General features: G+C 43.8%; 52 protein-coding genes (2 of these 52 cut by a window edge). 34 read left to right on the top strand and 18 right to left on the bottom strand.

Annotated features, from left to right (window positions below):
- Both QY309_09740 and QY309_09735 read left to right on the top strand, forming a co-directional pair.
- A protein-coding gene (locus QY309_09740) for a hypothetical protein (protein ID WKZ58149.1) crosses the window boundary here: on the top strand, window positions 1–455 show its 3' portion. It extends 349 nt beyond the left edge of the window; the window shows 455 of its 804 coding nt (coding positions 350–804); its start codon lies off the left edge, out of view; the stop codon is at window positions 453–455.
- A gap of 6 nt (window positions 456–461) precedes the next feature.
- Window positions 462–2,177, top strand: a complete 1,716-nt coding sequence (locus QY309_09735) for a TRAFs-binding domain-containing protein (protein WKZ58148.1) — start codon at window positions 462–464, stop codon at window positions 2,175–2,177.
- An 11-nt stretch (window positions 2,178–2,188) separates the two neighbouring features.
- Here the strand turns inward: QY309_09735 and QY309_09730 are convergent, their stop codons facing one another.
- From QY309_09730 to QY309_09705, 6 genes are all read right to left on the bottom strand, one after another.
- Window positions 2,189–3,136 carry an alpha/beta hydrolase gene (locus QY309_09730; GenBank protein ID WKZ58147.1) on the bottom strand — a complete coding sequence of 316 codons (948 nt, stop codon included), beginning with the start codon at window positions 3,134–3,136 and terminating at the stop codon, window positions 2,189–2,191.
- Between the two features lie 7 nt (window positions 3,137–3,143).
- Window positions 3,144–3,992: a transketolase gene (locus QY309_09725; GenBank protein WKZ58146.1), complete on the bottom strand. Its 849-nt coding sequence runs from the start codon at window positions 3,990–3,992 to the stop codon at window positions 3,144–3,146.
- 118 nt (window positions 3,993–4,110) lie between these two features.
- On the bottom strand, window positions 4,111–6,093 hold the full coding sequence (locus QY309_09720) for an OmpA family protein (GenBank protein ID WKZ58145.1): 1,983 nt from the start codon (window positions 6,091–6,093) through the stop codon (window positions 4,111–4,113).
- 9 nt (window positions 6,094–6,102) lie between these two features.
- Window positions 6,103–6,672: a thioredoxin-dependent thiol peroxidase gene (bcp, locus tag QY309_09715; protein ID WKZ58144.1), complete on the bottom strand. Its 570-nt coding sequence runs from the start codon at window positions 6,670–6,672 to the stop codon at window positions 6,103–6,105.
- A gap of 2 nt (window positions 6,673–6,674) precedes the next feature.
- The gene (locus QY309_09710; GenBank protein WKZ58143.1) at window positions 6,675–8,603 is read right to left on the bottom strand and encodes a M23 family metallopeptidase; all 1,929 of its coding nucleotides are present in this window, start codon (window positions 8,601–8,603) and stop codon (window positions 6,675–6,677) included.
- Window positions 8,572–9,186: a fumarylacetoacetate hydrolase family protein gene (locus QY309_09705; GenBank protein WKZ58142.1), complete on the bottom strand. Its 615-nt coding sequence runs from the start codon at window positions 9,184–9,186 to the stop codon at window positions 8,572–8,574. Before QY309_09705 ends, QY309_09710 begins: the two co-directional genes overlap by 32 nt.
- A 77-nt stretch (window positions 9,187–9,263) precedes the next feature.
- Here QY309_09705 and QY309_09700 point away from each other — a divergent pair, with 77 nt between their 5' ends.
- Both QY309_09700 and QY309_09695 read left to right on the top strand, forming a co-directional pair.
- The gene (locus QY309_09700) at window positions 9,264–10,058 is read left to right on the top strand and encodes a M48 family metallopeptidase (GenBank protein ID WKZ58141.1); all 795 of its coding nucleotides are present in this window, start codon (window positions 9,264–9,266) and stop codon (window positions 10,056–10,058) included.
- Window positions 10,059–10,247: 189 nt separating this feature from the next.
- Complete coding sequence (locus tag QY309_09695) at window positions 10,248–10,973, top strand: hypothetical protein (protein ID WKZ58140.1); 726 nt, start codon at window positions 10,248–10,250, stop codon at window positions 10,971–10,973.
- Between the two features lie 29 nt (window positions 10,974–11,002).
- Here the strand turns inward: QY309_09695 and QY309_09690 are convergent, their stop codons facing one another.
- Together QY309_09690 and QY309_09685 are read right to left on the bottom strand one after the other, a co-directional pair.
- Complete coding sequence (locus QY309_09690; protein WKZ58139.1) at window positions 11,003–11,809, bottom strand: 3'-5' exonuclease; 807 nt, start codon at window positions 11,807–11,809, stop codon at window positions 11,003–11,005.
- Between the two features lie 34 nt (window positions 11,810–11,843).
- Window positions 11,844–12,464: a Mur ligase family protein gene (locus tag QY309_09685; GenBank protein ID WKZ58138.1), complete on the bottom strand. Its 621-nt coding sequence runs from the start codon at window positions 12,462–12,464 to the stop codon at window positions 11,844–11,846.
- A 300-nt stretch (window positions 12,465–12,764) separates the two neighbouring features.
- On the opposite strand from QY309_09685, the gene dnaB reads away from it, so the two are divergent.
- Window positions 12,765–14,258, top strand: a complete 1,494-nt coding sequence (gene dnaB, locus QY309_09680; GenBank protein ID WKZ61694.1) for a replicative DNA helicase — start codon at window positions 12,765–12,767, stop codon at window positions 14,256–14,258.
- A 95-nt stretch (window positions 14,259–14,353) separates the two neighbouring features.
- Here dnaB and QY309_09675 read toward each other — a convergent pair whose 3' ends face one another.
- Entirely contained in the window at window positions 14,354–15,151 is a 798-nt protein-coding gene (locus QY309_09675; GenBank protein ID WKZ58137.1) for a glycosyltransferase family 92 protein, read from the bottom strand.
- 199 nt (window positions 15,152–15,350) lie between these two features.
- Here QY309_09675 and QY309_09670 point away from each other — a divergent pair, with 199 nt between their 5' ends.
- The 5 genes from QY309_09670 to QY309_09650 all read left to right on the top strand — a co-directional run bounded on the left by QY309_09670 (window position 15,351) and on the right by QY309_09650 (window position 20,335).
- Window positions 15,351–15,704, top strand: a complete 354-nt coding sequence (locus QY309_09670) for a hypothetical protein (GenBank protein ID WKZ58136.1) — start codon at window positions 15,351–15,353, stop codon at window positions 15,702–15,704.
- Between the two features lie 148 nt (window positions 15,705–15,852).
- Window positions 15,853–16,494: a hypothetical protein gene (locus QY309_09665; GenBank protein ID WKZ58135.1), complete on the top strand. Its 642-nt coding sequence runs from the start codon at window positions 15,853–15,855 to the stop codon at window positions 16,492–16,494.
- A gap of 71 nt (window positions 16,495–16,565) precedes the next feature.
- Complete coding sequence (locus tag QY309_09660; GenBank protein WKZ58134.1) at window positions 16,566–16,733, top strand: hypothetical protein; 168 nt, start codon at window positions 16,566–16,568, stop codon at window positions 16,731–16,733.
- A gap of 231 nt (window positions 16,734–16,964) precedes the next feature.
- Complete coding sequence (locus tag QY309_09655) at window positions 16,965–18,605, top strand: M14 family metallopeptidase (protein ID WKZ58133.1); 1,641 nt, start codon at window positions 16,965–16,967, stop codon at window positions 18,603–18,605.
- Between the two features lie 2 nt (window positions 18,606–18,607).
- Window positions 18,608–20,335: a M14 family metallopeptidase gene (locus QY309_09650; GenBank protein ID WKZ58132.1), complete on the top strand. Its 1,728-nt coding sequence runs from the start codon at window positions 18,608–18,610 to the stop codon at window positions 20,333–20,335.
- 2 nt (window positions 20,336–20,337) lie between these two features.
- Here the strand turns inward: QY309_09650 and QY309_09645 are convergent, their stop codons facing one another.
- A complete protein-coding gene (locus tag QY309_09645; protein WKZ58131.1) occupies window positions 20,338–20,661 on the bottom strand; it encodes a tetratricopeptide repeat protein in 324 nt (107 codons plus the stop codon).
- Between the two features lie 100 nt (window positions 20,662–20,761).
- On the opposite strand from QY309_09645, the gene QY309_09640 reads away from it, so the two are divergent.
- The 18 genes from QY309_09640 (at window position 20,762) to QY309_09555 (ending at window position 38,054) form a co-directional block, all read left to right on the top strand.
- Window positions 20,762–21,499 carry an electron transfer flavoprotein subunit beta/FixA family protein gene (locus tag QY309_09640; GenBank protein WKZ58130.1) on the top strand — a complete coding sequence of 246 codons (738 nt, stop codon included), beginning with the start codon at window positions 20,762–20,764 and terminating at the stop codon, window positions 21,497–21,499.
- A gap of 40 nt (window positions 21,500–21,539) precedes the next feature.
- On the top strand, window positions 21,540–22,493 hold the full coding sequence (locus QY309_09635) for an electron transfer flavoprotein subunit alpha/FixB family protein (GenBank protein ID WKZ58129.1): 954 nt from the start codon (window positions 21,540–21,542) through the stop codon (window positions 22,491–22,493).
- A 2-nt stretch (window positions 22,494–22,495) separates the two neighbouring features.
- Window positions 22,496–23,095: a bifunctional nuclease family protein gene (locus QY309_09630; GenBank protein ID WKZ58128.1), complete on the top strand. Its 600-nt coding sequence runs from the start codon at window positions 22,496–22,498 to the stop codon at window positions 23,093–23,095.
- A gap of 18 nt (window positions 23,096–23,113) precedes the next feature.
- Window positions 23,114–24,427: a nucleoside transporter C-terminal domain-containing protein gene (locus QY309_09625; GenBank protein ID WKZ58127.1), complete on the top strand. Its 1,314-nt coding sequence runs from the start codon at window positions 23,114–23,116 to the stop codon at window positions 24,425–24,427.
- 2 nt (window positions 24,428–24,429) lie between these two features.
- Complete coding sequence (locus QY309_09620; GenBank protein WKZ58126.1) at window positions 24,430–25,119, top strand: RNA methyltransferase; 690 nt, start codon at window positions 24,430–24,432, stop codon at window positions 25,117–25,119.
- 31 nt (window positions 25,120–25,150) lie between these two features.
- Window positions 25,151–25,792, top strand: coding sequence for an ElyC/SanA/YdcF family protein (locus tag QY309_09615; GenBank protein WKZ58125.1), 642 nt, complete (start codon window positions 25,151–25,153; stop codon window positions 25,790–25,792).
- 61 nt (window positions 25,793–25,853) lie between these two features.
- On the top strand, window positions 25,854–28,361 hold the full coding sequence (locus tag QY309_09610) for a DUF5686 family protein (protein ID WKZ58124.1): 2,508 nt from the start codon (window positions 25,854–25,856) through the stop codon (window positions 28,359–28,361).
- Between the two features lie 44 nt (window positions 28,362–28,405).
- Entirely contained in the window at window positions 28,406–30,343 is a 1,938-nt protein-coding gene (gene thrS / locus QY309_09605; protein ID WKZ58123.1) for a threonine--tRNA ligase, read from the top strand.
- A 110-nt stretch (window positions 30,344–30,453) separates the two neighbouring features.
- The gene (gene infC, locus QY309_09600) at window positions 30,454–31,011 is read left to right on the top strand and encodes a translation initiation factor IF-3 (protein WKZ61693.1); all 558 of its coding nucleotides are present in this window, start codon (window positions 30,454–30,456) and stop codon (window positions 31,009–31,011) included.
- 24 nt (window positions 31,012–31,035) lie between these two features.
- Window positions 31,036–31,236 carry a 50S ribosomal protein L35 gene (gene rpmI / locus QY309_09595; protein WKZ58122.1) on the top strand — a complete coding sequence of 67 codons (201 nt, stop codon included), beginning with the start codon at window positions 31,036–31,038 and terminating at the stop codon, window positions 31,234–31,236.
- 119 nt (window positions 31,237–31,355) lie between these two features.
- The gene (rplT, locus tag QY309_09590) at window positions 31,356–31,700 is read left to right on the top strand and encodes a 50S ribosomal protein L20 (protein WKZ58121.1); all 345 of its coding nucleotides are present in this window, start codon (window positions 31,356–31,358) and stop codon (window positions 31,698–31,700) included.
- A 55-nt stretch (window positions 31,701–31,755) separates the two neighbouring features.
- Window positions 31,756–31,950, top strand: a complete 195-nt coding sequence (locus tag QY309_09585) for a hypothetical protein (protein ID WKZ58120.1) — start codon at window positions 31,756–31,758, stop codon at window positions 31,948–31,950.
- A gap of 418 nt (window positions 31,951–32,368) precedes the next feature.
- Window positions 32,369–32,914: an RNA polymerase sigma factor gene (locus tag QY309_09580; GenBank protein WKZ58119.1), complete on the top strand. Its 546-nt coding sequence runs from the start codon at window positions 32,369–32,371 to the stop codon at window positions 32,912–32,914.
- Window positions 32,898–34,256 carry an outer membrane beta-barrel protein gene (locus QY309_09575; GenBank protein ID WKZ58118.1) on the top strand — a complete coding sequence of 453 codons (1,359 nt, stop codon included), beginning with the start codon at window positions 32,898–32,900 and terminating at the stop codon, window positions 34,254–34,256. Before QY309_09580 ends, QY309_09575 begins: the two co-directional genes overlap by 17 nt.
- Window positions 34,257–34,264: 8 nt before the next feature.
- Window positions 34,265–35,083 (top strand): SprB repeat-containing protein, encoded by an 819-nt coding sequence (locus tag QY309_09570; protein WKZ58117.1) that lies wholly within the window; start codon window positions 34,265–34,267, stop codon window positions 35,081–35,083.
- Between the two features lie 3 nt (window positions 35,084–35,086).
- A complete protein-coding gene (locus QY309_09565; GenBank protein ID WKZ58116.1) occupies window positions 35,087–35,626 on the top strand; it encodes a YceI family protein in 540 nt (179 codons plus the stop codon).
- Window positions 35,627–35,631: 5 nt separating this feature from the next.
- Window positions 35,632–36,642, top strand: a complete 1,011-nt coding sequence (locus QY309_09560) for a DUF5777 family beta-barrel protein (GenBank protein ID WKZ58115.1) — start codon at window positions 35,632–35,634, stop codon at window positions 36,640–36,642.
- 29 nt (window positions 36,643–36,671) lie between these two features.
- A complete protein-coding gene (locus QY309_09555) occupies window positions 36,672–38,054 on the top strand; it encodes a sodium:solute symporter family protein (GenBank protein WKZ58114.1) in 1,383 nt (460 codons plus the stop codon).
- On the opposite strand, the gene QY309_09550 is transcribed toward QY309_09555, so the two are convergent.
- The gene (locus QY309_09550; protein WKZ58113.1) at window positions 38,051–39,190 is read right to left on the bottom strand and encodes a ThiF family adenylyltransferase; all 1,140 of its coding nucleotides are present in this window, start codon (window positions 39,188–39,190) and stop codon (window positions 38,051–38,053) included. The two genes, QY309_09555 and QY309_09550, sit on opposite strands and share 4 nt — an antisense overlap.
- A 20-nt stretch (window positions 39,191–39,210) precedes the next feature.
- On the opposite strand from QY309_09550, the gene QY309_09545 reads away from it, so the two are divergent.
- Complete coding sequence (locus QY309_09545) at window positions 39,211–39,597, top strand: RidA family protein (protein WKZ58112.1); 387 nt, start codon at window positions 39,211–39,213, stop codon at window positions 39,595–39,597.
- A gap of 66 nt (window positions 39,598–39,663) precedes the next feature.
- On the top strand, window positions 39,664–40,449 hold the full coding sequence (locus QY309_09540) for a hypothetical protein (GenBank protein ID WKZ58111.1): 786 nt from the start codon (window positions 39,664–39,666) through the stop codon (window positions 40,447–40,449).
- A 72-nt stretch (window positions 40,450–40,521) separates the two neighbouring features.
- Here the strand turns inward: QY309_09540 and lhgO are convergent, their stop codons facing one another.
- Together lhgO and QY309_09530 are read right to left on the bottom strand one after the other, a co-directional pair.
- Window positions 40,522–41,721 (bottom strand): L-2-hydroxyglutarate oxidase, encoded by a 1,200-nt coding sequence (lhgO, locus tag QY309_09535; GenBank protein WKZ58110.1) that lies wholly within the window; start codon window positions 41,719–41,721, stop codon window positions 40,522–40,524.
- 52 nt (window positions 41,722–41,773) lie between these two features.
- Window positions 41,774–42,628 (bottom strand): class II glutamine amidotransferase, encoded by an 855-nt coding sequence (locus QY309_09530; GenBank protein WKZ58109.1) that lies wholly within the window; start codon window positions 42,626–42,628, stop codon window positions 41,774–41,776.
- 230 nt (window positions 42,629–42,858) lie between these two features.
- Here QY309_09530 and QY309_09525 point away from each other — a divergent pair, with 230 nt between their 5' ends.
- Window positions 42,859–44,793, top strand: coding sequence for a GAF domain-containing protein (locus QY309_09525; GenBank protein WKZ58108.1), 1,935 nt, complete (start codon window positions 42,859–42,861; stop codon window positions 44,791–44,793).
- Window positions 44,794–44,990: 197 nt separating this feature from the next.
- Here QY309_09525 and msrA read toward each other — a convergent pair whose 3' ends face one another.
- The 5 genes from msrA to QY309_09500 all read right to left on the bottom strand — a co-directional run bounded on the left by msrA (window position 44,991) and on the right by QY309_09500 (window position 52,019).
- Window positions 44,991–45,614 (bottom strand): peptide-methionine (S)-S-oxide reductase MsrA, encoded by a 624-nt coding sequence (gene msrA / locus QY309_09520; protein WKZ58107.1) that lies wholly within the window; start codon window positions 45,612–45,614, stop codon window positions 44,991–44,993.
- Window positions 45,615–45,687: 73 nt separating this feature from the next.
- Window positions 45,688–46,827, bottom strand: a complete 1,140-nt coding sequence (locus QY309_09515) for a hypothetical protein (protein ID WKZ58106.1) — start codon at window positions 46,825–46,827, stop codon at window positions 45,688–45,690.
- A gap of 42 nt (window positions 46,828–46,869) precedes the next feature.
- Complete coding sequence (locus tag QY309_09510; protein WKZ58105.1) at window positions 46,870–48,063, bottom strand: alpha/beta hydrolase-fold protein; 1,194 nt, start codon at window positions 48,061–48,063, stop codon at window positions 46,870–46,872.
- Window positions 48,060–49,592 carry an MFS transporter gene (locus QY309_09505; GenBank protein WKZ58104.1) on the bottom strand — a complete coding sequence of 511 codons (1,533 nt, stop codon included), beginning with the start codon at window positions 49,590–49,592 and terminating at the stop codon, window positions 48,060–48,062. Before QY309_09505 ends, QY309_09510 begins: the two co-directional genes overlap by 4 nt.
- A gap of 24 nt (window positions 49,593–49,616) precedes the next feature.
- Entirely contained in the window at window positions 49,617–52,019 is a 2,403-nt protein-coding gene (locus QY309_09500) for a glycoside hydrolase family 31 protein (GenBank protein ID WKZ58103.1), read from the bottom strand.
- A 298-nt stretch (window positions 52,020–52,317) separates the two neighbouring features.
- Here QY309_09500 and QY309_09495 point away from each other — a divergent pair, with 298 nt between their 5' ends.
- The 3 genes in view from QY309_09495 to QY309_09485 are tightly spaced (at most 24 nt apart) and all read left to right on the top strand, a layout consistent with a single transcriptional unit that may run on beyond the window.
- Window positions 52,318–55,332: a TonB-dependent receptor gene (locus QY309_09495; GenBank protein WKZ58102.1), complete on the top strand. Its 3,015-nt coding sequence runs from the start codon at window positions 52,318–52,320 to the stop codon at window positions 55,330–55,332.
- A 19-nt stretch (window positions 55,333–55,351) separates the two neighbouring features.
- Window positions 55,352–56,938, top strand: coding sequence for a RagB/SusD family nutrient uptake outer membrane protein (locus tag QY309_09490; protein ID WKZ58101.1), 1,587 nt, complete (start codon window positions 55,352–55,354; stop codon window positions 56,936–56,938).
- A gap of 24 nt (window positions 56,939–56,962) precedes the next feature.
- On the top strand, window positions 56,963–57,671 hold the 5' end (the start) of the coding sequence (locus QY309_09485; GenBank protein WKZ58100.1) for a SusE domain-containing protein. Its footprint extends 722 nt past the window's final position; 709 of the gene's 1,431 nt are visible here — the first part of the coding sequence; its start codon is at window positions 56,963–56,965; its stop codon lies off the right edge, out of view.

The raw sequence follows: 57,671 nt of genomic DNA, 5'->3' as shown, positions 1-57,671 counted from the left end.
ATAAAACCATGGGCATACTTATGATTCTATTTATGGGGAGCATAATTGCCTATGTTATTTCTATGACAGTTGTTCCGTTTGCTTCAACACTAGCCGAGCCAACAGGGGCCTTAGGTTTTGTTTTGTTGCTATTGTTCCTGGTAATAGCTTTTTTTAAGCAAGATATGATTGTAGATGGCGAGCGATTGTCAGCATTCATATTTGTAGCAAGGCTGAAAGATCGATCAATTGTATTAGCAACCCTATTTCTGTTATTCACTGCGTATATGGGACTTACGCGGGTTGGTGCTATACCCAAAATGTATCTTGACCAATATCCACAGGCTTATTACAACCTGGTTAATCGTGCAGAGTCAGGTGCAGAACAGCTTGAAGCAGGTAAGTTCCGCCATGAGGAATTTAAAGAGAAGTATGATCGCTTTATCCAGCGACATATTCGTAATGAAAGTAAATAAAGCAGCGTGTCGGACGGTATTCATCAACTTCAATTATTGGTCAATGCGGGGCGTTACCTTGAAGCAAGGCAGTTAGCGGATAGGTTAAGCAAAGGTTCGGATGGAATTAATACCAGAATTAATCAACTGCTTGCTTTAAGTCTGTCAAAGTCTGGCTCTCCTGAGAATGCCCAGGAACTCCTTGAGCCCATTTATCAGGCTATGCCAGAGGATGTAGAGACTGCGGGTATTCTTGGTGGTATTTATAAGGAACTATTTAAAAAGCATCAAGACTCCAAATACGCCATTCTTTCGCGCGATACTTATTTAAAAAATTTTCAGGCTACAAAGCATTATTATCCTGGAATCAATGCGGCAACTATGTCGGCTATTGCAGGACGGGCCGCTCAAGGAAAGGAGATTGCAACAGAAGTTATTTCACTGATTAATCTACAAACAACAGATTTTTGGGAAGTGGCTACTTTGGCAGAGGCGTACCTGCTCACCAAAAACAGAACGCAGTCTGTAGAGTGTTTTATTCGGGCGCGCCAGTTGGCGGGCACGGACTGGGGAAAAGTTACGAGCGTATACAACCAACTTTGGCTGCTGAATCATTATGTTCCGGTGCCGAAGGAAATTCAAAAGGTGTTCAGCCCACCCAATGTGGTGGCTTTTGTCGGACACATGCTGGATCAGCCAAGCCGGACAACCCCACGTTTTCCCGCCTCCATAGAAACAAAAATTAAAGATGCTGTTAAGGGGGCAATCCAAACATTGAATGCCAGTATTGGCTATTGCTCTGTTGCCTGTGGCGGTGATATTCTATTTGCTGAAGCTATGGAAGAAGCAGGAGGGGAACTTCAGCTTTTCCTGCCGTTTGCGAAAGATGATTTTGTTGAAATCAGTGTTCGGTTTGCAGGTGATAATTGGATTGAGCGTTTCAATCAGCTTGTTGAAAAACATCCGGTGACTTATGTTACGCAAGAACCATATGCCGGGTATGATGATTTGTTTAGCCTGCAGAGTCGGGTAATTTTTGGTTCCGCTGTTTTACGCTCAGCCGGGTTTCATCAGGAGCCAGCGTTGTTAACAGTATTGTCTGAAACGGATTTGAAACGAAAAGAAGGAGGGACACGTGACACCATTCGCTTATGGCCATTTTCTGATAAGCATGTCAACATTAATCCGGATTTATATGTGGGTTCAACTACTACAGTAACTCCTACGCCCAGTGTTCCACCGGTTTCTGAAAGGGGTATGGATCGTCCTGTGCTTTACCTGGTGCTGGCTGATTTAACCCAACTTTCTCCTTTGGATAAGGAAAAGATAAATAAAGCAATTCAGGTCAGGCTCTCAGATGGATTGCTAACGTTTAAAGCTTCTGAGTTGCTGCATGACTCCATGCTTGTCGCATTCGAGACAGAAACGGCTGCTATAGATTTTGCTCAATTGGTTATGGCGCAATTGCCCAAAGGAGAAAGGTCACTTAAAATCAGTCTACATGCCGGACCAACGTATCTTGATGAGGACGGTCAAAAATTCAGCAGTAACGGCAATATCAATGTTTCTATTTTGCGGTCCATTAATCAGTTTTCTCCGCATGGGGGTATTGTGGCCAGCGATTTGTTTGCTGCATTGTTGGCATTAAATCGAAAGAAATTTAAGCTGGAGTACGTTGGCGCCATACAGCCGGAAGACAATAAGACTATCGAACTATATACTGTTTTGATCAACCAGATGTAGGTGTTTAATCTTTAATTGTTCCGCTCGAGAAATGTTAATACATGCTCAACTGACTCAGAAGGAATTTCCTCCATCGGCACATGACCAGCTTCATCAAGGACAACCAGCGTTGAACCGGTAATGGCCTTATGAAATAAGTAGGCATTCTCTACCGGGATCCATCGATCTTTTTTGCCCCACAGAATCAAAGTAGGTGTGGTGATCTGTTGGATGGTGTTGCTTTGATCAGGCTCGTCCTGGTTAATTCTTTTTAGTGTGGCTTTGCGATTGCCTTCACGAAGCATGAGTTCGTAATACCGGTCCGTTACTTCTTGTCTTACTAAATTTTCATCACCATAAACCTGTTTCATATTCAGGTTGAATACAAACTTGGGTGTGATGTGTGTGAAACCTGCTCCGAACAGAGGATTCTGCAGTGCCTTGAATATCCACGGTTTTTTAGAATTTTTGTTTGCATTCCAGAAACCAGCCGCATCAATCAGCACCAGTTTCTTTACGCGTTCAGGCGCGCGAAGGGCAAGTTTCCACGCTACGGTTCCACCCATTGAATTTCCGGCAACGTAAAAGGTGTCAAGCTTCAAGCTATCGGCAAGTGCCAATACCAGCTTCGTGTAATAGTCGGTTGTGTAGGTTTCGGTTTCGTTGGGGCCGGTTAATCCGTGTCCGGGAAAATCAAGAGATAGGGTAGTAAATGATTTGCTTAGCTCATCTTCCCAATCTTGCCAGGTATGCAGTGACGCAAAACTTCCATGCAGGAGAAAAATGGGTGTACCTGATCCGCGCTTTCGGACGTGCACGTTTGCATCAAGCACCTGAATGTATGTTGATTCAGGCGTAAAATATTTTTCTTCAAGTGATTGAACGGGAATATCAACTTTAAACCCGATGATCAGGATGCTGATCAGGAGTGTGCCCAATGCCGCAGCAAGGACTAAGAGAATCCGCTTGATGCGCTTCATACGAGGCTTAATAATCGCCTAAGGTTTCTTCAAGTTGTGCCAGTGCTTTTTCAAGTTGCTCATCGTTGGGGGCTACACCATGCCATTTATGCGAATTCATCATGAAGTCAACACCAAAACCCATTTCGGTGTGCATTAAATTCATTACCGGTTTTCCTTTTCCGGTAAGGGTTTTTGCTTTCTCCAGGCCGGCAATTAACTCTTCGATGTTGTTGCCGTTAAACTCCTGGACTTCCCATCCAAAAGCTTCCCACTTGGCTTTCAGGTTTTTCAAATCCATTACTTCTTTCAATGGACCGTCAATCTGTTGGCCGTTGTAATCAATAGTAGCGATGAGGTTATCCACACCATGATGCGCAGCATACATAGCTGCTTCCCAAACCTGACCTTCCTGCTGTTCGCCATCACCCATTAATACATACACCAGATGATTGTCATTATTCAGTTTTTTGGTTTGTGCTGCGCCAATAGCGACAGACAATCCCTGACCTAGTGATCCGGAAGCAACACGAATGCCTGGCAAGCCTTCATGTGTAGCTGGGTGCCCTTGTAACCTTGAATTCAAAAAGCGAAACGTTGCAAGTTCCTTTGTATCAAAATAACCTGCCCGCGCCAAGGTTGAATACCAAACCGGTGAGATGTGGCCATTCGATAAGAAGAAAATATCCTCGCCAATTCCATCCATAGAGAATCCGGGCTTGCGTCTGAGTATGTTGAAATAAAGCGCGACAAAAAATTCAGTACAGCCCAATGAACCGCCCGGGTGGCCCGATTGGCAGGCATGAACCATGCGAACGATGTCTCTGCGAATTTGCGTACAGGTCTTGTTAAGTTGCTGGAAGTCAGTGTTTTTCATTCTTAAGGTTAGGATTTGATCGCCAATTGAAATAAGTGATTGTGGTATGCTGCGAATATGTGGGAATTAAAGTAACTCTCCAAAATCCGGGGTGTGTGATAAGGCTTGAATACCTGAATTAATTGCTCTGAATAATTTCAATTTCCGTTCTGCGATTGATCTCGCGCCCTCCCATTTCATCATCGTTAGAAACAATTGGACGCTCAGCGCCATATCCTTTGGCGGTCAGTCGCGATGCATCCACGCCCAACGAAACCAGGTGATCCACTACCGCAGTAGCCCGTCTCAAAGAAAGCTGTTTGTTGGCGGTGGCACTCCCGGTGTTGTCGGTGTGTCCGTTGATTTGAACTTTCAGGTTCGGACTACCGGTAAGCAGATCCTTAATCTTATCAAGCTCACTTAATGATTCGGTCTTCAGGTCAAACTTACCCACATCAAAGAAAATGTTTTTCAACACCACTTTCGATCCCACATCAGCCCGCACCATAATGATGTGTAAATCAATTTCCTGGTACTCGGCAAATTTTGGCACGTTAAAGTTGAGTGAGTTAAACAGGTATCCCACTTTTTCTGTGGCCACACCATAGTTACCACCGTGTGGAATAACCAGTTCAAATGCACCAGTCTCTGGGTTGGAATAAATCTTCGACATGAGTTTTTTGTTCTCGTTATTCACGAGTGAAATTACAGCCGCCAATGGCTCGGCAGTAGTTTCATCAATCACCTGACCCTTCAGTACCGTTACGACTTTTTGATTGCGTAGTTCTGTAATGGAGGCATCAATAAAGTCCTGATCTTTTGGCTTTGCAGGCTCTTTTGGTTTTTTAGCAACGACAACCGGCTTTGGTTTTGGCTTGTACTTAGGTTCAAGGAAGCGAATAGAGTAGATATCCGCTCCACCAAATCCACCTTCTTTAACGGTAGCATAGTAACCGGTTTTTTTATCGGGTGATGTGCTGAAAAAGCCATCATACTCCCATGAATTAACCGGGTAGCCTATGTTTACCGGTTTGGTCCACTGACCTTTAATAAGTTCGGTGATAAAAATATCACTGTTGCCAAGTTTTGGATGACCATCGGAAGAGAAATAGAGTGTAACTCCGTCATAATGAATAAAAGGAGAGTCGTCATTGCCCGGGGTATTTACAATCGGGCCGAGGTTGCTGGCCTTTCCCCACTGACCTTTGCTATCGAGTTCACTTACATACAAATCAAGTTCGCCATAACCACCCGGGCGATTGCTGGCAAAGTAAAGACGTTTTCCATCGGGTGAAACGCTGGCGCTGGTTTCCCAATATTGTGACGTGTTTATGTTTTTGTTGAGCTCCTCCGGTTTTGACCAATCCGTTCCATTAAAAGTAGAGGTGTAGATATCGCCACCACCGGTCTCGTAATAGAGAAATAATGTTTTACCATCCGGTGAAAGTGAAGCGGCTGCATCATTATAGATTGTGTTGATGTTATCGCTGATTTTTTTTGGTTCGGTCCATGCTCCATTTCGTTTGTACGAAACATAGATATCCTCCAGGTTTTGTGCGCCTTTTGGTCCTTCTCCGCGGTTGGATGTAAAAATCAACATGTTACCATCGGCAGAGATAATAGGAGAGTACTCGTTTAGGTTTGAGTTTACTACGGATCCCAAATTTTCGATAACTACATTCAATTCGAATTGGGTTAGTGAATCGGCCACGAGGCACTCTTGTATTCGTTCTTCTGCCAGGTTTTCAAATTGTGGATTCTTTTTCTTGAAAGCCTCAAACTGTTCACGTGCTTTTATGAATTCGTTCGTGTTTTGAAAGGCCATACCCAGGTGATAGTTGATACGGTTATCAATGCCCGGGTTCAAGCGGTAAGCTTTGTCGATGTAGGAGGCAGCCTTTGATTTTGTATCTGAATACAAATACGCCATTCCTAATTTAAAATTTACCTGCGCATCATCGGGGTTTATCTGAAGGGCTTGCTTATAGGCATCTATGGCTCCGCTGTAATTTTTCTTTCCATAGTGCCGGTCGCCTGTTTCAATCAGGGTTTTAACCTGTTGCGCCTGCAGGCTGATGGCCATGAAAAATGTAAGAAATACAACTGAAAATTTTTTGTACATGATTTTAACCTACTTCTTTTTCTTCGCCACTTTCTTTTTAGCTGCTGATTTCTTGTTGGCAACTTTCTTAACCATACGTTTTGCAGGAGTGGTTTTCTTTTTTACCGGTGTGTTCTTTACAGCGGGTTGTTTCTTCAAAATCTGATCTGCATGATTTTTAGTATCCACTTTTTCAATCACTTCATCAATTACACCCTGTTCATTGATCACGTAGGTGACACGCGCGGTACCCATGTATTTTCTGCCATACATGGATTTCTCTACCCAGGTGCCATACTTCTGATGGATTACTTTATCCACATCGGCTAATAAACGGAAAGGAAGTTTTTCTTTGGCGATGAACTTCTGATGCGATTTTTCTGAATCGGTACTTACGCCCAACACTTCATAACCTTGCTTTTGCAGTGCCTTATAATTATCGCGCAGGTTGCAGGCTTCGGCTGTGCATCCGGGCGTTTGATCTTTCGGATAAAAGTACAGTACTACTTTTTTGCCTTTCAGGCTTGATAGCGTTACGGGTTTTCCGTCTTGATCGTTAACGGAAAAATCGGGAGCTTTTGATCCGGCTTTGAGTGCCATAGTTATTGAATTTTTTGTGCGTACGTTTTTTTGTTCCCAGCCTGGTCGGTAACGGTTAATTCGAAATCACCTGCCAACGAGGATTTAGGATCCAGTTTTTCAGAAACCAATATACCGGTTTTTGCATCGTAATTCATCAGTAACCATTTGCCGTTCAGGGTTGCTTCGAAAGATGCAATTCCGGAAAGGTTGTCACCAATCCTAAATCGTGCCACATTGGTGTTGGCGTAAATGCGTGTAATTACCGGGGGAACGGTATCCGATAAAATAGTGAAATCACCCAATTCACGTGGGTAGAACGTAATTTTTCCGTTAGTCCATTCACCGCCTTCATAACTGTAATACCGACCGCTTACGCGATACACTCCTGTTGTTTTATCTGTGGCGTATGGTTGCGTAGGCTTCAGGGTAACGGCTATGCTCCGGCTAAAAGGCTCTTGTGGCCCTAAAGAAAAAATTTCAAGGCTATCTGTTCTTAGTGTATAAGCAGCTGTAAAATATAACGTATCGTATAGGGCACGATTTGGAAAGCGAATGTCCATTAAATCGCTGTAGTACTTGTATTCGGTTCCTGAAGGAACCAAGGCTTTCAGGTTTGTGACAATGGATTGTCCACAAACCACTACTGAATCCGGGATCATTTTGCGTAGATCAATCAGAAACACATTTTTAGTCGCGTTGAAATAGGATGGTTCCAATTCAAAAGGCTCTCCTTTAACATAAGCCTGGGCGCCATACTCTTCACTATCGCACATGCGGGAAGAAATTATCAGGGTATTGTCTTGTATGTCTGATGTCAGGTCGGCTTTTGGTGTTTCCAGCGTAATGACCTCGCGAGGAGGCTCACTTGGCTTGAGCCGGAACCGAACGGTGCTCGTGTTGCCGTGAAAATCCTGCATGACAATGCGCACATTGGATTGATTGCTTCCTTTCACCTTGAGTTTTCCGTTTCCGGGCGATTGCGAATAGAAATTCAATGTGTTGCCATCATCCTGGTAAAGTTTGTAGAAACGGTTGCCATCCGCCAGCATTTTTCTGAAATCAAGAACGGTATAAATACTTCTGCCTTGCGTGAGATTCAACCGTTCGATGTTTTGTTTGAACACCAGAACGCTGTCCATATACACTTCAATGTAATTGACACCACATTTAAAGCGCGCATTGTCCACTACATCGTGTGCCAGCAATTCAATGCCAATGGTTCCATGAGCAAGAATAGGTTGAGAAAGCAGGTAATCATTTCCGGAACGTTGTAAGTAAAATTCAAATCGCCCGAAGCGATCATTAATGCGTGAATCTTTATCGAGTGTTTTAAACGCTACTTTTTGTGCGATTGGTGGAACGTGATCGCGGACTTCCGAAAATCCATACTTGAGTGGGTTAAGCGCCAGGTTATTGGGGTCGCGAATATCGAAATGAAGATGCGGCCCACCTGAAGAACCGGTGTTGCCGGAGAAGGCAATCGTATCACCTTTGCTTACCGGAAACTGGCCTTCGCGGAAGTATAAATCAATGCTGGAAGTTTTTCTCCGATAGCGTTCGCGCAACACATAGTTGTGCACGGCATCATTAAACTTATTCAGGTGCGCATAAACCGTTGTGTTGCCATCCGGATGTTTTACGTAAAGTACATAACCGTAACCGGAGGGACTTACACCTGCGCGCGAAATGTACCCTTTCTGTGCAGCCACTACCGGCCAGTTGAGTTCATTGTTGGTGCGTATGTCGAGCCCGGTGTGAAAGTGTGTGCTGCGCAGCTCGCCCATGGTTCCGGAAAGTGAAGCCGGATTACCCGGACGCATCGGGAATATGTATGCGTTGTCTTTAACTACATTAACATCGGGTTCGCTAAACTGCGCTGCAGCTAGGTGAGCGAGGAGAAAAAATACAACTCCTGCTTTACTTGATTTCAAATTCCAGTAGTTTCTCATCTTCAATATAGGCCGTTAACACATTGCCAACCGAAACGGGGCCAACTCCTTTTGGGGTTCCGCTAAAAATTAAATCTCCGGTTCGCAGGGTAAAAAATTTAGATAGATAGGCGATGATGTAATCAAACGGGAACAGCATCAAACTGGTGTTACCCTGTTGTTTATACTCGCCATTTACTTTTAAACTGAAGTTGATATTTTTTAAATCCTTGAATTCGCTAACAGGAATAAATTTATCCGAGATCGGAGCAGAGCCATTGAAACCTTTGGCGATATCCCACGGCAATCCTTTCTCTTTGGCTTTCTGTTGCAGGTCGCGTGCCGTAAAATCAATACCAATCCCGATGGCGTCATAATATTTATGCGCAAATTTTTCCTGGATGTTCTTGCCTTCTTTGCAGATGCGCAGCACCAACTCTACTTCGTGGTGAATGTCTTTTGAAAAATCAGGATAATAAAACGGAGCATTGTTGCGCAGGATAGCCGTATCCGGTTTGGTGAAAATAACCGGCTCGTCTGGCCGTTCATTATTCAGTTCTTTAATGTGCTCTGCATAGTTCCTGCCAATCGCAAAAATCCTCATGGTTCACTCTTTTTTACAATTACAAAGCTATTAACAATCTGCTTCCGAATTTGTATTTTTGATCAAATTTATAACGTATGGTAAGAAAAGTCATTACCCTTTTGATGGGCGGTTTGTTCATGTATGCATGTGCAACCGTGCCGGTTACCGGTCGCAATCAGCTTAGTCTCATTTCAAATGCTGAGCTTATGCCTATGGCCTATCAGCAGTATCGTGAGGTTATTGCAAAAGGACCTATTTCAACAAATGCACAGCAGACCGCGATGATCAAACGCGTTGGTGTAAATATTCAAAAGGCGGTAGAACAGTACATGGCCGATAAAAATCTGTCATCGCAGCTTGACGGCTTTGCCTGGGAGTTTAATCTCATTGATGATCCAACCGTTAATGCATGGTGCATGCCGGGTGGTAAGGTTGCTTTTTATACAGGCATACTACCTATTTGTAAAGATGAAGTAGGCGTTGCTGTGGTGATGGGGCACGAAGTAGCGCATGCTATTGCGAACCATGGCCGCGAACGCATGAGTCAGCAAATGTTTGCACAGTTTGGGTTGAGCACACTTGGCGCGTTGATGGGACAGAATCCGACAGCCGGAAATGAATTGTTGATGCAAGCCATTGGTGCAGGTACCAACATTGGTATGCTGAAGTTCAGCCGCCAGCACGAATCGGAAGCCGACAAGATGGGGTTGATTTTTATGGCCATGGCCGGTTACGATCCGAACGAAGCACCAAAATTCTGGGAGCGCATGAGTGCACTCAGTGGCGGACAAGCACCACCGGAATTTTTGTCTACACACCCTTCGCATGAAACGCGTGTACGCGACTTGAACAGTTGGATACCGGAGGCGATGCAGTATTATAAGAAGTAATTACGCCCTTCGGGAGCCTCAGGGCTCGGAACGGTTACGAGTCTTGTTGTTATTGATATGAGTCAGGTTATTATATGTAGTTACACAAATCGTTAGAAATCTTTGCGATTTCCTTTGCGACTTTGCGCCTTCGCGTGCAAAATTTCAGAAAGGAGTAACGTCAATTGTTAATTACTAAATGCATTAATTATGAAAACTATACTTTCACTTATTGCGGTGTTTCTTACGCTCACCTTATCAGGACAAAATTTGAATGGTGCATGGAAGTTGGTAAATCAAAATGGCAAACCATTTACGGATGAATGCATCAAGATTTACAGCGACAGCTATTTCATGTTTGCGATACACAAAGCCGATGGCTCGTTTGTAAAGGCAGGAGGAGGACGCTATACTTCAAAAGGCAAGGAGTACACCGAAGTGCTTGATTTTTATACAACCGACAGTGCGCAGGTGCGCAAGCCGGTTGCGTATTCGTTTTCAGTGAAGAAGGATGAATTGACCATTGAAGCAAAAATGCATGGAGGTACGCTTAAAGAAACCTGGAAGAAAGTAGATGAAGCTTCTTCTTCGTTAAGCGGTGCCTGGCGTTTTGGTGCACGCGTTGATGATGCCGGTGTGGCCGGACAACGCAGAGGAGGTGATTCGCCACGACAGACGCTAAAGATATTATCCGGAAATTATTTTCAGTGGGCAGCCTTCAACTATGAAACCAAACAGTTTATGGGTACCGGTGGTGGAACGTATAAACTGGAAGATGGAAAGTATACTGAAACCATCCGCTTCTTCTCCCGCGACAATTCCCGCTCAGGCATGTCGTTAACATTTGAGTGCCGACTGGATGGATCAGATTGGTATCATAAAGGAAAGGGAACTACAGGTAATCCGGTAAGTGAGGTGTGGGAGCGGATTAAATGATTTTTGATTGACGATTTCTGATTAATGGGTTATTTCTTATTAAACCCCCTCAACTTAATCTCCGTCAGCTTTCGTTTTGTATCCAACGGAAAATCTCCGTTCATCATCCAGTCGTAGTAGGAGGGTTCCTGCTTTAAAACATCCAATACTTTTTTGTTTTTGTGCTTGCCGAAGTTAAAGACTTCTTCGCCTTTGTTGTTTTTGATCATGCGGCCCGCCAGGTCCACTAAGTCGGATGACGATAGATTAGACAACACCTCCATGTCGTTTTTGATTTCACCAATGGTATTACCCAGTCCATCAATAACGGGTTGTCCATCGTATCGAGCAACCTGTGCCAGCAGTACATCCAGGGTTGCCTGGGTGTCGGCTTCAGCGGTGTGCGAGTTGTGTAGTTCTTTGCCTACGTAGAAGCGATAAGCTGCGGAAAGAGTTCGCTTTTCCATCAGGTGGAAAATCCGTTGTGCATCAATTACTTTTTTACGGGTATGATCAAACTCAACGCCAGCGCGAAGAAATTCCTCAACCAATATGGGGATATCGAATTTCAAAATATTGAAGCCGGCCAAATCAGCGCCTTCGAAAAAACGGGCATAATCTTTTGCTACGTCTTTAAACGTAGGTTTATCCTTCACATCTTCGTCTTTCAAGCCATGAAAACGTGACGACTCTGCAGGAATGGGAATAGTTGGGTTGATCAGATCCGTTTTGCGTTGTGTTTCTCCATTTGGCATTACTTTGATTACCGCAATTTCAATAATGCGATCCTGAGTAATGTTGGTGCCAGTAGTTTCCAGGTCGAAAAAGCAAAGCGGACTGCGAAGGTTGAGTTTCATGAATGAAGTTTATTCGGGTGTAACCCGTTAAAAATTAAAGTGGAAAGCTTGATAGAGCCTTATAGAATTGATCGGCTGTTATGCCGATGCGTTTTAAAAGCTCCTTTGCTCCATTGATATTTTGAAAGTTCTGACTTCCGTAAATGTTCACCGGAATTTTATCCTTTCCTGAGGTAATGAAATGATTACCTGCATCAGAAGTATGGGAATGAATTTTATACCCGACACTGAGCACATCGGGTCGGGGTTTGGCACCCACCAACAAGGCCAGCGGATCATTCTCACAATAGTACAATAGCCCGCCTTTTGGTGTGCTGTCGGCAAATTGATCGAATCGTTTTACATAATCATCGGCTGTAGGAAATTCTGTTGAAGCCGCCCACATAATGTTGGTAATCAACCCGATATGGTGCTTGAAATCAAGCATGTTTTGCTCGTTAGCCTCTATAATAATGAGTGGCCCACCTGAAGACAGCCTCTCGGTTTCGGAAATGCCATGCCCCGCAGCGCTGATGGAATAATCAAATGGCCTTTTGTAATGTTCGAGCACGTGAATGAGCATAGCAGCCAGGGTAGTCGTTCCGCGACTTCCGGTAATGACAATGCGCTGCTTATCAGCGGCTTGCTTCAGAATGGTTTCGGTCTGACTGTTCATTCCTGTTTGGTGTGGCTCAATAATCTCTAAAGTAAATGAAAATGTTCATTCTGTGAAAATCAGATTTCTAATTGCACAGGTTTGGCAGAAGTTGTCAGCTACCTGATGGTAATATTGCAACTATTGAATGTGCATAAGTTGTTAATGAAGGTGAAATGTGTGTGGATAGTCTATTGAACGAATGTTATTAACCGGATAGCGTGTTTGCTTACGTTTGTCACCTTGTAAAAAAGCAACACGTCCAACAACCACAGTATGGAGCAAAGCCGATCAACGCCAATGCGTACAGGAAGTAAAACCATGATGCCCGGCAAGGGTGGAAAACTTTTAGTGAGAGACATCTCCGAAAGTCTGGGTAAGCTTCCTCCGCAGGCGCTTGATCTGGAAGAGGCTGTGTTAGGCGCGCTCATGTTAGAAAAGGGTGCGCTTAACGCAGTTGTTGAGTTTTTAAAACCGGAGCATTTCTATTCGGAAGCGCACCAGGAAATTTACCGTGCCATCATTGAGCTATTCAAAGGCTCAGAGCCGGTGGACATGCGTACGGTAGTAAACCAGTTACGCAAAAATGCCAAACTGGAGTTGGTAGGAGGGGCGTATTACATTGCCGAGCTCACCTCAAAAGTAAGTTCTGCGGCCAACATTGAGTACCACGCCCGCGTGGTGATTGAATTGGCCATCAAGCGCGACCTCATACACATCGCTTCGCAGATTCATCATGATGCGTACGAAGACACGACCGATGTTTTCGAACTGTTGGATAAAACCGAGCAATCGATTTTCGAAATATCGGATTCGAACCTGCGTAAGAATTACGACAACATGAAGAACCTGATGTACCGTGCCATCACGGAACTTCAGAAACTGAAAGAACATAAAGATGGACTCACCGGTGTGCCTTCAGGCTTTACCGCGCTTGATCGCATGACATCAGGTTGGCAAAGTTCAGACCTGGTGATTATTGCGGCACGCCCTGGTATGGGTAAAACGGCATTTGTGGTTTCGGCCATGCGCAATGCCGCGGTAGACTTTAAACGGCCGGTGGCTATTTTTTCATTGGAGATGGCTTCCGTTCAGTTGGTGAATCGTATGATTTCTGCGGAAGCGGAACTGGAAGGGGAGAAAATCCGTAAGGGCCAACTGGCTGAATTTGAATGGGCGCAATTGGTGCATAAAACCAACCGGCTTTCTTCTGCACCTATATTTATTGACGATACGCCTGCACTTTCTATTCTGGAATTACGCGCCAAGTGCCGCAGGCTGAAAGCTGAACACGGCATTCAGTTAATCATTGTCGATTATTTGCAGTTGATGCGTGGTGATACCGGTGGTAACCGCGAACAGGAAATTGCGTCTATCTCGCGAGCATTGAAAGGTATCGCTAAAGAACTCAGCGTTCCGGTACTGGCACTGTCGCAGTTGAGTCGTGGTGTGGAAACGCGCGGTGGTGATAAGCGTCCGCAGCTTTCCGACTTACGTGAATCCGGTTCCATCGAACAGGATGCCGACATGGTAATTTTCCTCTACCGACCCGAGTACTACAAGATTACGGTTGATGAAGAAGGTATGCCCACACAAGGCATGGGCGAAGTGATTATTGCCAAGCACCGTAACGGACAAACCGGTTCGGTAAAATTGAAATTCATTGGCAAGTACACCAAGTTTGCTGATTTTGATTCACCCACTCCACACGAAAATCCGTTCAGTGGCATGATTACCCGCGAAAGCCGCATCAACCAAATTCGTCCGGAAGATGAACCACCAGCATCTGGTAACGATGAGGATATGCCGTTCTGATAATTTTTTAAATCAAATCATTGTAGGGCAGATTTTTGAAAGTCCTTTGTGTCTTTGAGCCTTTGTGGCCAATGCATGGTTTCTGATTAGGTCAGTTAGGTAATAATCTTTTTTAACTCCACAACATATTTATCCATGATGGGGTCGTTCTTAATTTCATTTTTGTCATACTTCTCAAAGTAATCCAATCCACGTAAGCGATTAAAGCGAGCACGTCCACGACTACGCTTTTCCAAAAACTCATCGTAACTTTTTATGGCATAATGGTTCACCCGGATTTGATCCGTAACAATTGGCCGCGTCCAAAACGACTCTTTTATTCTCTTGCCATTCGCATCTACATTTTTACCGAATAAGATGAATGGCCTGTGTGCCGAAAAGAACGTGATGATCCGCCTCGGATTGGCAATGGTTTTTACGTGATGGTTCAGGTGTTCATCCGGTACGGAGTGATCGCGGAACCGTTCAATCACAAAACCCTCTGTGCGGGTTTTGGCGCCACCGCTGCCATAAACCATCCAGTTGATTTGCACGCTGGTAAATCTCCCCAGGCTCTCCATGTACTCCGGTATGGTGTTGTGTTTTACCGGAACAATAAATTCATCAATATCCAGGAAGGCAATGTATTGTGCGTGGCGTTTGTGTTTTCGTACGCAATCCTTGTAAGCCTTTAATTGCATTTTCATTCCCGGATAGAAGGTGTACTCCACCACACCACGATCGATGTAGGGTTGCAGCACCGCCCGGGTGTCATCCGTGCTTTCATTGTCGTAGAGGTAAAACTTTTCTACGCCCAGCATGTGGTGGTACTCAATCCACTCCTGCAAGTAGCGGCCTTCGTTTTTGGCAATGGCACACATGGCCAGGTAAAATGGATATTTCTTCTTTCTCACGCGGTAGACTTTTTCTGTAAAGTCCGAAAAATACTACTAAACCCTACCGGAGACAAGCGGGGAGTTGTGTTGTGTTAAGCCATAACAAGTATATGTGCAATTGTGTATATTCGGGTGTTGGGGACAATTACATTGGACAGTGACGACAATGAATAAATTATTCGGTGTTTTACTTCTTTGGACATTTAACTCCTGTGTAATGGACTACTATGACGGGAGATTAAAAATTGTAAACCAATCGGACAAAGTAATCTGCTTTGACCATGCAGTTGACACAATTCTAGACGTGCCCTCAATAAACAAAAAGGAATACTTCATTCAAGAGAGGATAGAGCCAGGGGACACAAGTGAAGTAGTACTTAAAGGAAGTTCGACAAAATGGATTATGAAAGTCTCCAGCAGTAAAGACAGCACATTAAGTATATTTATATTTAACTATGACCAAGTTCTAATTAATGACTGGGACTCTTTGAGAATAAATAAGAGATACAAACGACTTGATTACAAACTAAACGACTTAAATAAAAACAACTGTATAGTGATTGTGGAATAATGTAACTACCCACAACACCGGGTTTGTTTAATGGCAGACGACACAGTTCCTGTAGTGTAAACAAGTTTACTTATATTCGTGTAGGTGGACAAATAGCCCGGATTCATCCGCCACTTAATAAATCCAAAACGTTAGCAATAATTTTCTAATGACAAAGTTAATAAAGGCAATATCGGTTGTATTCATTTGGGTTTCGTGTAACAATGCTAGTCTTAATGGTACTGCTGAGAATCAAGCAAGTACTGCTTCAATTTTTGCTGACACTTTATCAAAATCAGTTCCATCAAATGTTGACATTGATACAATCAGTGAAATGGAATTCAAAGACTTTTTCAAATTTCCCGAGGCACAGTACTATAACTTGGATAAAGACAGGGAGCTCATGAGTCTTTTAAGTGAAGAGACAAGAGAGTTTTGGAGAAAGAAAAGAATAAGCATTAATAGCGAAGTTAAAAGACTTGATATTTGGGGATATCCACTTTCTCACAAGGTATTAAATGAAAATATCATTAGAGTAACAACAGTTTCTGAAGGAGAAGCAGGAAATATAATCATTGCCTTTACTTTCAATAGAAATTATGAGAGGATTGGTACTGAAATTCTTACAAGCGTAGGTGGTGATCAAGGGGATGTTTGGAGAACGAATGGTGAATTCATTAACGACTCAACATTTTTGATACATACTCTTACATTTTCGTCAGATGACTCGGTTTCAACAAGTCAATCGTATATTCGTTGCATCAGATTTAGATTTAATGGACAAATCGAATTGATTGAAAACTGTCACTAATGCTCCTTGACTTACCTCTAAATAAAATTCTCACCACTTGTTTCAGTAGAACAAAATCTTAAATAGAAATCATGAACAAAAAAACCACTTTCCTCTTTCTGTCAGGGCTTTTCCTGGTTGTATTTCTTGTACTTCAATTTACGGATATCTATGGCGACTCAGGATGGTTTAAATTTTTTGTGCTGATTCTTTGCGCTACTTTTTTGGTTAGTGGGATTTCGATGAAGCAAAAGGAGTAGTAGATCAAATTCATCGTTCATAAATGCCGAAGGAACTTTGGCGGACTTTCTCTTGAATTTAAACGGCTCTACAATAAAAAATTAATTACGCCAACTGGCAATCCTGCTAATCAAGAAAATCTATAAAATCGTGTTCGGACAGATTACCCCCAAATCAAATTCTCACCGCTTGTAATACTTGGGCATTACCTGTAAGTTCGGTCATTAACTTTACTGAATTAACTACAGGATATGAAGTATAAAATAGTTACAGGCCTGCTTCTTCTGGCTTGTGCACAAATTGGGTTTAGTCAGCAATACAGTAACCATGCGCAGGTAAGCCAGCGCCTTAAAGCGCTTGAGTCTGCCAATGCCTCACTCGTTAAACTGCGGTCACTCGCAAAAACAACGGGCGGAAAGGACATTTGGGTTCTTGAAATCGGTTCGGGAAACCGGGATAACAATCCGGCCATCGCTGTGGTGGGTGGGGTGGAGGGCTCCTTGATCCTAAGCCAGGAGCTTGCCCTTGGGTTTGCTGAACGCTTACTGGCCAGTGCCTCAACCGATAGTGTGAAAGCACTGTTGGCGTCAACAGCATTTTATGTGTTCCCGAATGTAAGCCCCGATGCCACCGAACAATACTTTGCCAGGCTACGGTACGAACGCAGCGGCAATGCTTCGACAACTGACGATGACCGGGATGGAAAAGTAAATGAAGATCCGTATGAAGATTTGAATACTGATGGCGTGATCACGATGGTGAGGGTGGAAGATGCAACCGGCCGCTGGAGAACACATCCTGCTGATCCGCGCATTATGGTATTGGCAAATGCAGAGAAGGGTGAACAGGGTAAATACATCCTCATCACCGAAGGCACCGATAACGACAAAGATGGTTCGTTCAACGAAGATGGAGAGGGTGGCGTGCACTTTAATAAAAGCCTCACGTTCGATCCGCCATACTTTGAGCCCGGTGCAGGCGAGCATCCGGTTTCAGAAACAGAGACCCGTGCTGTGTTGGATTACTTGTATGACCGGTTTAATGTATTTGCAGTACTCACATTCGGCCCGACAAATAATTTGTCCGAACCGTGGAAATACGATCGCTCAAAGGCAGGCCGTATAGCTACGGGAATACTGGAACAAGATGTAAAGTACAATAAGCTTGCCAGCGAACTCTACAAGCAGCATGTAAAGCAAAAAGATGCACCACCCGCATCCGTTCAAAAAGGCGACTTTGTACAGTGGGCTTACTTTCATTATGGCCGGCAAAGTTTCAGTACACCGGGCTGGTGGGCTCCGAAATTTGAGATCCCAAAAGACTCAGCTTCTGCTGCAACGTATAAACCCAATGCCGATAAGAACACGGATGTTGATTTTATCCGCTGGGCTGAGCGCGAAGGGCTTGATGTTTTTGTGAACTGGCAAAAAATCAATCACCCGGATTTTCAGGGTAAAACGGCTGAGGTGGGAGGATTTAAACCATTTGTAAAAACCACACCTCCATACAGTGCCGTTTCAAAACTTACCGATGAACATACGCGCTTTGTGATTGCGCTTGCGCAAAAGAAACCGCAGGTTGATCTGGTTAATCTGAAAACTGAAGCACTTGAAAATGGCGTGACCCGCGTAACCGTTACCATACAAAACAAAGGAGGCTTTCCGGCCATTCCGCAAATTGCCCGCAACAACAACTTCATCAAGCTGGTGAAAGTAAACCTTGCCCTGTCGAAAGATCAAACCATTTTAGGAGGCAACAAGGTAACGCTGCTCAATGAACTGGATGCCGGTGAGAGCAAAGAGCTTACCTGGCTGATAAAAGGAAAAGGAAAAGTGACCGTTGAAGCCGGAGCACCACAAATGGGTTTAAAAAAAGTTGATGTAAATCTTTGATCATGAAGTTTATGAAAATAGGAATATCAATCGTATCGCTTGTTTTTGTTTCGGTTGCAGCCCTTGCGCAGGATGCCAACGGAGTATTTCGCGCAGCCGGTAGTCCGGAGAACCCAAAGGTGCAGATTTCATGGAACCGCTATTACAACCATGCAGGCATTACCGACATCTGTAAAAAACTGGCGGCAGCACATCCGGATCTAATAAAGCTAAGTTCGATCGGGAAAAGTTATCAGGGCAGGGAGATGTGGTTGCTCACGGTTACAGATTTTAAAATAGGTAAGCCGGAAGAGAAGCCTGGTTTCTACATCGATGGCAACATTCACTCCAATGAAATTCAGGGAACGGAAATGGCCTTGTACACCGCATGGTACCTGGCCGAAACGTTTAAGGATATTTCTTTTATAAAAGAGTTATTGGCCGATAAGGTTTTCTACATCGTGCCTACCATTAATCCGGATGCGCGCGATCATTACATGAAAGAACCTAATTCACAGAACAGTCCGCGTTCGGGTGTTATTCCCGTTGATAATGATCGCGATGGCCTGATGAATGAAGACGGGTTTAACGACCTGAATGGCGATGGACACATCACCATGATGATTCGCAAGAGTCCGACAGGGAGGCTGAAGAAAGATCCGAACGATCCGCGCAGGTTAATTCCTGCCAAAGTGGATGAACAAGGTGAATACGAAATGCTGGGCTTTGAGGGAATTGATGTGGATGGTGATGGACGCGTGAATGAAGACGGAACCGGCTACTACGACCCTAACCGCGACTGGGCATGGAAGTGGCAACCGAACCACATACAGAATGGAGCATATAAATATCCGTTCTCCATTCCTGAAAACCGGAATGTGCGCGACTTTGTGATGGCGCACCCGAACATTGCAGGTGCACAAAGTTTTCATAACTCAGGCGGCATGTTGCTTCGCGGGCCCGGTGCCGAAGAGGATGCTGGTTCATACAATGCTGATGATGTTCGTATTTACGATGCCATCGGAAAGAAAGGGGAGTTATTGATACCCGGCTATCGTTACCTGATTGTGCATAAAGATTTGTACACGGCTTGGGGTGGTGAACTCGATTGGTTTAACAGCGGCAGAGGAATTTTTACATTTTCAAATGAACTATTCACCTCGTACATGTACTTCAATCGTCAGGGCTCCGGTCAGGAAGATGCTTATGCATTTGATCAGTCACTCTTGTTTGGAGATGCAATTGTTACTTGGCAGGAGTATGACCATCCACAATTTGGGAAAATTGAAATTGGCGGTGTGAAGAAGAATTTCACCCGTGCAGATCCGGGCTTTTTATTGGAGAGTGATGCCCATCGGAATATGGCGTTCTGCATTTACCACGCGTACCACATGCCCAAACTGGTAGTGGAAGAAATGACGGAGAAAAATCTGGGTGGAGGGTTAACGGAGATTACCGTTGTGGTTACGAATAAACGCATGATACCTACACACTCAAGCCTTGACCTGCGCTACAAGATTGAACGGCCTGATTACATCAGCATTCAGGGGCCGAAGGTTATTGCCGGCATGGTAGTTGAAAACCGCGACCTGAATATTGCGCGTGAACAAAAGAATAATCCGTCAACACTGGAGGTAAGTAATATTCCCGGCATGGGTTCAGTTACCGTTCGGTGGATTGTGAGCGGAGGTAAAAATTATACCATTAAGGTCGATAGCAAAAAGGGTGGGGTAGTATCGAAGCAGAAGTGAGATTATTCATCTTCATCCAGCAGTAAATTGTATGCGGCTTGCAGTTCTTTCAGAGTAGCCGCATCATTTAATTTTTTTGCTAATACAATTCCTTTTTGGTAAAGCTCAAGGGCATCATCCGTTTTTCCAGACTCTTCCATCATCAATCCAGCCTGGTAATAGGTAGGTAAATAATCCGGGTGGTTGGTTAAAAGTTGCCTAAACAACTTCACGGCTTCGGCCGAATTACTTTTTTTATACTCAAGCGCCAGGGCATAAAGCGAAAAGGCATCGTTCGGCTCTTCTTCCAGAAACTTCAAAAGTTGCTCAATTCGCGTCAAATTCATTTTATTTTGGGTTTTTGGCCTTCCAAATTTCGGATTTTATGCTTTATCTTGAAGCCCGTTTGAAAAGTGTAGTCCAATTAATTTTTTGTTTGCTGAAAAGATGAAAATTCTCGTTTGTATTTCCCACGTTCCCGATACCACATCGAAAATCAATTTTACAGATAACAACACCAAGTTCGATACGAACGGTGTTCAGTTTATCATTGGTCCGTATGATGATTATGCGCTCGCGCGTGCTGTTGAGTTAAAAGAAACTTCCGGAGCCACCATTACCGTTTTGAATGTAGGACAGGCTGATACTGAGCCTACTATCCGCAAAGCGTTGGCCATTGGTGCCGATGATGCCATCCGGGTTAACGCGGAACCAACGGATTCTTTTTTTGTGGCTTCGCAAATTGCGGCACAAGCAAAGGATGGTGGCTATGATTTGATACTGATGGGCAGGGAATCAATCGATTATAACAGCGGTGCTGTACACGGCATTGTAGGGGAGATGTTGGGCATGCCTTCCATCTCACCGGTGATGAAACTGGATATTGAAGGGAATACAGCCAAGTTGGCCAGAGAAATTGAAGGGGGAAAGGAATACCTGGAAGTTAATCTTCCGTTTGTAGCGGGTTGTCAGGAACCGATTGCTGAATGGAAAATACCAAATATGCGCGGCATCATGTCGGCCCGCACAAAACCATTGAAAGTGGTAGAACCGGTTTCTACCGACAGCGGAGTTAAACTTCAACAGTTTGAATTGCCTCCTGCAAAAGGTGCAGTAAAAATGATTGCGGCCGATAATGTGCAGGAACTTGTTACGCTGCTGAAAAATGAAGCCAAGGTTTTATAGGAGTAACCGATTACAAAATTGAATTTTAGATACTGACATTATGAATATTTTAGTTTTTGTTGAGAGTGCAGAAGGGAAAGTTAAGAAGACATCGTTGGAGGCAGTGGCATTTGCGCACGCCATGGGTGGAAACGTAACAGCCATTGCCATCGGACAAACCGAACAAGCCGAGTTGGAGAACCTGGGCAAGTACGGTGCAAAAAAAGTGTTGCATGCTGCCGATGAAAAATTGATTCAGGGCGTAATACAAGCCTATGCTGCTGTACTGGCAAAAGCATTTCAGGATGAACAGGCTGATGTGTTGGTTCTCGCTGATTCATCATTGGGTACACCGGTTGGTGCGCGTGTGGCTGCTAAACTGGATGCGAGCCTGGCTTCCAATGTGGTGCAATTGCCTGATACATCATCTGGATTTGTGGTTAAGCGCAGCATTTACACCGGTAAGGCGTTTGCCAATGTATCCTTAACAAAACCGAAAAAAGTAATTGGTATTAAGAAGAATGCCGCTGAACTGAAAGAAGTAGGTTCACCGGCTTCTGTTACAGCTTTTCAGGCTTCGCTTTCCGATGCCGATTTTTCTACTAAGATTACATCATCTGAAAAAGCAACCGGTGAGGTATTACTTCCGGAAGCAAATATCGTAGTGTCAGGTGGTCGTGGTATGAAAGGCCCTGAGCATTGGGGAAGTATCGAAGCGTTGGCTAAAACATTGGGGGCCGCTACCGGTTGTAGCAAGCCCGTTTCAGATATGGGATGGAGACCGCACCATGAGCACGTAGGACAAACCGGTGTAAAAGTTGCACCTCAATTATATATAGCCGTTGGCATCTCTGGTGCCATTCAGCATTTGGCTGGGGTAAATTCATCCAAGTGTATCGTGGTTATCAATAAAGATCCCGAGGCGCCATTTTTTAAAGCAGCAGATTATGGCATCGTTGGTGATGCTTTCGATATTTTGCCTAAATTGAATGACGCAATCAAAGCTGCGAAGTAATTGTGAAGAAGATTAAGCTAGAAATTCTCGGCCTCTCCTCCAGCCAGTCGCAAACCGGCTCCTTTGCACTTGTGCTTGGCGAAACCGAAGGAAACAGGCGACTGCCGATTATCATTGGAATGTTTGAGGCCCAGGCCATTGCCATTGAAATTGAAAAGATAATTCCGAACCGGCCCATGACGCACGACTTGTTTAAGTCGTTTGCTAATAACTTTCATTTTACGGTAGAAGAAATTGTAATTTCTGATCTCAAAGAAGGTGTATTCTTTGCCAAGATTGTTTGCTCCGATGGGCTGAAGCGTTCAGAAATAGACGCGCGACCTTCCGATGCGATCGCTATCGGACTTCGTTTTGATTCGCCAATTTATACGTACGAAAATATTCTGGCAGAAGCGGGTATCGTGCTTACCGATGAACAGGAAGAAGACGAGCCAAAGGTGGAACAAAAGAGCCGCACCAGAAAAGAACCGGTTTCGCGTAAGGGAGAGGATTTGAAAAATTATTCCGTAGATAAGCTGAACGAAATTCTTAAAGAGGCCATCGATAAAGAAGATTACGAGCGGGCTGCGAAAATCCGCGATGAGTTGAGCAAACGGAATTAGCCTTAAACCGACAACAGAATGGATTACCTGCGCGGATTGATAGGCATTGGTGTGATCATAGCCATTGCTTTTGCCTTTTCTCTGTATCGTAAAAAAGTCGACTGGAAACTTGTTACTTCCGGCATTATACTTCAAATCGTTATCGCGCTGCTGATTTCAAAAGTTACTGTGGTGCAACAAGGTTTCAGCGCCTTGGGCGATGGTTTTGTTACATTCCTGAGTTTTGCTTCACGTGGTGCTCAATTTTTGTTTGGTGATCTGGCATTCAACAGCGATAACCAGGAGGGCACCCGCCACGGACTTGGATTTTTGTTTGCCTTTCAGGCGCTTCCCATGGTGATTTTTTTCTCTTCGGTAACAGCCGGATTGTATTACCTGGGTGTATTGCAGAAAATTGTTTACGGCTTTGCCTGGATCATGACCAAAACCATGCGCTTGTCAGGTGCAGAAAGTTTGTCGGCAGCAGGCAATGTTTTTTTGGGCCAAACCGAAGCACCCTTGCTGGTTCGTCCATTCATTTCCAAAATGACGCAATCGGAGTTGCACTGTTTGATGACGGGGGGGATGGCTACGATTGCAGGCAGTGTAATGGGCGCTTACATCACCTTTTTAGGTGGAGGTAATCCGGAGGAGTATGGAAAATTCGCGACTTATCTGTTGTCTGCTTCCATCATGAATGCGCCCGCGGCTATTGTGATGGCCAAAATTTTTTTACCGGAAAACGAACCCGAAAAAATCGATCGGCAGTTGAACGTAAGCAAAGACTCCATTGGCGTAAACGTGATTGATGCGTTTGCAACAGGTGCATCAGATGGAATTAAGCTGGCGCTGAATATCGGTGGCATGCTGCTCGCGTTTATCGCCATCATTTATGCCTTGAACTGGATATTGGTAGATGGAATCGGTGCATGGACGGGATTAAACGGATGGGTTCAGTCGACTACCAACGGAGCCTTCAACGGGTTTTCTCTTCAGTATATTTTTGGCCAGATTTTCCGGGTGTTTGCCTTTATCATGGGAGTGGAATGGTCGGAAACCATTTATGTCGGCAGCTTGCTTGGTCAAAAATTAGTAATCAATGAATTTGTGGCTTACCTCGGCCTTGCCGAAATGAAATCCATGAATGTATTAAGTGAGAAATCGATCATCATTTCTACGTACGCGCTTTGTGGCTTCGCCAACTTCAGTTCTATCGCCATTCAAATTGGGGGTATTGGAAGCATGGCACCCAATCGGCAATCCGACTTATCACGACTTGGTTTGCGTGCACTAATGGCAGCATCGCTGGCCACCATGATGACCGCTACCATTGCAGGAGCTTTGTTCAGTTAAGTATGCCATTATCCCGGCAGGAACAATTGTTATTAGAACATTTCGCTCAATATATTTCTGAGCACAAGAAAGAATTTGCTGAAAAGGTATTAACCGAACGCACCAAACAAGTTACGGTAGTATTGGAAGACATCTATCAATCGCAAAATGCCAGTGCAGCCTTGCGCACGTGCGAGTGTATGGGCCTTCAGGATATTCACATTATTGAGAATACAACGAAGTATGAAGTAAATAAGTACGTGTTGAAGGGATCGTACAAGTGGTTAAGCCTGCATCGATACAAACAAAAAAACAAAAACAACACGGAAGCTTGCTTTAGACAATTGAAGGATAATGGCTATACACTGTATGCCACCGATCCGGGTGCTGAAAGTATATCGGTTTACGACATTGATCCCTGTGCCAGTAAGGCGGCTTTTATTTTTGGCAATGAACTGGAGGGTCTTTCGGAATATGCATTAACGTATGCGGATCATCGGATAAAAATTCCTATGTACGGGTTTACGGAAAGTCTGAATATTTCTGCCAGTGTGGCCATTTGTTTGAGTGCTGCAATTTCAAAGCTCAAGTCAGCACAAGAAAACTATGGGCTAAGCGTTGAAGAAAAGGATCAACTCAGGCTGGCCTGGTATAAAAAAATGGTGAAGCGTTCTGAAATAATTGAAAAGGAGTTTCTCCGGACAAATCCTTAACTTGCTGCCAGTTGGTTTTAATTTCCTCTCGATGAAGCGGGCAAAGCGCGTATTGTATATTCTGGTAAGTACTTTTCTTTTCTTTTTTATTGGCTCAAATATTTGGGTAGTCAAGAGTACAGAAGATCGTGTGTTCTATGATGCTGAGCAATTAGGTGACCACCGGGTTGCGCTTGTTTTGGGTACCAGTCATAAGCTTGTTGGGGGCGCGTCAAATCCTTTTTTTGAACACCGGATGGATCGCGCGTCCGAACTGTACCAGCTTGGTAAAATTGATCACTTTATTGTTAGCGGAGACAACCGCACACGTTACTATAACGAGCCGCTTGAAATGCAGAAAGCCTTGGTTGCACGCGGTGTTCCTACCCGTTCCATTACGTTGGATTATGCCGGTTTACGAACGCTTGATTCGGTGGTGCGCAGCAAGGAAATTTTTGGTCAGGAAAAAATCATGATCATTACCCAGACCTTTCACAGTTACCGGGCGTTATTCATCAGCAATTATTACGGCATTGATGCGGTGGCTATGGTAGCCGCTGAGCCGGAGTTTGAATCCTCGCTTAAAGTACGTGTTCGCGAATACTTTGCGCGCACCAAGGCAGTTTTGGATCTATACGTTTTTAAGACAAATCCGCAGTTTCTGGGTGAAAAAGAAGAGATTATTATTTCGTGATCTGAAACCTATTCCGGTTTCAAACAGTTTAATTGATTATTTTTGAAGTTAACCACTGCGTGTGTACTCCAATATTGTGCGTCTGACTACCCGTTTAAAGGTCTTAGTTTGGCTTATACTTTTTCCGGCTGTAATTCTTGCCCAGGAAACCGTTATCCGGGGTAAGATTACGGATGCTTTTTCCGGGGATCCGATTCCTTTTGTCAACGTGGTATTTAAAGGTACCAGCATTGGCACCACTACCGATTTTGATGGGAACTATGTATTGCGCACAACTTCCCCGACTGATTCGTTACAAGCCAGTTATATCGGCTATAAACCCCGAACAAAAGCGGTACAAAGGGGGATTACGCAAACAATCAATTTTCAGCTTGAGGAGGAAGTGACGCGCCTGCGCGATATTGTTATTATGGCTGGCGAGAACCCGGCTTTTGCGGTGCTCCGCAATGTGGTAAAAAATAAAGAGTTCAACGACAAGCGTAAACTCAGTGCGTATGAATTTGATTCCTATTCAAAAATTGAAATTGATGTCGATAATATCACCGACAAATTCAAAGAGAAGAAACTGATCTCACGCATTACGCAGGTAATGGATAGTATTCAACAGATTGCGGGTGAAGATGGAAAACCGGTATTGCCTGTATTCATTTCTGAAAGTGTTTCTAAATTTTATTACCGCAACAACCCGGAGTTGAAGTTTGAGAACATTAAGGAAACGAAAATCAGCGGCATCGGTTTCGAGGATGGTTCGTTGATGGCCCAGTTGGTGGGCGCATCTTTTCAGGAATATAATTTTTACAAAAACTGGCTGAATATTCTCGATAAGGATTTTGTATCTCCAATAGCTGATGGCTGGAGGTTGTACTATGAATATGACCTGATGGACAGCCTGGACGTGGATGGCGATTACTGTTACCGATTGGATTTCTTTCCAAAAAGTCCGCAAGCGCTAGCCTTTACTGGCACCATGTGGATAACCAAAAATGAATATGCTATTAAGCGGATTGAAGTAACCGTAGGCAAAGAAGCGAACCTGAACTTTATTGAAAAAATCAAGATACAACAAGAGCTGTCCAAAACAGAAGGAGGCGCGTGGATACCGGTTAAAAACAGGGTGTTGGTGGATGCGGGGGAAATTCGTGATCAATGGGCTGGAATGCTTGCTAAGTTCTACACCTCCAACAGAAATATTGTGGTGAATGAGCCAAAGGATCCGAAATTTTATGAGAAGCAAATTATACTGGATGAAGGATACATCCTCAACATGAATGATGAAGATCATTGGAATAAACTTCGTCACGATCCACTTACCGAAACGGAAAAGAATGTCTATCGAATGATCGATACGCTTCAGCACATTCCGGTGGTAAGAACATACATCGATATTGTAAAAATCCTCATCAATGGATATAAGAAAGTAGGTAAGGTTGATGTTGGGCCATACCTGAGTCTTGTTGCCTTGAACGACATTGAAGGCGTGCGCATTCAATCCGGATTTAAAACAAATTATTCCTTTAGTAAAAAGATAAGCTTTGGTGCGCAGTTAGGATATGGCTTTGATGATGAACGAATAAAGTACTCAGCTTTTGTTCAGCACATTATTGATCGCAAGCGATGGACCACCATGAGCATTCGGGTGCGAAGTGATTTGGGCAGGGTAGGTATTGATGATGAAAACCTGGCGGATGATTACCTGTTTCTTGCCGCTACCCGCTTTGGGGTTTTCAGGCGTGGGTATTACTTTGATGAGAGCCGTTTTAATTTTCAGCGCGAGTTGATCAAAGGTTTTTCGCAGCGCATTGCCGTAAGGTATAACACCTTTAAGCCGGTTTTTGATTTTGGGTACTATTCGAATCCCGGAGACATTACATCCCTGCAGCAGAATTTTCAAACAGCAGAAGTAATTCTCGAATCCCGCTTTGCGCGTGATGAATTGTTTTTGCAATACGATAATGAACGGGTAAGTCTGGGAGCCCAAAAGTGGCCGATCATTACGTTGCGCTATACGCGCGGATTAAAAGGTGTTGGCGGAAGTGATTTTGAATACGATAAATACAGGTTTTCAATTTTAAAGAAACTTCCCATGGGTCCGTTGGGAACGGGTAAAGCTACCATTACCGGAGAGTACATTAACGGAACCTTGCCATACCCGCTGTTATCCTTCCACATTGGAAATGAAACACCGTTCTATACCGATGTGATTTACAGTTTGATGAACTTTGGTGAGTTTTTCAGTGATCGTTTTGTATCGCTGCAGTACCGCCAGTATTTCGAAGGCTTTTTGCTTAACCGTGTTCCTTTGATGCGCAAGCTAAAGTGGAGGCTGACGGGTTTGGCCAATGTGATATATGGCGATTTGAATGACGAAAACCTGGCTATGAGCGAACCGCTTCCCTTTCCGGTGGGGAACAGCAATTTAACACTCGACCGGCCGTACATTGAATTGGGGTATGGTGTTGAAAATATCTTTAAGTTTTTGCGTGTAGATTTTGTCCACCGCCTGAGCTACCTCGAAAACGACCGCGCCCGAAAATTCGGGGTGTTGTTTACCGCGCAATTCAAGCTTTAAAGCGCTGGGCTGCCTATATTTGCACCTGTTTTTAAAAAATCGAAATGAGTATTAAGATTAGTTTGCCGGACGGGAGCATTCGTGAGTTTCCATCTGGCGTTAAGGGAATTGACATTGCAAAGAGTATCAGCGAAGGCCTTGCCCGAAATGCCTTGGCGATTGAAGTAGACGGAGAAATCCGGGATCTCTCGCGCAGCATCGAAAAAGATGCAGCTGTAAAAATCCTGACTTGGAATGATGGGGGAGGAAAATATGCTTTCTGGCATTCTTCTGCCCACCTGATGGCCGAAGCACTTGAAGCGCTGCACCCCGGTGTAAAGTTCGGCATTGGTCCGCCTATCGAAAATGGATTTTACTATGATGTGGATTTGGGTGATAAGCCTTTTGGTGAAGAAGATTTGGCGGCACTTGAAAGCAAAATGAAGGAGCTGGCCAAAAAGGAAAGTTCATTCGCCAGACGTGAGGTAACCAAAAATGAAGCGCTTGAATTTTTTACAAAGAAAAATGATCCATACAAGCTTGAACTGATCAGCGAGCTCACGGACGGAACCATTACGTTTTATGAGCAGGGTAACTTTACGGATTTATGTAAAGGTCCGCACATACCGCATACCGGTTTTATTAAAGCCATTAAGTTGTTGAACGTTGCTGGTGCTTATTGGCGTGGCAATGAGAAAAATAAGATGCTCACCCGCATCTACGGCATTACCTTTCCAAAACAGAAGGAGCTTGAAGAATACCTTCATCTTTTGGAGGAAGCCAAAAAGCGCGATCACCGCAAGCTTGGTAAAGAGCTGGAGTTGTTTACGTTTTCTGAAAAGGTGGGCATGGGCTTACCGCTTTGGTTGCCCAAAGGTACTATCCTTCGCGAACGCCTTGAGCAATTCATGCGCAGAGCACAGGTAAAGGCCGGGTACGATCCGGTGGTTACACCACACATCGGAAGTAAAAACCTGTACGTTACTTCTGGCCACTATGAGAAATATGGGAAAGATTCCTTTCAGCCTATTCATACACCAGATGAGGGAGAGGAGTTCTTACTCAAACCCATGAACTGCCCGCACCATTGCGAGATCTACAATTCAAAACCCCGGTCATACAAAGATCTTCCAATACGCCTTGCCGAATTCGGTACGGTGTACCGGTATGAACAGAGCGGTGAACTACATGGCTTGACTCGTGTTCGTGGCTTCACGCAGGATGATGCACACATTTTCTGCCGCCCCGATCAGGTGAAGGATGAGTTTATTAAGGTGATTGATCTGGTGCTCCATGTGTTTAACTCACTGGGCTTTGAAAACTATACAGCACAGGTTTCATTGCGCGACCCTGAAAACAAGCAAAAGTACATTGGCGATGATGAACTGTGGGATCGTGCAGAGCGTGAAATTCAGGAAGCAGCTGACGAACGAGGCCTTAAAACCGTAGCCGTAAAAGGGGAGGCGGCCTTCTATGGCCCCAAACTCGATTTCATGGTGAAGGATGCCTTGGGCCGCAGTTGGCAGTTGGGGACCATTCAAGTCGACTATCAATTACCCCAGCGTTTTGAGTTGGAGTATGTGGGTTCAGACAATCAGCGCCACAGGCCGGTAATGATCCACAGGGCGCCATTTGGTTCACTGGAGCGGTTCGTTGCCGTGTTGATAGAACATTGTGGAGGTAACTTCCCGCTTTGGCTATCGCCCGATCAAATAGCGGTATTGCCGATATCAGAGCGGTTCAATGCTTATGCTGAAGAAATCTATAATACCCTTAAGGCTATGGATATCAGGGGATTATTAGATGATCGTGATGAAAAGATTGGACGTAAAATCCGCGATGCAGAGGTTAAGAAAATACCTTATATGTTAATTGTTGGGGAGAAGGAAGTAGCCGAGAAGAAGGTTTCGGTGCGCATACATGGTAAAGGTGATGCGGGTTCAATGCCGTTTGAGCAGTTTGTCGAGGACTTTAAGACCCAGGCGGCTGCCCCTAGGAACTGATTTCAGAATTTTGAAATCTGAATAATATACCGATATTTGCACCCTGTTTTTTGAGGAAAATAGGCTCATTTGAGCATAAATGTTGTTGAATTTAAACACGAGAACGTATCATTAACCAGACAAACAGACCTTTTCGAAGGGGCCCATTCAGACCCGAAGAGCCCTATCGCATAAATGAAAGGATTACCGCACCTAGGGTACGGTTAGTAGGAGAAAATGTCAGAGTAGATGTTTATCCCGTAAAGGAGGCATTGAAAATAGCCCAGGAACAAGGGCTTGATTTGGTGGAAATCTCCCCAAATGCTGATCCTCCGGTTTGTAAGGTTACCGACTACTCGAAGTTTAAATACGAGCAGAAGAAAAAACAGAAGGAGATTAAGGCCAAAGCCATTAAGGTGGTGGTGAAGGAGATTCGTTTTGGCCCAAACACCGATGAGCATGATTTCAACTTTAAGCTGAAGCACGCCATCAACTTTTTGCAGGAAGGAGCAAAAGTAAAAGCAACCGTATTTTTTCCAGGGCGTACCATTGTTTATAAGGAGCGCGGTGAAATTTTGTTGCTGAAGTTTGCTCAGGGGTTGGAAGACCATGGAAAGGTAGAACAAATGCCCAAACTGGAAGGAAAGCGGATGTCGCTACTGGTACAGCCGAAGGGTAAGGGAAAATAAAGTTTGATTTAATAATTCGATACGATGCCTAAAGTAAAAACCAAGTCAGGCGCAAAGAAACGTTTCAAGGTTACCGGTACCGGTAAAGTGAAGCGTAAGCGTGCGTTTAAAAACCACATCCTGACAAAGAAGGAAACCAAGCAAAAGAGAAGATTAAGTAACAAAGCTGTAGTACGTGCTGAAGACATGAAGAACGTAAAGTTCATGCTTCCTTACGCGGTATAAGCGCTTGTATCATAATCGGTTTAGTCCCGAAAAATTCGGGATACATGTTTAACCCGGTTTTTGGCATCCAAGCATTCTTGAAACAGAAGATTCGCCAACAACCAAAAATGTAAAGTAAAATGCCAAGATCAGTAAACAACGTAGCATCGCGCGCCAAGCGCAAACGCATTCTTAAACTGGCGAAAGGATTTTTCGGCCGTAAGAAGAATGTATGGACGGTAGCAAAGAATGCCGTAGAAAAAGGTCTCGTGTACGCCTACCGCGACCGCAAGCAAAAGAAAAGAGAGTATCGTGCCATCTGGATTACCCGTATCAATGCAGGTGTGCGTGAGCATGGTATGTCATACTCGCAGTTTATGGGTAAACTTAAAACTGCCGGTATTGATCTTAACCGTAAAGTATTGGCCGATCTGGCCATGAACCATCGCGAAGCGTTTGATGCAGTGGTAAAGAAGGTTAAGTAATCAGTTAAATCAAATTAAGGGAGAAGGGGCGTCAGCCCCTTTCCTGTTTCAAGACATGTCACGTTCAAGAAAGATATTCCTCGGATTCGCAATCGTATTTCTGGTGTTGTTGTTTTATGCCAGTTATGATATCGCCACCAGAACCACATTTCCTGGTTCCAGGCCACAATTGAAAGAGCGGATCGAGGACAAGTTTATAAAGCCCGATTCAGTACAAGCTGATACCATCACTACGAAACAGCCAGATTGACTAAAAAATGGCGCGCATTTGCCTGAAAAACTGAACTTAAGTTGCTTTTGCGACAAATTATTGTACCTTTATCCTCGATTAAAGCCAACTGTAGACTTTGAAAATCCCCCTTGTCGTGAACATGTCGGGGATTTTCATTTTTTAGGGCACTGTTTATCCGGATTAGCGACATTCTATCCCCAATTTTAGCCGACTGGCGATTAGAGAATTGTAGATAAAATGGCTCCCCTTACATTTGTTACAGATTAAAGCCAACTATAGACAAGATTAACCCCCGGAGTCAAGGACTTCGGGGGTTTTTCGTTTTAAGCCCCGCTGCATTAACGCTGTAAACCTTCGTAACTTTCTTTTCCGAAGGCAACCCTTCACTGAAACCATCCGTACTGTGTAGGATTTTCAAGACCCGAACCCATCACCCATGCATACCCTGATTGAAGGATGCAAACGAAACGATCGCGAAAGCCAGCGCCAACTGTACAATCAGTACTATGGCTATTGCTTCAGTGTGTGTTTGCGGTATTGCAGAACAACGGAGGAGGCAAGGGAAGTAACGAATGATGGTTTTATGAAAATTTTTCAAAAGATAGATCAGTATAAACCGGATACTTCTTTTAAAGCGTGGATCAGAAGAATTATGATCAACGCTTCAATTGATCTCTATCGCAAAGAAAATAAACATTACTATCAACAAGCAGTAGAAGAAGTAGCCGATCGGTTTATTGTGCGATCCACTGCGCTGGAGGAACTATCGCATAAGGAGTTGATGGCGATGGTGCAAAGCCTGACACCCGCGTATCGCATGGTGTTCAACTTGTATGCAATTGATGGATATACGCATGAAGAAATCGGAGTGATCCTTGGAATATCAGAGGGAACATCGAAGTCAAACCTTTCAAAGGCCAGGGAGCGACTACGAAGTATGTTGGAAAAAATGAATGAAGGAAGTTATGCAAAATCAGTCTGATCAGGAGTTGGATGATCTTTTTAAGCGCGCGGCTGAGCAATCGGAGGGTGACTCGGCTATGCCCGATTGGACCGATATGAACAATCGGTTGGATCAGGCAACGCGAGCCGGGTTCTTCTGGCAAAACAAAACGGCTATAACCGGATCAATACTCGGACTTGCTGTAGTGGTTTTGGTTTGGTGGGGATTGGGAACGAGGTTTGAAGGAGATGAAGTTCAGGCATCAGCAAAACAAGTGCAGAACGGTAAAGACATTGCCCATCAGGAAAGTGAGGATGATGCTTCGCTACAGTCCGTTGAGTCCAGTGCATCAACGGATGAGGTGTCTGATACTCATTTTGGAATTTCTGAAAAAGACAATGATCGTTCGATCAGTGGTAGCAGCAAAAATGAAGTTGTTTCGAAATCAAATTCCTTTTCGAAACCAGAAAAGATTGCTGTATTGAGCGATAATTATAAAGAAGTTGAGGAAACACAAATTTCAAGTGGGCGGAAGGGGGAACGGAATGTTGAAACGAAAATATCACCTGACGAACAGAAAGATCTTTCAGTTGTCGGTATTTCTGAAGAAGGACGGGAAAATAAAATTGAGAAACAGCAATTTACTGAAAAGCCTAGCACGGTTGCCATGAGCAGCAATCAAACAGTTTTGGTATCAACTGATTCAATAGCTGTTGAGGAAGAGCCGGTAAGTAAACCGGAAGCTCATATTGCTGAAGATAAGAAAGAAGGTGCTGATAAAAATGATGAGTCAGCGAAAGCTTATCGTGGCTTTGCTGTAAAGCTTGCGATTTCACCTGATTACTCAACCGTAAAATCCGTTCAACCCGACAAGCTGGGGGTGAACTATGGTTTGCTGGTTGAATACAACTTAACTAAAAATATTTCGGTAGCCACTGGTTTAATACGGGCTAATAAGTTTTACTCCGCTCGCGACATAGAGTATTATGGTCAGGCGAGCGACAGGGTTGATGGAGATTGCCGCATGTGGGATGTTCCTGTAATGCTGTATTACAACTTTTCACCCGGACAAACTTGGTCGCTTTATGCAGGGTTGGGTGCATCCTCCTACTTGATGAGCAGGGAGAATTACGTGTATTATGTGGAAGGTGGATACGGTAATGTATATACATACGAGCAAACGATACGCGGAAAAAATAATGAATGGTTCAGCATGCTGAATCTTTCAGTTGGCTTGAATAAGCAGTTGAATACCCGATGGGCCATTCAACTGGAGCCGTTTTATAAAGCCCCGCTGGCCGGTGTGGGTGAAGGTGATGTTTCACTGGCCAGTTTTGGGGCTTTTTTTAACCTGAAATACAATTTTTTAAATACAAAATAGACCCGCCTATGAGATTAGCTTTTCGATTGTTAAGTGCAGTAGCGGTTATGAGCGTTACCGTGTATGTAAGTTGTTCGAGTGGTGATGAGCCAGAGCCGTTTGATTGCAATACTTCTGACCTGGCCATTCAATTGGTTGCTGATAATGATCCTACTGAGTGTGGTACGAATAATGGATCCATTCAGGTTTCGGCAACTGGCGGACAGGGCCCATACCAATTTAAAATCGGTACCGGTGCTTATGGCAGCAATGCCACCTTTAGCAACCTCGGTGGAGGCTCATACAACATCAGTGTAAAAGATAATCGGGGATGTGAAAAGCAACTTGCTGCAGTAGTGTTGACTGCTCCTTCCGGACCAGTTGCTGGTACGCCAGACATAGAAGCACAGACAAACTGTTTATCGCCCAATGGATCCGTTACTGCCAACGTAACAGGAGGTACACCTCCTTACCAATATAAATTGGGTAGTGGTGCGTTTGGATCAGTGGCAACATTTAATGGACTCAGTGCAGGCAATTATGTGATCACAGTTGAAGATGATGCGGGTTGTTCAATAAATGTTAATGCTTCTGTAGCCAGTAATACCGGCATCACATACACCGGGGATATATTGGCTATTTTTCAAGCCAAATGTCAGTTTAGCGGTTGTCATCCTGATAATGGTAACTGGTTTGACTTTAATACGGCAAAGAGCAATGCTGCTGCTATAAAATCCAATACAACAAGTGGCAACATGCCCAAGGGCGGATCAGCTGCACCTGGCGGAGCGTTGACGGCAGATCAGATTAAACTGATTGCCTGTTGGGTTGATAGTGGTGCTAATTGATTCATGTTGAGTAAAAGTATTCTCCTGGTTTGGTTAGGGGTGGTGGCTATTTCTGCCCAGGCACAGCGATATGTGTTGAGCGAAGGCGTCATCACCTTTTTTTCAGAAGCCACGTTGGAGAACATAAAGGCTGAAAACAAGCATACAACCAGTGCATTTGATGTCACCACCGGTGAAATTGCGTTTGCTGTTCCTAATAATCAGTTTCAGTTTGAGAAAAAACTGATGCAGCAGCACTTCAATGAAAAGTATATGGAGTCAGAAAAGTATCCCCGCTCTACTTTTTCCGGAAAGGTGGAAGGTTTTGATGCATCAAAAACAGGTAAGCAGCAGGTACGGGCAACAGGTAAAATGTTCATTCATGGGGTAACGCAGTCAGTTGAGATTCCGGGAGTATTAGAAGTTAGCACACAAGGCGTTTCCATGAAATCAACGTTCATGATCAAGCTGGCTGATTACAAAATCAAAATCCCTCAAATACTTTGGCAGAACATTGCTGAGCAAGTTGAGGTAACGGTAGACCTTGTGTATAAACCCCGGTAATTTTTATGAAGATTTTCATTAAACAGGTTGCCTCAACTCCGGATTTATCCAAAATCCGAGATCAAAAGGAAAAAGAAAAGGCCGTGAATAATCCGGTAGGTATCGCGAAGCAAAGGGAATCTGGCATGAAGATGAGTCAATCCATTTTAAGCTTGATTTTTATTTTGATTTCAATCCTCTCATCAGCTCAGGATGATTTATTAAACGACTTAACGAAAGAACCGGTGACAAACGAAACAATTGCCACGTTTAAAGGAAGCCGGGTCATTAATCTTCAATCGGTTGAGACAAGACCAAAAGGAACGTTGGAATTTATTTTTTCACATCGGTTTGGTCGGATCAATCAAGGTGCCTATACCTTATGGGGACTGGATGATGCCTATGTTCGCCTTGGACTGGAATATGGTATTACGGATAGGCTTGGAGTGGGGTTGGGTCGTAATTCCATTGATAAATCTTTTGATGCATTTGCACGGTACAAACTTCTAGCACAGCATCCGGGTAAAATTCCTGTTAGCGTAACTGCACTTGGTACTTTGAATTACAAATCATCGCCCAAAAAGGACGAAAGCATTGTGCCGATTACTGCAAATGACCGGATTTCGTACGTAGGGCAGTTGCTGATAGCCAGAAAATTTACGCCAGGGCTGTCGTTGCAGGTTAATCCCATCATTGTTCATCGAAACACCGTTGATCAGCAGTATGAAAATAACGATGATTTTGCGCTCGGTTTTGCTGGCCGTCAAAAGATTTCAAGAAGCATGGCGTTTACTGCTGAATATCTCATCAGACTGAATTCAAGAGAAAATGATCTTCCGGCTTATGAACGATACAATGCGATTGGTTTTGGTATTGATATTGAAACCGGAGGCCACGTTTTTCAACTGGTATTTACTAACTCGCTAGGTTTGATTGAACGATCGGTGGTTGCTGAAACCAGTGGAAATTTTTGGGATGGCGACATTCATTTCGGATTTAACGTCACCCGTACTTTTCAGTTAAGCAGAAAAAAGTAATCTTCGCAGCTTAAACCTGCTGAAGAAAGTTGCTGCTGACTTCCATTATTCTGTACATGATTATAACCGTGCTGGTTGGTGTATGGGCTGCCCGTAGGGTTAAAACCTCCAGTGATTACATGTTGGCTGGCAGAAGCCTGCCCATGGTACTGAGTACCTCTGCACTATTTGCAACATGGTTTGGTTCGGAAACAGTTTTTGGGGCTTCCTCTGAGTTTCTCAAGGGTGGATTGTATTCCGTAATTGAAGATCCATTTGGTGCTGCCTTGTGCCTGCTCTTATTCGGAATGTTTTTCGCCCGAAAGCTATACAGCCTGAATCTGTTAACACTCTGTGATTATTTTCGTGTGCGCTTCAACAGGCGTACGGAAATTATCTCCAGTATTTTTATGGTGCCATCGTACTTCGGCTACATTGCTGGTCAGCTTGTGGCGCTTGGATTAATTTTGAATGTGGTAGCCGGTATTCCCATGTGGGAAGGGATTGTGATTAGTTCGGTTGTAGTTACCCTGTACACGTTTGTGGGTGGCATGTGGGCCATTTCCATTACCGATTTTGTTCAGAGTATCATCATTGTGTTGGGGTTGGGTGTGTTGGCCTGGTTGCTGGCCTCAAAGGCAGGAGGGGTGATGCATGTGCTGCAGTCGGCACCTGCGCACAATTTTAAATTCTTTCCAGAGCCCAATGGAGTTGCCATCGTTTCGTATTTAGCTGCGTGGTCGGTTTTGGGTCTGGGTTCCATTCCTTCACAAGATGTGTTTCAGCGAGCCATGTCATCTGGCTCTCCAAAAATCGCTGAGCGATCGTGCTACTACGCAGCGGGACTTTATCTCACGGTTGCCATGCTGCCGTTGTTTATCAGTTTGTGCATCAAATACCTTTATCCGGAAACGCTTGAAGGAGACACACAACTCACGTTACCTAACATGGTATTGGAGCATGCGGCCATGCCTGTTCAGGTGTTGTTCTTTGGTGCATTGCTATCTGCCATTATGAGTACAACGAGCTCAGCCATGCTGGCACCTGCAGCTGTATTCTCTGAGAACATCTTAAAACCCATCTTAAAAAAACAACCGGATGATGTTCAGTTTCTACGCATCACCCGACTGACTTTATTAGCGGTGAGCATTACAGCCACCATATTGGCGTGTATGAAGTCGGATATTTACGCCCTGGTAGGAGGGGCTTCCATCCTTAGCCTGGTTTCGTTGTTTATCCCAATGGCTTTGGGTATGTATTGGAAGAGAAGTAGCTCAGCAGGTGCCATTCTTTCTATGGTTTCAGGAATGGCAACCTGGATTTACTTTGAATTCTTTCCACTGGAAATTCCATCATTAGTACCTGCGGTTTTGGTTAGTCTGCTTGCCATGGTTGCAGGAAGTATGATTTGGCCTGATCAGTCTAAAAGTTAGCCGACATCCAATGAATCATCTACTTCGCGGGCCCACGCTAAAATGCCGCCCTTCAGGTTGTACAGGTTTTCAAATCCATGATTCTTTTCAAGCCACTGAATAATGTTTCCGCTGCGTCCGCCACTGCGGCAATGAACAACCACTTGTTTGTTGGTTTGAATGCGATCAATGTTATGCGGAACTTCGGCCATGGGAATGTGCTCTCCACCTATGTTGGCCTGGTCATATTCATAGCCTTCACGAACATCAATCAATTGAAAATCAGATTTTGTATCTATCAGTTGTTTCAGTTCCAGTACGGTAATTTCCTTCATGCCCAAAGATTTATCTTTCTCGTGATTTATGCCACAAAATTGTTCATAATCGATTAGTTTTTTTATGTCAGCGCGTGAATTCCGATCCGGAATTTTCACGGTCATCATTTCCAAGGAAAGGCTGTCTACAATGATCAGGCGATTTACCATTGGTTCAGCGATGCCGGTAATCAGTTTAATGGCTTCGTTGGCCATCATGCTGCCCAGCATGCCGGGTAATACACCCAACACACCGGCTTGTTCGCAGTTGGGTACTTCATGTGGTTGGGGGGGGACAGGAAACAGGTCGCGATAGTTAGCCGATATTTCTCCTGTTGTTAGTGGAACATTAAAAACAGCAAGTTGCCCTTCATATTGAAGAATTGATCCGTAGACCAAGGGTTTATTCAACAGCACGCAGGCATCGTTCACCAGGTAACGTGTTGGGAAATTATCCGACCCGTCAAGAACAAGGTCGTAATCACGAATGATACCTATTGCGTTTTCACTGGTTAGCTGTTCAGCGATTGAAACAACCGTTACAAAAGGATTGAGTTTGTTTAGATGACGGGAGGCTGCTGTAGCTTTATTCTCCCCAATATCTTCCGTTGAAAACAATACCTGGCGTTGCAGGTTCGATTCCTGAACTACATCAAAATCAACCATGCCGATTTTGCCTATACCTGCGGCAGCGAGATACAATAAAGCCGGACTACCCAATCCGCCCGCGCCAATCACCAGAACGGAAGCCTGTTTTAGTTTCTCCTGATTTTTCAATCCAAAATCTTTCAAAACCAGGTGGCGACTGTAGCGAGTTAATTCTTCGGGTGTTAACTTGTTCACAAATCAAAAATACAAAACACATGAGAAAGAATTTTTCGACCGGGGCCAAATGGGAAGATATTGTGGGGTATTCGCGTGCCGTACGCGTGGGCAATCAATTGGAGGTTACCGGTACGGTGGCTGTGAATGAGCAGGGTTTACTGGTGGGTAAGGATGATATGTATGAGCAAACCCGTTTCATCATTCAGAAAATGGAGAAAGTTATTATTGAGGCAGGTTTTACATTAAACGATGTGGTACGCACCCGCATTTTTGTTACCGATATTTCACGGTGGGAAGAAGTAGGTCGTGCCCACCGCGAGTTTTTTCATTCGGTTAAACCGGCAACTACGATGGTGGAGGTAAAGGCGCTCATTTCTCCCGAGTATTTGGTGGAGATTGAGGCAAGTGTGGTTGGAAATAGTTAAGCTGACAGTAAAGACTATCAAATAATGGCAAAATAATTGCTACCTTCCTGTTAAACCCACATCCCGATGAAAACCCTCTTCATTGGCTTAATGCTGCTACTATCCCTTTCCGTATCCGGCCAGGTTGATGAAATTAAATCAGCGTCAAAGGATAATTCCGAGCGATCACGCTCAGGAGGCTCCTCTGGTTCAGATGGTGGAAGCCGTGGTGGCGGAGGTAGTTTTTTCATGGTAGATCTGTTGTTCAATGGAGTATTTCAATGGCAGGGAGCGAAATTAAGTGATGACCGATCGCGCTATCCATCCATGGTATCGCTGGATGTGATGTTGCAAGGCGGGGTAAAACCTTCAAGCTATTATTTGCTGTGGCCGCGAGTGCGCGGTAACTGGGGATTATTCTCCACCGACTTCCGAATGAATTACCTGATTGAAGATGATGTGGATGGGTATAAGCACATCCGCACCAACGATTGGCAGATCATACAGATTAACCTCATCACAAGCCGGTTTATTACGCTGCGTGCAGGTACAGGTGTGATGCAGGAAACATTTGGTGGGGAGCAAACCTTTAGTGAAAGCGCATTTATGTTGGGTGTGCATGCTCCGGATCAAACAAAAGCGATTGGGTTTGAATACCGCTTTTCAAAAGATTGGGATACAGGCGCAAACCCACGAAGGGAATTCAGCGTGCAGTATCAGCACCAGGTTTTCAGTGCCGGTGCCTTGCATGGAAATTTATCAGTGGGCGCGGTGTATCAGAAATACTATAACTCCATTGAGGTGTGGGCCGTGCAGGCAGGATTGGTATTCCGTATTTTTAAACCGGTGGTCAGGGATGGATGGGATGAGTGATAGGATTTTAGATTTTAGATTTGGGATTTGGGATTTGGGATTTGGCTGAGAGCCCATATGCTTTAACTTTACCTAATTCTCTAATTTTTTATACGCAAGCTCCGATATTGTTTTACCAATAGAAAGTGAAGAAGTTGCTGCCGGTGAGGGCGCGTTGCATACATTAATCACTTGTTTTTCTTCCAGGATCATAAAATCATCTACCAATCCTCCGTTTCGATCGCAGGCTTGTGCACGTACGCCTGCTCCACCATCCGTCAAATCATGCTCTTGAATTTCCGGAATAAGTTTTTGCAGGGCTTTGGTGAAAGCTGCCTTTGAAAAGGAACGATACATTTCTCCGAGTCCGGTTTTCCAGTATTTGAAAGCAACTTTTTGAAAGCCTGGCCATGCCAATGATTCAGCGAGTTCACCCAAATGAATTTGCGACTTGCTGTAGCCTTCACGTCTGAATGCCAGCACAGCATTAGGTCCGGCTTCCACACCTCCGCGCATCATACGCGTGAAGTGTACGCCCAGAAAAGGAAAGTTTGGATCGGGTACCGGGTAAATCAAATTCTTCACCAGGTATTCTTTCTCTTTTACCAGCTTAAAGTACTCTCCCCGAAAAGGAATGATCTTAACATTAACCTGTGATGTCAGTCGCGCGATTTTATCAGAATACAAACCCGCGCAATTAATCAATAAACTGCTGTGGTGCGATTTCTTGTTGGTCTCCACATGTATGTGTGAAGCTTCGGATTTTATTTCAAGTGCTTTTTCCCTCAGGTGTATTTCTCCGCCAGCTTCGCGAATTAATTCAGCTAGCTTTTCGGCAACGACTTTGTAGTCAACAATACCGGTTTGAGGAACGAATATGCCGGCAACCCCATTCACATGGGGTTCGTATGTTTTCAGTTCTTCAGCCTTCAGCCACTTTAGGTTTTGCAGTCCATTTTGTTGACCGCGCTTATGCAGGTTTTCAAGAAGGGGCACTTCGTGTTTCTCTGTGGCTACAACAATTTTACCGCAAAGCTCAAAGGGTATTCCATGGATTTTACAAAATTCAACAAGCAGGTTATAACCGGTGATGCAATTTGTGGCTTTTAAACTGCCGGGTTTGTAGTATAAACCCGAATGGATTACACCGCTGTTGTTACCGGTTTGGTGTTTGGCAACCTCATCTTCCTTTTCTAAAACAGTAAGTTTTAACGCAGGATTTTTCTGCAGCAGTTGCCAGGCGGTTGCCAACCCAACAATGCCGCCACCGATTACCAGTACATCCTTTTTCACGAAAAAAAATTTTGGCGAAACTACTCAACCCAAAGCTGCCTTCAAAGTAGACTCAAGCCTTAATTGGCTTTATACGAACGTTCAGGTTATGCTCTACAATCACAAAATGATTTTTTGGAATCATGGTCCAGTGACTGTCATCCGTAAGCTTTTCCGAGACCACCAATACCGCTTCATCATCATCTTTCGGTGCTTCCATCCGCGATATGCCATCCTCTACTACATATCTGCTTCCTTCGGAATGGTATAAGGTGAGTGGCTCGGCTTTGTCATCGGTAACAAAACGTGTGGCCACAATAAAGTGCCCGTTGGTCACCACCATGTTCAGGTAAGCCTCTTCATGAATACCGTGTTTTTTCATCAGGCTTTTTACATGGTGAAACGTGTATTCAAATGCATCCGTAACCGCATCAGTAGAAAATTCGCGATGCTCGGTGTTCAGCCTGTTTACCAACAGACTAAAGATATGCTCAGAGTCGGTTTGGCCTTTTATCCAATTGTAAAGTTCATCACTTAGTTGTGCGCGTATATCGCGCTTGATGCGGCCGAAGTTTTCAACACCCCCGTTATGGGCCATCAGCAATTCGCGGTATTGAAACGGATGGCAGTTCGCTTCTGATACTTCACCCACGCTGGCTGCACGAACATGAGCCAACATACAATCCGACTGAATTTTAGGCGCCAGGTTACGGAGGTTCCGGTTGCTCCAGGCTGGGTTTAACGAAACAAAGGTGGCGGGTTCATGACTGATATGATGTGAATACCAACCCACGCCAAAGCCATCGCCATTCAGGGGCTCCTCCAATTCCCTGGCGTTTATGCTTTGGTTAATGAGGGAGTTTTTGGGTTTGTAGAGCAACTCATCCAACAGGATGGAGGTACCCTTGTAAGCCATCAGACGGCACATAGCGAAGTGATTTTAAGGAAAGATAGAGGCTTTAGTGGGCAAAAACAGTAGCCCAGAGGCTAAAAATTTGTAAGTTTCCCAAATAGAACATTGATGTCAGAAATTAGCGGAATTTTGAGATTTCTACCTTCGATAATAGTCCTATTTTTGAGCGCTAAAACGGGTAAAACCTTCATTTTTAATACGAGTAAACCTGAATAATCAAGTTTTATAGTTGTATAGATTTTACTATGGAAAACAAAAAAAGACGCTTTCGCATTCGGTTCACTATTGGCAATAAGATTCTATTAGTTTTTGGTATCCTAATAGTTCTTTTTGTGGGCCTTTCAACCGCAATTTTTATTACCGGTAGTAGTATTAATACCGTGGTAAACAAATCTGCGGAGGTTGTTCGCCCTTCTAAAGATGCCATTAATGAATTTGTGTTGGCTGTAGAACGGTACCAGAAACTGATTACCAGTTGGGTGTACCTGCAAACCAACGAAGAAAACAAAAATGCTTTGCTACTTCTTGTTTCTACTGAATATCCGAAAATCAAAGAGGATATAGATAAACTGAAAGTAACCTGGGAGGTTGACAGCCAGAAAGTATTGGTGGATTCCGTGTTCATTCGATTTGATGAGGTACAGGGCTATGCCAAAAGTCAAATAATGGATCAATTGAATTCATTTGAAAGTTATGAAGATGGTATTACCAAGCTTTTAGCTGAAGATGTCCTCGCAAACACAATTAATCCTCAACTTGAAGATATCCTTGAAGATCTAAAAGCGTTGGCACAGGCACAAACGAATACCAATGAATTGGCTGATCAGGAGTTAATCAGTACATCAAAGTTTTTGAGAAATATAACATTAATCCTTGCAGCAGCATTTCTAGTTATAGCCTTGGTAAGTGCTTATCTATTGATGCGTTCCATTACGCGTCCGGTCAACTTCCTAAAAGATGTGGTGACTAAACTTGGTCGTGGAGAGCTGGTGGAAGATAAACAGACCAAATTCAGCAACGATGAGATTGGAGAAATGGCTGTGGCCATGGATAACCTGGTAACAGGATTGAAGGGCACTACCTTGTTTGCTGAAAACATTGGTAAAGGAAATTACGCGTCAGAGTTCAAGCCATTGAGTGAGCATGATGTGTTGGGTAACGCATTGCTGAACATGCGCGATAACCTGGCGGCTGTAGCTGAAGACGATAAGAAGCGTAACTGGGCTACTGAAGGATTGGCAAAGTTTGGTGAAATTTTGCGCAGCAACACCAATGATTTGGAGAAGTTATCAGATGAGATCATTGCCAATTTGGTAAAGTATCTGAAAGCTAACCAGGGTGCGCTGTACATCATGGACGATGAGGAGGGTGAGGAGCAGGCCATGTCTATGCGTGCTTGCTATGCCTGGGATAAGAAGAAATATTTGAATCATAAGATTCACAAAGGTGAGGGGTTGTCTGGTCAGGCCTGGCAGGAGGGTGATACCATTTACCTGACTGAAGTTCCTCAAAATTATATCAAGATCAGTTCTGGTTTGGGTGATGCAAACCCTACCTCAGTGCTTATTGTGCCGTTGAAAGTTAATGATCAGATTTTTGGTGTAGTTGAAATCGCTTCCTTCAATACTTTTGCCGATTTTGAAATGGAGTTTGTACAGAAGATAGCAGAGAGCATCGCCTCAACCATTTCTTCTGTTAAGATCAACGCCCGTACACAGCGTTTGTTGGAAGAGTCGCAGGAGATGACGGAACAAATGCGCGCACAAGAAGAAGAGATGCGCCAGAATATGGAGGAGTTGCAGGCCACGCAGGAAGAAATGCAACGCAACCAATCGGAAACAGAAGGCACCATGCAGGCGTTGAACAGCGCTTTGGCTATGGCCGATTACGATGTAGAAGGAAAGCTGACCAAGATCAACACCAACTACTTAAGCATGCTTGGCTACAGCCAGACTGAAGTGATGGGTGAGCACCACAGAATATTTGCTACCAAAGAAGACAAGAGCAGCGAAGAGTATCGCCAGTTCTGGCGTGACCTCGAGGCGGGCAAATCCCGTAAGGGTATTTATAAGCGCCTTACCCGTAAAGGCGAGGTGATTAATGTACGTTCATACTTTTCACCTGTAAAGAATCACAACGGAGAGATTGTACGCATCATGGAAATTTCCGTGGAGGCCTGAGAAGATTAGAAGATTTTAATCTGGTGGGTTTATAAAACCCTATAAAAGCAAAAAAGTCCCGCGCCCCGGGACTTTTTTGTTTACCTAAACCTAAACCTATGAGAAGAATTACTCTACTCAATTGGCTTAACGATTTAACATGGTAAAGGTTACATTGTTTTTTAATGAAAGTAAAAATTTTCGGATAAGTGGTGGTATTACTGTTTAAGCTTTTCGCTGAACACTTTTTTGAATTTTTCCAGCTTGGGCTGTATAACGTAGGTGCAGTATGGCGCATTGCCATTCAGGTTAAAATAATTTTGGTGGTAGTCTTCAGCCGGGTAAAAATCCCCTGCCTGGCTTATTTCGGTGACAATTGGACGGTCAAATGCCCCGGAAGCATCCAATTTGTGCTTGTAGGCGCTGGCCAGTTCCTTTTGCTCAGCAGAATGGTAGAATATGACTGAACGGTACTGGGTTCCCACATCGGCACCTTGCCGGTTTAGGGTAGTGGGGTCGTGTGTGCCCCAGAATATTTCAAGCAGTTCCGGATACGTGATCAAGGTGGGATTATAGGTTATTTGAATCACTTCGGCATGCCCGGTAAGTCCGGAAGTTACCTCTTTGTAAGTAGGGTTTTTCACTTTACCCCCGGCATATCCGGATACTACTTTTTCTACTCCTTTTACGCGCTGAAATACAGCCTCTGTACACCAGAAGCAGCCCCCGCCAAAGGTGGCTATCGCTAATTTGTTTGTCATGTTGGATGGTGTTGATTTAGTCTGCTGGGCATAACTGGTTGTTAAACCAATGAGCAGCAAAATGGTCATGAAATGTTTCATGATGTTTTAACCTTGATCTGACCAAAATAGTTTTGGTCAGATCAAGGGTTTGTCGGTTAGATTACAACTGGGTTTAGTTGTACTGCTGATAGAATGAACGGATAGCAGGCGTAAGTTGATCATAAATCGGGCCGGCAAAAGCGAGGAACATAGCCTGCGGATCGGGCGGCTGAATTTCTCTTCGCTTACACATTTCCAATTGTTGAGAAGTTAAGGCACGCTCATCACCATTGAACCTTCCCCAAGTGGTAAACCATTCGTAACGGCCCGGAAATTTGCGGTGGGTCAGTACCGCGTTGGATTTCGCATCAACCACAATCATACTTAACAGTCCTTCTGAAACAACCTCCTTTCTTACCGTGATCAGTTTTGCAGTTACGGTATTGTAGACCGGAACGGTTTTTCCATCAATCTTAGCTTCACCAACTTTAACACTATCCTTCTTCACGGTTTCTTCCTTTTCGCGTACGGTTGTGTTGCCGACACTGAAGTCATCGAATTGAAGACGCATAATTTGATCTACTCGTGGCAACTGAATATTCTGTGCTCCCTGTGGTGTATAGAATTTAACAAATCCCTGATCTGGATAATTACGGTTTACATATTCTTCAACCTTATCCTGAAAGAATCCACCACTCAGGTTGTAGCGGGTGGGGATGGCAACTTGTTCAAGAATAACAAAGGTGGTGGCTTCAAATTTTGACTTTTCCAAATACTCTACTACATCTTTAAAGCCTGGAACATAGGCGTTGGCTTCACTGAAGTTGTAAAAGGCGCGTTTGGCATCTTCGCGCGTTCCTTTCATCAAGGCATCAATACCCGAATTGTAAAGTTCTTCTGCGGCCTTCTCTTTCAAAGGTGCCATTTCATTGTAAAAGTTTTTCGGGTTCGGAACCACTTTTAAGGCGCCCGGTGATTGGCGGATAGCCTCGTACATGTTATTGATTCGCTCATAGGAAACCAAGGCGCCTTTCCATTTGGTATTTGAGTTAGAGGCAATCTGGTTCTTGGCATCGGTTTCAAGCCATTCTACTGCCAGGGGATAGCTGCTCCGCAGGGTTTCCATCGACTTCTTATGGTCGGGATTTTGGCGTAAACGACCAATAGCCTGCATTACAGCTTCATAGTAGTTGCCACGCTCATAGGCTTTCTTGCCCGATGAGCAAGCAGACAGAATCAGGACAATAAAAACAAGGATGCATAGATTACGCATGGTTCAGTTTTTTTATGCAATCTACAAATTGAGTGCCTGAATTTACGAACCTGCTGGGAAGAAATACAGGAGGATATCGTCAATGCTATCGCGGAAATTACCCCAGGAGTGCCCTTGATTGGTTTCGAAATACTGATAGGTGCAGGTATTTTTCTCGAGAATGGCTTTCATTTTCCGGGCTCCTTCTTCTGCGTCTTTAATGGTGCCGGTAGTCATAAAAACCTTTACGGGAGGATTTTCCGGATTATCGCACAAGCTATAGATGTCGGGTTTAAACCAGAATGCAGGGGATTGGATACCGGCCATCCCAAATACCTCTGGTCGCGAAAAGGCGAAGTAAGCAGCGGTTAGTCCACCCATTGAACTGCCCAAAATAGCGCGGTCGGCACGAGCTTTGGAGATGGTGTGTTGTTTTTCGATTTCAGCAATAAATTCATCAGCAATAAAATTCAGGTAGCGGCTGTTCATAGCCAGCTCCATCATCCTGCGGTTGTTCGAACGATTAACCGGCTCGCGATGGTCAATAAAAATGACAACGAGGGGTTTGATTCTCTCATCGGCAATCAGGTTATCCAGAATCACCTTCATATTGCCCAATCGTTCATGCAGGTATTCATAACCATCGGTTACATACAATACCGGGTATACGGTATCTTGATTGTAGTGGGCAGGATAGTAGATGGAGTAGGTAACCTGGTAGCCCAGTGTTTTGCTGTTGAAGAGGATATCTTTTTCCAAGGTTCCGCGGGCAATATTTTCACGGGGAATCATGATGGGATCAGCCTTCCATTCAGGCATGCGCAGCTCAGAGTTTGGGCTTCCACCGCCCACACCCGACCATTGTTGATTTGGATTATTTGGATCAACAATCCAATCGGTACCGTTGATCAGGATTTTATAATCCAGCCGTGCATCCTTCGGAAAAGAAGTTTTTAAATACCAGATGTCGCTACCGGGAATTTGCGTGCCTTGATTTTTAAATTCTTTGTCGTACCCCCAGCCGTTGAAGTCGCCCATCCAGGCTACGGTTTTTGCTTCACCCCGATAAAGGAATAGGACTGAATCGGCAAGCGTAAGCGGAATTTGATTTGACTTGATCAATTCTTGCCAGGTGTTTTCGCGAGTTGTCGAATCGGCTGAGGATAAAGAAGTGAGTGTTGTTTGCAGGTGCGAATAATCCTGTGCATGCAGGACGATTGCAACAAACCAAATGCTAACACATAGGAAAAACCTCATGCCTGTTGTTTTATGATTACTTCATCACGGTCATCAACCATTAAATTTAATAAACCGGCAATAATCATGGAAACACCTCCCGTTACAAGTATGTAAATGGTTTGTCCGTTAAAGAAATGTGTCAGCATAAAGCCCAATATGGTACCCGCAACAATTTGTGGAATAACGATGAAGAAATTGAACACCCCCATGTAGTAGCCCATTTTTTCTGCTGGCAGCGAACCCGAAAGCATGGCGTATGGAATAGACAGAATGCTGGCCCAGGCAATACCGATGCCGATCATGGAAAACCACAGCCAGAATGGATCGCTGATTAAGTAAAATGAGATTAAACCAAAGCCACCGCAAAACAAGGCAATTAAGTGTGTCATTCGTCTGCTGGTGTATTTTGCTAGTACGGGTAGTAAAAGTGCAGCTAATGCTGCAATGCCATTGTATACCCCAAAGAGATTGCCCACCATACTTGCGCCTTCGTTATATGCTTCAGTTGTTGGGTCTGTTGAATTATAGATATGGCTTGTTACAGCCGATGTGGTGTAAATCCACATGGCAAATAATGCGAACCAGGAAAAAAATTGTACGTAGGCCAACTGCACCATGGTTTTTGGCATCGAGTTGAAATCTTTGACAATATTTACGAGCCCGAGATAGGATCTTCCTTGTTTTATATAAAGCGTAGCCAGAAGATGAACAATTCCAAAAATTCCCAAACCAAGAGAAAGTACATAGAGTTCTTTCTCTATTTTCAGAAAGTAAACAATCAATCCAATTACGATAGCGAGAACAAGCAATACGGATCCTATCCTCAGGAATTTTGAATAGTAAAATGCTTCATTTTCAATTTTTCTTCTTTCTCTGTTTTTTAGTTTTTCTTCATCCCCTGGTTCCGGAGGATATTCAGTAGAGCTGAATACGGTCCACATTACCGTGGCAAACAACATAAACGCTCCGAGGTAGAATGAATATTTTACAGAGTCAGGTATTACCCCGGGTTCGTCTGAAACATTTGAAATATCAAACCAATTGGTGAATATCCAGGGAAGAAACGAGGCGATGATAGCACCTACTCCAATGAAGAAACTCTGCATGGCAAAACCAGTGGTGCGCTGAGAGGGGGGGAGTTTATCACCAACAAATGCACGAAACGGTTCCATGCTGATGTTAATGGAAGCATCCATGATCCACAAAACTCCGACAGCCATCCATAGTGCCGATGAATTGGGCATGATGCATAAAGCCACTGATGCAAGTATTGCTCCGATAGCAAAGAACGGTCTTCTTCGTCCCCATTTAGCATGCCATGTGCGATCACTGTAATACCCAATTATTGGCTGAACAATTAATCCGGTTATGGGGGCCGCAAGCCAATATAGTGCGAGGTTGGATGGATCAGATCCTAACGTTTCAAAAATGCGACTCGTATTCGCATTCTGCAATGCAAATCCAAATTGTATACCCATAAAGCCAAAGCTCATATTCCAGATTTGCCAGAAGCTGAGGCGAGGGCGTGCGATTGTTGTTGATGACATAAATCAGTTAACTGAATTAAATATTTACCAGGTTATAACCACCTCATCCGTGGTTTGTGGAATTGAAATATACGGCAATTCCCGGACTATCGGTCCTTCAGGTTGGGTGCCTACCGGATCGTAGTTGGCCATGGGTTGAAGGAAGCGGTAATTTTTATGTTGCAGCGCCTGGGCAGACTGATTTACCTGCACATTTTTCAGATCATGAAATCCATGAAAGTAGACTTCAATGGTTTTGTAAGATGATAGAAATGTTCCCTCACTTTTTCCGAACGTAAACCGGTGTGGTTGGTATACCAGCTTTCTTTTGGTGTAGTTACCTTGCTGATAGCTGAACGTTTCACCGTCATCTTCATACATAACAAAGCTGTTTTCTTTCTCTCCGTAATAGATGTGTATTTCCAATGTATCTCCCGAATCGTTAACGGTGTTGCCTGCCTTTGCACGCATGGGAATGATAGATGATTCTTTTACATAGACAGGAAGTTTATCCAATGGACAATCGGCCACAATAATTGATGAGCCAATTTGCTTTTGATCGGTATAGAAATCATACCAATTGCCTTTCGGAAGATAAACTTTTACGAGGTCTTTCGAACTTTCAACCGGGGCAACCAGTAAGGCTGGTCCGAATAAATACTGATTATGAAAACGATGATCGTAAATGTTGTGATCGAAGGAATAATCAATAGCCAATGAACGACACACCGGCATACCGGTTTGGGAAGCATCGTAAAACAATGAATACAAATACGGAAGAAGACGGTAACGAAGTTTGATGTAGTTGCGCGAAATTTCTTCTACGCGTTCGCCAAACGTCCACGGTTCCGAATCGCGGGTGTTGATCATGGTATGGCCACGAAAGAAAGGGGAGAAGGCGCCAATGGAAATCCAACGTGCAAAAAGTTTTTCATCCGTATTTCCTACAAATCCACCAACATCATATCCCGCAAAGGCTATACCCGTTAAGCCCATGCTGTTTACCAAACGCACGCCTAACAGCATATGTTCATCGTAAGCCACATTATCGCCAGTCCATACAGCGGAGTAGCGCTGAATGCCTGAGAATGCAGAGCGCGTTAAGTTGAATGGGCGTTTACCTTTAAGTAATTCTTTCGTGCCTTCATAGGTACTTCGCGCCATCTGAAAACCATAAATATTTCTGCCTCTGCGCATGGTGGATTTGTGGCCTTCAAAATCCAGCTCAATAGTTTCCGGCAGGCTATGCCCCCAGGTGGCAATTTCATTCATATCATTCCAGAAGCCTTCCACGCCAAGTGCCACATAATCTTTAAATTGTTCCTTCCACCATGTTCGTGTTTTCGGATTGGTGAAGTCTGGGAAATGGCACCAGCCGGGCCATACCATGCCAGTGTAGTTTTCGCCATCGGGATATTTAATGAATACATCTTTTGCTTTACCGTCTTCGTAGGTATGGTATCCGTCTTCCACTTTAATGCCTGGGTCGCACATCACCACCACCTGAAAGCCAAGTTTTTTAAGTTTATCAATCAAGCCTTTCGGATCAGGAAAATCTTTTTTACTCCACGTAAAGATTTTATACTGCTCCATGTAATGGATGTCGAACACAATCACATCGGCAGGAATATCCTTTTCGCGAAACGTGTTGGCAACACTGAGCGCTTCCTTGTCGGGATAGTAACTGTACCGGCATTGCTGGTAGCCGATACTCCACAGTGGGGGTAATTCCATTCTTCCGGTAAGGTGCGTGTAGTGCTTTATAATTTGCCCGACTGATTGATCGTGCATGAAGTAGTAATTCATTTCACCGGTATCGGCACCAAAGCTGGCAAAGCGGTTGTTCGATGCGCCAAAGTTGAAATAGGTTTTATGAGTGTTGTCGAGAAAGATTCCGTATGCTAGTTGATTGTGAAGCCCGATGTAAAAAGGCGTGGAGCAGTACAACGGATCTGCTCCGGTATGATAGCCGTAAGCATCGGTATTCCAATTGGTGTAGCCCTGGCCTTTACGATCAAGCGGCCCGGTTTTTTCGCCAAGTCCGATGAACCGTTCACCTTCCTGCAGTTTTTTGTGCACGGTAACCTGTTCACCATTCCAGGTGGTGCCGAGTGTTTCATCTTCATTAATAACAAGGTTATTGTTATTGAGAAAAGTTATACGAACCGGATTTTTGGAAACACGCACCTGCACGAATGATGAGCGAAGCAGAATAGCATCCTGATCTTCATGAACATCAACGTGTAGTTTTTCAGGTTCAGCAATTACACTATAGGAAAACGATTCAATGAAGGATTCATGGGTAAAGGTGATGCGCACAATGTGTTCAGTATAGAAGATAACCTGGAAACGCGCAGTTGAGGTTTCACCGGTAATTCCATTTGCGTTCTTCTGCCAGGATTTAAGCGTGCCGGTATGGTGGCTTAAGGCTGATTTGAATTTGGTCATGCGTTAATTGGTGGTAAAATTCAGCTTGAAAGTAACACCTAATTTTTTGATTGCCGCAAAACGATCAGCAACATGTTTAAGCGCAGATCACGCATTCAAGCGCTCATCATAAATGGGGTAAACAATAGGTATCAACACCTGACATTTGTCATTGTAGTTGTTAAAAAAATTGGAAACGTTTGCGGGTACGATTCCGGTAAAAAAAGAAGGATTTTTCTGATTTTCGGGTAACGTTTATACCTAAATTCAACGCGATAATTTCTATTCTACAAAAACCTAAAACTTAACATTAAATTCTATGACAAAATTTTACCTGATAAAGGGGTATTTAGTGGTTCTCCTCCTTTTCAGCTCAATGGCTGTCTGGGCACAGAGCAGAACCATTACAGGAAAGGTGACTTCCTCGGATGACGGAACAGGTCTTCCAGGGGTGAACATCCTGGAGAAGGGCACCAGTAATGGTGCAGTAACTGACGCAAACGGAAGTTATGCCATACAGGTTTCCGGTTCCAACGCTGTATTGGTGTTTTCATTTGTGGGGTATGCAACCAGTGAAGTAACGGTTGGTTCGCAAACTACGATTGATGTTGCTTTACAAACCGATGTGACTGCACTATCGGAGATCGTGGTGATTGGATATGGTCAGGTTGAGCGCAAAGATTTAACCGGATCTGTTGTATCAATTTCAGACAAGTCTTTTAACAAAGGTGTAATGGCCTCTCCGCAAGATCTTTTGGTAGGAAAAATTGCCGGAGTTCAGGTTACTCAAGGAAGCGGTGCTCCCGGAAGTGGTGCTCAAATTAGAATTCGCGGAGGTTCCTCTGTTAATGCTAACAACGATCCGCTGGTGGTTGTGGATGGTTTTCCTCTTGATAACAATGGGCCAGCTGGTATGTCAAATTCTTTGGCTACTATAAATCCAAATGACATTGAATCCATGACCGTACTAAAAGATGCATCTGCTACGGCTATTTATGGTTCACGTGCATCAAATGGAGTAATTATTATTACAACAAAAAAGGGTACTTCCGGAAAGCCTAGGGTATCCTACAATGGTCAATATTCATTGAGTCAAAATATTGGGCAGGTTGACGTATTATCTGGTGATGAGTTCAGGGAATTGATCACCGGTTTAGAAGGGTCATTTGGTATAAACGCTGCTGCAGTGGCTAAACTGGGAACTGAAAACACAAACTGGCAGGATGAAATTTACAGGGATGCTATTTCTCACGATCATAACTTAAGTGTTTACGGGACTACTAAGGATGTTCCCTATAGAGTTTCATACGGTTACACAGATCAGCAGGGGGTATTGAAAACAACCTCAATGCAACGCCATTCAATAAACATAAATGTTTCACCTTCATTTTTAGATGATAATCTTAAGGTAAACGCCAGTGTAAAAGGCATGCATAGCAAGCATAACTTTGGTGATCAGGGAGCTGTTGGTGCTGCTGTATCATTTGACCCTACTCAACCCGTAAGGAATGGCAATACAAGATATGGAGGCTACTTTACCTGGGTTGCTGACCAAAGCAATCCTAATTCTGCTCCCAATGCAATTGCACCACGGAATCCAGTGGCTATGCTTGAGTTAACAGATAACAGATCAAATGTTACTCGATTTATTGGAAATATTGAATTGGACTACCGATTTAATTTTATGCCTGAGTTAAGAGCCCACGTAAATGCTGGACTAGACTTTTCTAAAAGCGATGGGTTTAATAACGTTTCAGCGCTGGCCCCCTGGACAAGTGAGTTAGGAAGCTTAACTGATTATACGGGCGAAACTCAGTCGCGCCTTTTTGATCTCTATTTCAACTACGTAAAGGAAGTAAATAAGCACAAAGTTGATTTAACTGCTGGGTACTCATATCAAAGTTTTGAACGAGATGGATCCAACTTTAGTAGGTCTGCTGATGGATCAATTTTCTACGATTATGAGACTGATGGAGATGGAAACGAAATTCCTCGTGTATTCATCCCAAATCCAAATTACTTGATTTCATTCTTTGGTAGAGCGAATTATACATTTAATAGCAAGTATCTTTTAACGGCAACTTTACGAACTGATGGGTCGTCAAGATTTTCAGAAGAGAATCGATGGGGGTTGTTTCCTGCGCTTGCATTAGCATGGAGAATAAATGAAGAAGCATTTTTGTCAGATGTTGAATTTCTTTCTGACTTGAAGTTGAGAGCAGGATATGGAGTTACAGGACAGCAGGATGTGGGAGGAGCCTATCCATATTTACCAGTATATGTATCAAGTACAGAAACGGCTCAATATCAATTCGGCAATGAGTTTTACACCACATTCAGACCTTCTGCATATGATGAATTCTTTAAGTGGGAGGAAACCGTTACTTATAATTTGGGATTAGATTTTGGACTCTTCGATGACCGCATAACTGGCTCACTTGAATTTTATCAACGTGAATCAAAAGACCTTATTAACACCATTCCGATCCCTGCTGGTAGTAACTTCAATAATTTCTTGACTACCAATGTTGGTAATCTTGAAAATAAAGGTTTTGAACTTACCCTTAACGGTACTGCAATCAAAACCGATAAAATGGGCTGGGATCTCGGTTTTAACCTATCACATAATGTCAATGAGATCACTAAACTTACGGCAACTGATGATCCAAACTATCAGGGAATTAGTGTTGGCGGAATTGCTGGTGGCGTAGGAAATACTATCCAGAATAACAACATCGGATTTCCGGTTAATTCATTCTTTGTATTTCAACAGATTTATGATGTTAACGGCATGCCCATTGAAGGTTTGTATGTTGATAGAACTGGTTCAGGTGGAAATGTAGCAAGCAATCAATTAAATAAGTACCATTATAAGAACCCTGCTCCGCGTGTCCTAATGGGCTTGACTTCGACTTTAACTTATGGAGATTTTGATTTCTTCTTTGCTGGACGTTTAAGCATGGGGAACTATGTTTATAATAATGGTGCGGCAAACACTTTTTATGCAGCTTCATTCAACAATAATACTGCCTCGTTTAATAATTTACGGAGATTGATCAGTGATACTGAGTTTGAAGGCGTTTCTGGGGCTCAATATTGGTCAGATTTTTACGTGGAAAATGCTTCATTTTTCAAAATGGATAACATGAGTCTGGGTTATACAACTGATAAACTGCTTAATCAGAAATTGCGCGCGCGTTTCAGTTTTACTGTGCAGAATGCATTTATGATAACTGACTACAAGGGAATCGATCCGGAGGTTGCTGGTGGTATTGATAATAACTTGTATCCACGACCAAGAACATTTTTACTGGGTATTAATTTGACTTACTAATTCTTGAACGATTTGTATTATGAAAGCAAATAAATTTTTATTAACATATGTTATCACAACCTCATTGCTGATGACGGCTTGTTTAAGCGACTTGGACCCCAAGCCACTCGGGCCAAGAGTGACGACATCAGAAAACGTTTATAAGACCACAGATGATTTTAAAAGTGGTTTAGCCAAGCTCTATGCATCTTTTGCAGTCAGTGGCCAACAAGGGCCCGCAGGCGATAGCGATATCGCAGGAATTGATGAGGGTTTTGGAACATACCTTAGGGCATATTGGAACTGCCAGGAGTTAACAACGGATGAAGCCGTTATCTCATGGAATGACCAAACGATTAAGGATTTTCATTGGCATACATGGACACCTAATGATGTGTTTATTTCCGCTATGTATTCACGTATAATGTATACCGTAGCGATATGTAATGAATTTATTCGTGCTTCCTCTGGAAACGAGGATGCTGATGTTCAAACTTTTAATGCAGAAGCAAGGTTTTTGAGAGCATTGGCATACTTCCATGCATTAGATATGTTTGGTAACCCACCTTTCGTAACGGAAGCCGATAAGCCGGGCTCGTATTTTCCTGCTCAAATTGAGCGAGCTGATTTGTTTGATTACATCGAATCGGAGTTGATCGCTATTGAAGAGGAGATGGGGAATCCTAAATTTGAATATGCCAGAGCTGATAAGGCAGCATTATGGATGCTTCAGGCGAAGTTGTACTTGAATGCCGAAGTTTACGTTAACCAGACAAAATATACAGAAGCAATAACAGCTTTGAATAAGATTTTTGCTTCCGGTGCATATTCCCTTTCCTCCAATGCTGATCCGGACTTGGCATACCGGCATAATTTCGTGGCCGATAATCATACAAGCCCTGAAATTATCTTTCCTTTTACCTATGATGGCCAACGCACCCAAACGTTTGGTGGAATGGTTTATTTAATTCACGGTCCTATTAGTGCAGATATGGATCCATTGGGACGCTTTGGTGTACAAAATCCCTGGAGTGGTATCCGCACCACTTCTGCCATAGTTGATTTGTTTGATGATATTAGTGGAGATACCGACCACCGGGCCTTGTTCTTTACCAGTGGACACTCTAAGGAAATTAACGATATAGGAGTTTTTACAGATGGTTATTCCACAACAAAATTCAGAAATAGAAAACTTGATGGTACTCTTCCTGCAAATCCGCACCCGGATTTTGTGGATACGGATTACCCGATGTTCCGTTTGGCAGATGCTTACCTGATGTATGCAGAAGCAGTTTTGCGAGGTGGAAGTGGTGGTTCACTTGCGCAAGCCCTGGATTATATAAATGAAATACGCGAGCGTGCTTATGGTGACACCTCTGGAAATATAGATGGCAGCGAATTAACGCTTGAGTTTATATTAGACGAACGTGCTCGCGAATTGTACTGGGAGGGTCATAGGAGAACAGATTTGATCCGTTACGGATTGTTTACCGGTGGCGATTACCTGTGGCCTTGGAAGGGAAATGTAAAAGAAGGAACTGCCACTGACGCCTTTAGAGATTTATTTCCTATTCCTTCTGCTGATTTGGTAGCAAATCCAACTCTTGAACAAAATACAGGCTATTAATTGTGAACAAGTATTAGAAAAATTATGAAAAATATTTTGAATATAAATTGGAAAGGGATAACAGCACTGATGCTGATTCTTTCTGCCTGTGTGGAGGATACTGAAAAGCCTATATTGCCAGATCCCACATCATTTGTTGCTCCGGTATTTGTAAGTCCTGCAACTTCTACATCCGTAGAACTATTGCCCGAAAATGAAAGTTCTGTATATGAAACCTTCAAGTGGGAAATTGCTGATTACGGTGTAAAGGTTTCAGTGAAGTATGAGTTGGAGGTTTCCACTGACGATGCCTTTACTTCTCCTGTTTCATTGATTGTGGTGGAAGGCGACAGAGGTTTAGCTGTACGTGAAGTTCCCGTATCAGTAAAATTGATGAATGATAAAATGCTCGCATTAGGATTGCCGGGATTTCAAGAAGCTACAGTTTTTATTCGAGTAAAGTCGACCATCAATGGTGTTGAGAGTACACCCCTTGTTTCTGGTGTAGTTGAACGTACAGCAAAGACCTACCAAACCAGTGACTGCGGAAATTATTGTACAGTTGGTTTAATTGGTGGTGCAACAACTGGAAGCAACGATACCGGCTGGAATAATGACATTGATATGCACTTGATGGATGCAACAGGGGTTGATAAAAGCACATGGACAACCACAGTTTATCTATATGGTGGATTAAATGTGAAGTTTAGAGCACAGGACTCATGGGATGTGAATTGGGGAGCGAGTGCTTTTC

It is taken from the genome of Cyclobacteriaceae bacterium (assembly GCA_030584025.1).
Lineage (GTDB): Bacteria > Bacteroidota > Bacteroidia > Cytophagales > Cyclobacteriaceae > UBA2336.
This window is presented reverse-complemented; position numbering and strand designations above follow the sequence as displayed.

Coding starts and splice junctions, on each gene's coding strand:
- QY309_09505 (WKZ58104.1), bottom strand. CDS start 49,592: ATGTCATCAACAACAATCGCACGCCCTCGCCTCAGCTTCTGGCAAATC.
- QY309_09565 (WKZ58116.1), top strand. CDS start 35,087: ATGTTGAGTAAAAGTATTCTCCTGGTTTGGTTAGGGGTGGTGGCTATT.
- QY309_09625 (WKZ58127.1), top strand. CDS start 23,114: ATGGATTACCTGCGCGGATTGATAGGCATTGGTGTGATCATAGCCATT.
- QY309_09650 (WKZ58132.1), top strand. CDS start 18,608: ATGAAGTTTATGAAAATAGGAATATCAATCGTATCGCTTGTTTTTGTT.
- QY309_09670 (WKZ58136.1), top strand. CDS start 15,351: ATGGACTACTATGACGGGAGATTAAAAATTGTAAACCAATCGGACAAA.
- rplT (WKZ58121.1), top strand. CDS start 31,356: ATGCCAAGATCAGTAAACAACGTAGCATCGCGCGCCAAGCGCAAACGC.
- QY309_09580 (WKZ58119.1), top strand. CDS start 32,369: ATGCATACCCTGATTGAAGGATGCAAACGAAACGATCGCGAAAGCCAG.
- QY309_09620 (WKZ58126.1), top strand. CDS start 24,430: ATGCCATTATCCCGGCAGGAACAATTGTTATTAGAACATTTCGCTCAA.
- QY309_09615 (WKZ58125.1), top strand. CDS start 25,151: ATGAAGCGGGCAAAGCGCGTATTGTATATTCTGGTAAGTACTTTTCTT.
- QY309_09720 (WKZ58145.1), bottom strand. CDS start 6,093: ATGTACAAAAAATTTTCAGTTGTATTTCTTACATTTTTCATGGCCATC.
- QY309_09490 (WKZ58101.1), top strand. CDS start 55,352: ATGAAAGCAAATAAATTTTTATTAACATATGTTATCACAACCTCATTG.
- QY309_09570 (WKZ58117.1), top strand. CDS start 34,265: ATGAGATTAGCTTTTCGATTGTTAAGTGCAGTAGCGGTTATGAGCGTT.
- rpmI (WKZ58122.1), top strand. CDS start 31,036: ATGCCTAAAGTAAAAACCAAGTCAGGCGCAAAGAAACGTTTCAAGGTT.
- QY309_09655 (WKZ58133.1), top strand. CDS start 16,965: ATGAAGTATAAAATAGTTACAGGCCTGCTTCTTCTGGCTTGTGCACAA.
- QY309_09540 (WKZ58111.1), top strand. CDS start 39,664: ATGAAAACCCTCTTCATTGGCTTAATGCTGCTACTATCCCTTTCCGTA.
- QY309_09685 (WKZ58138.1), bottom strand. CDS start 12,464: ATGAACAGTCAGACCGAAACCATTCTGAAGCAAGCCGCTGATAAGCAG.
- QY309_09495 (WKZ58102.1), top strand. CDS start 52,318: ATGACAAAATTTTACCTGATAAAGGGGTATTTAGTGGTTCTCCTCCTT.
- QY309_09705 (WKZ58142.1), bottom strand. CDS start 9,186: ATGAGGATTTTTGCGATTGGCAGGAACTATGCAGAGCACATTAAAGAA.
- QY309_09725 (WKZ58146.1), bottom strand. CDS start 3,992: ATGAAAAACACTGACTTCCAGCAACTTAACAAGACCTGTACGCAAATT.
- thrS (WKZ58123.1), top strand. CDS start 28,406: ATGAGTATTAAGATTAGTTTGCCGGACGGGAGCATTCGTGAGTTTCCA.
- QY309_09545 (WKZ58112.1), top strand. CDS start 39,211: ATGAGAAAGAATTTTTCGACCGGGGCCAAATGGGAAGATATTGTGGGG.
- bcp (WKZ58144.1), bottom strand. CDS start 6,672: ATGGCACTCAAAGCCGGATCAAAAGCTCCCGATTTTTCCGTTAACGAT.
- QY309_09730 (WKZ58147.1), bottom strand. CDS start 3,136: ATGAAGCGCATCAAGCGGATTCTCTTAGTCCTTGCTGCGGCATTGGGC.
- QY309_09530 (WKZ58109.1), bottom strand. CDS start 42,628: ATGTGCCGTCTGATGGCTTACAAGGGTACCTCCATCCTGTTGGATGAG.
- QY309_09660 (WKZ58134.1), top strand. CDS start 16,566: ATGAACAAAAAAACCACTTTCCTCTTTCTGTCAGGGCTTTTCCTGGTT.
- QY309_09525 (WKZ58108.1), top strand. CDS start 42,859: ATGGAAAACAAAAAAAGACGCTTTCGCATTCGGTTCACTATTGGCAAT.
- QY309_09510 (WKZ58105.1), bottom strand. CDS start 48,063: ATGAGGTTTTTCCTATGTGTTAGCATTTGGTTTGTTGCAATCGTCCTG.
- QY309_09695 (WKZ58140.1), top strand. CDS start 10,248: ATGAAAACTATACTTTCACTTATTGCGGTGTTTCTTACGCTCACCTTA.
- QY309_09640 (WKZ58130.1), top strand. CDS start 20,762: ATGAAAATTCTCGTTTGTATTTCCCACGTTCCCGATACCACATCGAAA.
- QY309_09690 (WKZ58139.1), bottom strand. CDS start 11,809: ATGAAACTCAACCTTCGCAGTCCGCTTTGCTTTTTCGACCTGGAAACT.
- QY309_09700 (WKZ58141.1), top strand. CDS start 9,264: ATGGTAAGAAAAGTCATTACCCTTTTGATGGGCGGTTTGTTCATGTAT.
- QY309_09710 (WKZ58143.1), bottom strand. CDS start 8,603: ATGAGAAACTACTGGAATTTGAAATCAAGTAAAGCAGGAGTTGTATTT.
- QY309_09665 (WKZ58135.1), top strand. CDS start 15,853: ATGACAAAGTTAATAAAGGCAATATCGGTTGTATTCATTTGGGTTTCG.
- QY309_09575 (WKZ58118.1), top strand. CDS start 32,898: ATGCAAAATCAGTCTGATCAGGAGTTGGATGATCTTTTTAAGCGCGCG.
- QY309_09635 (WKZ58129.1), top strand. CDS start 21,540: ATGAATATTTTAGTTTTTGTTGAGAGTGCAGAAGGGAAAGTTAAGAAG.
- QY309_09585 (WKZ58120.1), top strand. CDS start 31,756: ATGTCACGTTCAAGAAAGATATTCCTCGGATTCGCAATCGTATTTCTG.
- QY309_09515 (WKZ58106.1), bottom strand. CDS start 46,827: ATGCGTAATCTATGCATCCTTGTTTTTATTGTCCTGATTCTGTCTGCT.
- QY309_09645 (WKZ58131.1), bottom strand. CDS start 20,661: ATGAATTTGACGCGAATTGAGCAACTTTTGAAGTTTCTGGAAGAAGAG.
- msrA (WKZ58107.1), bottom strand. CDS start 45,614: ATGAAACATTTCATGACCATTTTGCTGCTCATTGGTTTAACAACCAGT.
- QY309_09500 (WKZ58103.1), bottom strand. CDS start 52,019: ATGACCAAATTCAAATCAGCCTTAAGCCACCATACCGGCACGCTTAAA.
- QY309_09560 (WKZ58115.1), top strand. CDS start 35,632: ATGAAGATTTTCATTAAACAGGTTGCCTCAACTCCGGATTTATCCAAA.
- dnaB (WKZ61694.1), top strand. CDS start 12,765: ATGATGCCCGGCAAGGGTGGAAAACTTTTAGTGAGAGACATCTCCGAA.